Raw genomic sequence first — 54,118 nt, forward strand, 5'->3', positions numbered from 1 at the left:
GTGTGGCTCAATGCACTTGACAGAGAGAGTACGCTTAAAATCTATCATGGCATCTTTCATGCGTTATCTACAAAGACACCTATCAGTGTCTATACAAATGACAAAGAGTATAGAGATGTATTTCGGCATTCGAAGAAAATTTCTTTATCATCTGAACCAGGAGATACAGATATAATATTTATCACTCATGAGAGTGCATTAAATGAAATTTTGTATACTATAGGTGAAAATACGGATATGCTTAAAAAGCCGATTATCTTTGTTGCAAACTATCAATTTTTAAAGATTTCTGATGAGATAGTAGGGGCATTTTATTGGCGGAAAGGTCGTTCACAGTTATTGTTTATAAAGAAGAGATTGCAACATCATAATATTACCTTGCCTAAAGAGTATCAAAAATTTATGATCGATGAATTATGAAAAGACAATATTTCGATAAATTTATTTTTTTCTTGATGGTACTACTAATTATATTTGCTGTATTTTTACAAATTACAACAGTCAAAAGTACAGAAAAACTTAAACAAGAAGAGATAGAAAAAGCAGAACAATACGCATCCAAAATAGTGAAACTTATACAGCTTCGTACAGATAATAATATAGAATTTGAGCTCACTAACGATCCTCAACTTAGAGAACATATTAATGAATCCCTTCAAGCCTTTTTAACCAAGCAATATCAATATATTTTTGTACTTCAAAAAGATCCAAAAGGGAATTATCGTTTTTTACTTGATGGATCAGTAGAAGAACCTGAGGAGTATAAGACAATCTTTTTTCCGCAAAGTAAACTCTTTGAGAGGGTGTATGAGACACAGAAAATGCAAATTATTGAGCAGCATGAAGGTGTTGAACAGGTTTGGTTATCGTTGGTTTATCCGATCATAAATGACAATAAAACTGAAGCACTTTTAGTGTTGGATCTTTCTGAGTCTTATGGCGAATATCTGAATGATTTTAACTCTCCACTCATGAATGTTGTATGGATGATGCAGATTTTTTTAATTGTAAGTTTACACTTATTGATCTTCTTAGCATATAGATATTATAAAATGCGTAAAGAGCTTATTATTGATAAGTTGACCTCGGTATATAAAAAGCAATATTTACACGAGTTTTTTGATAAAAATAGAATAGAAGACTATAATATCATGCTACTTGATATAGATGAATTTAAAGTGGTCAATCAAAAATTTGGTTATGAGTCTGGTGATACTATACTTAAAGAATTTACACGAACACTTTCATCCACTTTATCTTCTGATACTATAATTGTACGTACAGGAGGTGCAGAATTCTTGATTGTGTCACCTCAAGTTGGGGATAATATAGCAGAAGAAGCACAAAAAATATTTGATGTGTTAAAAGAAAAAAAATATCTTATAGGTAATGAAATACAGTATTTAACTATTTCAATGAGTGCTATGAGCGTTCCTGAAAAAACTACGTCTATACAAAACATAGAGAGATTGTTGGATGAAAAACTTTTGGAAATAAAAAGTAAAGGAAAAAATAATCTAGCTGTCTTGAATACAGTGGAGCTTAGTAAAGTATATTATAACAATATCGATTATATTAAAGAATCATTGGAAGAAGAGCGATTAATATGTCTTTATCAGCCTATATATGAGACGCAAACTAAACAAATTGTCAAATATGAAGCGTTGGTAAGACTTGTTGACAAGGAAGATCCAGAAAAACTTATTGAACCTTTTCATTTTATGAAATTAGTCAAAGGGACAAGCCAATATATTAAAATGAGCAAGTTGGTCTTTCGTGAAGTATTTGGAACATTACAGAGATTTAAGGATGTAGAAATCAGTGTGAATGTAGACCTTGATGATCTAGATAATGCTGACATGATGAAACTTATTACACAAACTTTATATGAAAACAGAGATATTGCAAATAGATTGACTTTTGAAATCCTTGAAGAGCATGAGGTGAAGGATTATGGTAAGGTTATGTTCTATTTACAACAGCTAAAAGCATATGGTTCAAAAGTAGCGCTTGATGATTTTGGAAGTGGCTATGCGAGTTATAGTTATTTAATAAAGTTGAATATAGATATTTTAAAAATTGATGGAAGCATTATCAAAGAATTGAAGAATTCACCTGATCATGCTAAAACGGTTATAAGATCAATTAGGGAATTGGCTGCTTCTTTTCAATACGAATTGGTCGCTGAATTTGTTTCTGACGAAGCTATCTATAATATTATCAAAGATCTGGGTGTTCAATATGCACAAGGATATTATCTGGGAGAACCGAAACCCATTGAATGGTATATAGATAAAAACAAATAAGAGCATACACTATTAAAACTATTTTGCTATAATTATTGACTTTTACGAAAATAAATAATTTGGATAAACATGAGTAGATTATATGCAGATATTGACGATACAACATCATTACTCAATGTGAATAAGGACTAACAGGTGTTAAGTGCTGTTGAGAGAAAAATAGAACAATTTATAGCTGATCTGAATGATAAAGAGATAAGTGGACTTTATGCTCAACTTCCTCACGGTAAAAGATTACGTGCAAAACTTATTTTGAAAATTGCAGGGAATAGTCTTTTGGTAGTAAAAACTGCTGCTATTGTAGAGATGATACATGCTGCAAGTCTTTTACACGATGATGTCATAGATGATGCGTATACCAGACGTGCAAAACCTTCTCTCAATGCACTTTATGGCAATAAAACAGCCATTATGCTTGGAGATATCCTTTATTCAAAAGGTTTTTTAGAGTTAAATAATATTAGTCCGGATGTGGCTAAAATGATCTCAAATGCTGTTGTAGAACTCAGCCTTGGAGAACTTAAAGATGTTTCACTTTCCCAAACATTTAACCTCGATAAAGAAGTATATCTTGAGATGATATACCAAAAAACAGCGTCACTTATGGAAGCGAGTGCGGGAGCAGCAGCATTGTTGGCAGGTAAGTCAAAAGAGGCTTATATGACATACGGTAGAAATTTGGGTATCGCATTTCAAATGATAGACGACCTGCTTGATATCACAGCAGATGCAGCAACATTGGGTAAACCTGCATTGCATGATTTTGAAGAAGGAAAAACGACACTGCCATACATCTATCTTTATGAAGTGTTGGATAGAGAAGAAAAAGAGAAATTAAGATCCATGCATGCAAAAAATCTCTCTGAAAAAGAACAACTTTGGATCAAAATGAAGATGCGAGAACATCAAGTGATCCAAAAAAGTTATGAAGAAGCCAAAGTATTGATAGTAGAAGCAATAGCATTGATGAATGACAGAGGTGAGGATGCACTCTCAAGTATTGCTATGCAGATGATTGAAAGGGACTTTTAATGTATTACCAAGTAATGAGTTTTTCACATAAAAATTGTGATCAAGGCATGAGAGAGAAGTTGGCTTTTGCCAATGATGAAGAAAAAATCGAAATGCTGAATCAGCTGGTTGAGTTTGATTTTATTCATGAAGCATTTATCGTATCTACTTGTAACCGTGTTGAAATCGTTTTGGCAACACGCGACAACTTTTCAAGTTATCATACGATCCTGGGGCTTATGAGTCAAAAAAGTGTATTGAATTTTTATGAGGTCAAAAGTACAGGGGTACGATATGATGATGAAGAGGCTGTACAACATATTTTTGCTGTGGTCTCTTCATTGGATTCTCTGGTTGTAGGTGAGTCGCAGATCACAGGACAGGTAAAGGAGGCGTTCATGCTTTCTCATAGAAATGGAACTGCCGGACGTAAACTTAACCGTATTATCTCTTATGCAGTAAAATGTGCAGCCGAAGTACGTAATGCTACTAATATCTCCCAAAATCCTATCTCCATAGCTTCTGTTGCTGTAGCACAAGCACATAACCTTTTAGGTGATAATATGGCCGGTATGACTGCAGTGGTGATCGGCGCAGGTGAAATGGGTGTACTCGCAACGAAACACTTGTTAAGAGCAGGGTGTGATGTAGTCATGCTCGGAAGAGATCAGGAGAAGGTGGAACTGATAGCCAATGCTTTAGGTGAGAATGTAAAAGCAGCTCCAATGGAAAAACTTCAAAAGTATGTGAATCGGTATCGATTGCTTTTTTCAGCAACTTCAGCAAGAGAACCTATCGTAACAAGAGATCTTATAGAAAATGAAACGCTTCCAAGACTTTGGTTTGATATGGCAATACCTAGAGATATCGAAGAGATGGATGTAGATAAATTACAGATCTTTCGTATTGATGATCTTCGTACCATTTCCCAGGATAATCATGCTTTACGTGAAGAGCAAGCTGTAAGAGCTACAGAAATTGTAGAGAGGTATACAGACGAATTTTATGCTTGGCTCAGGGCACTCTCTATAGAACCGGTGATCAAAGAGATGAGAGAACAGGTCAATGAAGCCATAGATGCGGAGATGCAACGGGCGATCAGAAAAGGCTTTGTCCCTGCTGATGCTGAAGAGAATATGCGTAAAATGGCAGAGCAGATGTTTAAACGTTTTTTACATGAACCAACACAAAACCTCAGACAATCTTCTGCAGAGAAGAAAAATGCAAACTGCATCGAATCAATAAAAAAAATATTCAATGTCGATACAGAGAATATTGATCTAAAACAGTATAAAAATGACCACCATACAAAAGGATACAGCGCGTGAGATTTTCAAGATTATTAATCCCTACAACCAAAGAGACACCTAATGATGCAACATTGGCAAGTCATATTTACCTTATACGAGGCGGATTTATACAGTCAGTAGGCGGAAGTGGACTCTACAATTTTTTACCATTAGGTAAAAAGATACTTGATAAAGTACATGCAGTAGTGAAAGAGGAATTAGACAAAGCAGGATGTCAAGAGGTGAGTCTTGCTTTTGTTACCCCAGCAGCACTTTGGGAAGAGAGTGGCCGTTTAGAGAAGTATGGTAAAGAGTTATTGCGCTTTAAAGACCGTAAGAACAATGATTTCATTTTGGGACCAACACATGAAGAGATGATGGTAAACCTTGTGAGGCAAACGGTTAAAAGTTATAAACAACTCCCTTTAAACGTCTATCAGATCAATCTCAAATTCCGTGACGAGATCAGACCGAGGTTTGGTTTGATGCGTGGGCGAGAGTTTTTAATGAAAGATGCCTATAGTTTCCATGCTTCTACAGAAGATATGCAAAGAGAATTTGCATTGATGGAAGAGACGTATAAAAAAATATTTACACGTCTTGGGTTGGAATTTAGAGTCGTAGATGCAGACTCTGGTGCGATCGGTGGATCTGGAAGTAAAGAATTTATGGTACTGGCTGACAGTGGTGAAGATACGATAGTGGTGTGTGATGATTGTGAATACGGTGCAAACATAGAAGCTGCTGTAGCAAAAGCGAAAACCTATGATGCCTCTACGGAGATCAAAGTGATCACGATGAAAGCACTTTATGATGAAGGTGAAACGAAGATAGTACATTTTGCCTTACCTGCATCTATAGAACTTCAGGATGTAAAAGCTTGTAATGCGGTCAATGCCAATGATCTTGTGGAACATGAAGAGACGGACACGATAGAAACAATGGTTGTCGACAGTGCTTTGGAAGGTGTAGACAGTCTTGCAGCAGAAGAAAAATCATATGCTGATATATCAGCTGTTCAAGAGGGAGACTCTTGTGCTACTTGTGGTGGTGCATTGCGTTATACCAAAGGTATAGAAGCAGGGCATATATTCCAGCTGGGAACACAATACTCTGAACCATTAGCGGCAAATTTCTTAGATGAAAATGGAAAATCACAACCGATGGTCATGGGAACCTATGGTATAGGGGTGAGCCGTTTACTTGCCGCCATTATTGAGCAAAATCATGATGATAAAGGGTGCATCTGGACGAAAGAATCTGCACCGTTCGATCTACAGATCATTGTTTCAAATATCAAAGATGAGGCGCAGATAGCTTTAGGTGAAAAGCTTTATGAAGCCATGTTGGCTAAAGGAGTGGATGTGCTGCTTGATGAACGAAAAGACAGGTTTGGTGCCAAGATGAAAGATTATGAACTCATTGGTGTACCTTATGCTGTGGTCATCGGTAAAAAACTTACAGATGGAATTGTAGAGTTTATGACAAGAGATGGTATGGTAAAAGAAGAAGTCTCTGTTGAAACCATAGCAGATCTATTGTCAGAAAGATTTTAAATGATTTTTTTAATTATACCTTTTGCCCTTCTCGAACTTTATCTCTCATTAAAAACAGGGGAGAGTATTGGTTTTTTATGGTCAGTAATATGGATCATACTTAGTTTTGCCCTGGGTATGATGTTGTTGCAAAAGTCTTCGCAAACCATGGTAGGGAATATGCAGTCAATGAGACAAGGTAAACTTGATCTGAGAAGATTCCAAAATGTAAGCATGGCTTATTTTATCGGTGCGATACTTCTTATTATTCCAGGGGTATTTAGCGACTTTTTAGGAATAATTGCACTTTTCTATACGCTTTATTTACAATTTATTGTTAAAATAACGCCTGAACAAACAACTCATTTTACAAAACAAGGAGATGATAATGTCATTGATGTCGAAATTATTGATGAGCACAGTCGCAGCGACCGTAGCTCTTAGTGCAAATGCACAGCCTGATACTAAAAAATTACTTAGATATGTTAAAAAATCTGTGGTTAAGAACCCAGAGGTAAAAGTAAAAGGTGTGACGATCATTGAGTCTAAAACACATGAGAAATTACCTGGATGGACGATCTTGTTAACGACTATGGACCTAGAGTATCAGAAAAAAGAGATACATGCACCTGAAACGATGTTCGTGAAAGATGGACTTATTACAGGACATTTAGTGGATCTAAAAACAGGTAATGATTACCGTGATAATATTAAGCCTAGTGTACCTGAGAGTTATTATAATGATGCTCATTTGCTTTTTGGTAACAAAGATGCAGAGCATAAGATACTTATCTTCTCTGACCCTCAATGTCCATTCTGTCAAGATGTAGTACCGGAGATCTTTAAAGCAGGAAAAGAGAACCCTACAAAAATTGCAGTCTATTATTATCATTTGCCATTGCTTCGAATACACCCTGTTTCAGATGTTTTGACACGTGTAATGCATGTTGCACAACATGAAGGGAAGATGGATGTAGTTGAAAAGATCTATTCATTAAAGATCAATCCCAGAGAGACTGATATGACTAAAATACTTGCTGCCGTAAAATCACATGCAGGCTATAGTGTTACCGCTGCACAAGTGAATGCAAAAGAGGTAAGAGAAGCGATGAAAGCAGATGAAATTGCTGCAGGTAAAATGATGGTTTCTGGTACACCTACTATATATATAGATGGTGAGTGGGATAAGATGCGTAATGGGTATGAAAAGCTCATAAAATAACATCTTCATACAAGGTAAACAGTGGAAAAATTAATTATCGCAACCAGAGCAAGTAATCTTGCTCTTTGGCAGGCATATCACATTAAAGATAGAATCGAAACATCGTTTCCAGAGATCACAGTAGAACTCAATGAAATTACTTCTAAAGGTGACAAGATACTTGACAAACCACTTGCACTTATAGGGGGGAAAGGGCACTTTACAAAAGAGCTTGAAGATGAGATGCTTGAAGGGAATGCAGACTTGGCAGTGCATTCACTTAAAGATGTCCCTACTTATATTCCAGAGGGGTTAGAACTGTGTGCCATAACGACACGACAGGATCAGAGTGATGTACTGCTTTCACACACCTATAAAAGTTTAGATGAACTTCCCCAGGGGGCAGTGATAGGAACAACAAGTCTTAGAAGACGTATGCAGCTTCTTGAAAAGCGTCCAGACCTGAAAGTAAAAGAACTTAGAGGAAATGTAAATACTAGACTTAGAAAGCTCAAAGAAGGGCAATATGATGCGATCATACTTGCTTATATCGGACTTCATAGACTTGACCTGTTGAAAGATATTCCATTTGTTGAAAAGCTGGATTTTTTCATCCCACCTATGGGGCAGGCTGCTTTGGGTATTGAAATTGTAAGTGCCAATGAAAGAATTCGTGAAATAGCGATGACCTTAAATGATGAAAACTCTTTTATCTGTACAAAGTTAGAACGTGATTTTGTTTCTAAGATAGGAGCAGGTTGTTCAGCGCCTGTGGCGGTAAATGCTGTGATAGATGAAGAGAACATCACTGTAAAAGCGATGCTTGGTTACCCTGATGGGACGAACATTATGCACAAAGAACTTACATCAAAGGTAGGTGAATGTGATACATTAGGTCAAGAATTGGCTGAAGTAATGATAGCTGAGGGTGCCCTGGACATACTTGAAAAAGCAGAAGCTATAGCATTTAAAGATGAAATGCCAGAGAGACTATAGTTCAATCTTTAAGTAGTGTATTAGGATGAGTAAATCACAATGATAGTGTAGTAAAGATAGGCTTTGCCTATTTTACGTTCTGTTAAAAAAAGACTTTTATAAAAGATGCAGTGGCTCCGGCCGCCATCCCTTCGGCCATACCTTCCATTGGAATCTCTCTAATGACTTTAGTAGCTTTTTCCCCCATGATACGATCCATCTGTTTTGACATCTCATACTTTATAAGTTTTTGCAGTCTCAGATTTACTTTTGGATCACCTAATGATCCATATACTTTTCCTGAAAATTCTCTGCTCTGCATTTTAACGTCAAAATAGGTATCAATGGTGTTCTCTTCTGAATTCATGTTTATGCTTGTCAAATAGAGGTGGTTTCTTTTGTTTTTAAGTATTATATCTCCTACGAGAATCCCGTCATGGTAACTTGCATCCAAACGGCTATTGTTAAAGATCTCTCTTTTCAAATTCACAGCAGATTTTTTACGAATAAGTCTGACTAACTTGGTATGTACTATTTTTGCTTTGTCAAGTTCTGCATTGACCACCAAAGTTTCTCGTATAAAGTTGTAATACATATTGCCTGTGACCTCTGCCGTTAAAATAGGAGGGTAAGGGAATATCCTCATGAACTTCTGAAAAGAAATACCTTCTAAGTCTATAAATAAGCCATCTTTTTCAAAAAAATAATTGAGTATTCCTCCATAGGATAGGGAATGACCAGTGATCATCATATGCTTGTTAAAGATCATTTCTCCGGTGGTATAAAATGGACCTAAGTATTTATACCCTAAGAGCGTTTCTAATCGTGATAGGTCTTTTACATCAAGGATATAGCTTGCCCTAGCAAGTTTTTTCGCTTGGTCATACTGTCCTTCTGAAATAGTGAGATTTAAGTAAGGTGAAGTGATATTTGACTGAAAAGTATGTAACATACCATCAATTTCAACTTTTGCGTGTAGATTCAAAGGCAATCCTGAAAGGTTGCTGTCTTTGACTGCATAGACAAATGAACCTTCTCTGTTGTCTTTTTCCATAAATTTAAAGTTGACATCAATATTTGCTTTACCTTTAATCAGTTCATCATAGCCCATGAGTGTAAAAAGTTTTGTGGAATTTACATCTCTCATAAGTATGCTCAGGTTTTCAACTTTATCTGTATATTTGAGAACATGATAGGTAACATTACCATCTAATGCTTCTCCTTCACCTCTTATATACATACGGGAATATGGCCCATTGATATGTCCATTGACATTGATTTTATCATCAATTTTACAAACATCAGTTGCAATACAATCACTAATAAGGTTGTAATCCATATCGAGTGAACTGCTTGTCAGAGTACCTGTAAGTGTGAGTTTTGCTTTTCTTTCAATATTCATCTCAAGAATGATTTGAGGATATTGCTCTAGATTGATAGATGTAAATATGACTTCTAAACCAGATTTTTGACTAAGTTTTTGACTCGCGAGGTCACGTAGGTATTGTTTTCCAGAAGAGGTACCCAAAAAGGTATAAAGTCCTACACTAAGTAACACTAGTGTAAAAAGAAAAAATTTTAAAAAATTAGACATTCCTAGATGAGACCTTATATAGTTTCTTGTGTATGATACCATAGAGTCAATGAATCGGAGACAAATAGTTAAAAGTTAGAAAAATACTCCCATAAATCCTCCGGCAACACCAGATGCAGCATCTTTTGCAGCTTCACCCATTGGCATTTTTTCCATCATCTTACGGTTTCCTTCTCCCACCATAGAATCCATCTGTTTATCCATTTTGTGTCGAATAAGTTTTTGCATATTTAAGTTTACTTTAGGATCATCCACTGATCCATAGACTTTTCCTGTAAATTCTTGATCTTGCATTTTAAAGTCAAAGTATGCATCTATGGTGTTTTTTTCAGTATTGAGTGTTGTGTTTGTGAGATAAAAAGAGCTGTTGTCACTTTCAAGTTTTAAGTCTCCACGTAAAATATCGTTCTGATAAATTGCTTCTAAAGTACTGTAATCAAATTCTTCTACAAGCATATTGACTTGAGATTTCTTATAGATAGTACTTACCATGTCTGAAGGTAAAAATTTTGCATTTTTCAGATTGGTCTTTACGATCATACGTTTTTGTATAAAGTCGTAATTTATCTTACCCGTAGTATCACCATCTAGTAAAATAGGATGAGGGAATAAGGTCATAAAACGTTTAAATGATACTTCCGTTAGGTCTATGTTCAACTTGTCTTTTTCATAGACAAAATCAAGTATTCCTCCAAAGGTTTTTGAAACGCCTTGTAGTTTTAAATGTTTGGTGTGGGTTGCTTCACCCATAGCGTATAAGGGACCATGGTATCTGAAACCCAACAGTTCTTCAAATTCGGTCAAGTCTTTCACGTCAATGACATAAAAAGCAGTTGTCAGATTTGCATCTGCATCACGTGAGCCTTCTGAAATATTTATCTTAGCATTCGCCAGAGTCATATCAGCAGCAAAAGTTTGTTTTGCATTATCTACATTTATCTGTGCTTTCATAGTGAAAGGAAGCTTGGAAAGTGTACCTTTTTTAAAGGTATAAACGAGATTTCCTTTCTTGCTTTTTTCACCTAAATATTCAAAATCCGCTTCTATATCTGATCTTCCGTGTGGAAAGGTTGTCTGACCAAGAAGTGTGGAGAGTTTTAATGCGTGAATATTTTTCATAGAAAGTGTCAAGTTCTCTACTTTATCATCTACCTTAGTTCCATCATAAGTAACAGTGCCATTCAGTGCTTTTCCTTTCCCGCTAATGTGTAACTGAGAAAAAGGCCCATTAAGGTGACCTGATATGTTGACATCATCTTCTATCGTACAGATATGACTAGGAAATCTAGCAGTGTTGAGTGCATAGTCCATATTGACCCAATTGTCATTGAACAAACCATTAAGTCGAACGTTATAATGGGTGTTAAATGTCCCATTAAATCGAAGGTAGGTATCTTGTACCGCATTTTGCATCTGTGCAGCATCATCTAGACTCGCAAGATATGTTTTTCCTGCCAATTTATATTTTTTTGTTTTTAAATCAATGGTTGTATCAATGGATTTTTTTGTAAGATTTATCTTGGCATCACGTAATCGTAAATGATTTTCTGAGTTTGCAAAACGTATAGCACCAGTTAAAGTATCATCTTTATATACGATATCCACATGACTGTTATCAAACACTTCCTGAGTCAGATCAATACCAGACTTTGCAGAGAGTGTATGGAGAAGTTCTGAAGGTAAAAATTTTGCATTTTTAAGCTCGGTTTTCACTTTTGTCGTTTTTGTCAGGAAGTCATATTGCATTCTTCCTGTTAGATTGGTATCAAGAATTGGCGTATAAGAGAGACGTTCCATGATATTTTGGGAAGGGACATTCTCTAAATCAATTTTTAATGCATTTTCCTCATATAAAAAGTCAAGCAGACCACCTAAACTTTTAGAAAGTCCTTTCACGATGAAGTGTTTATTATATTCTATCTCACCCATAGCATAAAAAGGACCTGCATACTTCTCTTTAGATAATTTTTCTAGAGCGCCTAAGTCTTTAATGTCCAGTGTGTAAAAAGCATGTGCATATTTTCTCTCTTGATCATAGTGTCCTTCAGTAATGTTGAGTTTTAACCCTGCTGCAGTAACATCCATAGCAATGGTGTGGTTCGTATCTATGACATCTATTCTTGAATGAAGATTGACGAGTAGACCAGAGATGTTCTCGTTCTTGACCTCATATACTATCTTGCCTTTTTTACTCTTTTCTCCTATGTGATCAAAAAGGATGTTGGCATCAGCTTTACCTTTAAAAACAGCAGTTTCTCCAAGAAGTGTAAAAAGTTTACTTGAATTGATATCGTGCATTACAAGTTTCAAATCTTTAAATACATCACTATGTTTTGTCAAGACATAACTGACATTTCCATCAAGTGCTTTTCCTTCTCCTGTGACATGAACATTATGTAGTGGCCCATTCATATGACCCAGGATGTCAATTTCGTCATCTATTGTACAGATATTACTTTGTAGACAATTGCTTGTAATCCTATAGTCGATATCAAGATGATCGTCCGCTATATAACCTTTAAGTTTGAGGTTATATTTTTCTTCAACGATCATATCAGCTTCAAGATAAGGATATTCTTGTAGGCTAATAGACTCAACTTTAACGCTTAATCCAAGCTCTTTGCTAATGGAAGAACCGACGGTATTATATATCTGCTGGTTTCCTAGTGATGTAAAGAAAAAAAATACAAACACAAGTGCAATAAAAATAATAATAAAAATAATATATTTTATAATGGCTGACATAAGTAAAATGACCTTAGTTACTTTTTATTATAATACCATAAAAAGTATATTTACCATAGTCCAGCAGGTAATTTTTATGCTTCTATCGGATATGCTTTTAGATTATAATCGCACTGTATCTATTGTATAAGTTCTTCATCGATCTATTATCTTGTGTAACAGATTTTTGGTTATAATCTTTTCAATAAAAATGCAAAGGTTTGTGAATGCAAGATGTTGTGCAGTGGCTAAAAGATAACGGTAATTTAAAGATAATAGATGAACCACTTGATGTGGAACTTGAGATTCCTCATGTTGCGTATGTAGAAGTAAAGACAGATGACTCTCGTCCAATTCTGTTTACAAATCCGATCAACAGAGCTAAAGGTATAGAGTATGATATGCCCGTACTAATGAACATCTTTGCGAATAAAGAGCTCACTGAAAAGATCTTTGGTAAACATCCTGATGATCTTGCAGAGGGTATTGATGATCTTCTTAAGCTTAAACCGCCTAAAGGGCTTAAAGCAAAATTGGCAATGATCCCTAAACTTTTCTCTCTTAAAAATGTTTTTCCTAAACGTTTGAATTTTAAAGGTGAATGCCAGGAAGTGATCATTTCTAAGGATGAAGTGGATCTAGATAGATTGCCGATACTCAAGACTTGGGAAAAGGATGGTGGGGCTTTCATTACGATGGGACAAGTCTACACAAGAAGTCTTGATGGAGAAATGCAAAACCTAGGTATGTATAGATTGCAACAGTATGATAAAAATAGACTGGGAATGCACTGGCAGATACACAAAGATGCTTCTCACTTTTTTGATCAGTACCAAAAAGCAGGGGAGAAGATGCCTGTTACCGTTGCTATAGGAGGTGATCCACTCTATATCTGGTGTGGACAGGCACCTATGCCTCATGGGATGTTCGAGATGTTGCTTTATGGTTATGTTCGTAACAAAAATGCACAACTTGTGAAGTCCATTACCAATGATATCTATATTCCGCGTGATGTAGATGTGGTGATAGAAGGTTTTGTAGATACGGAACGAATGGAAATAGAAGGGCCTTTTGGTGATCATACAGGTTATTATACACTTAAAGAGCCGTTTCCGGTCATGGATGTAGAGACGATAACGATGAAAAAGCATCCCGTTTTTCAGGCTACAGTGGTTGGGAAACCACCATTGGAAGACAAGTATATGGGCTGGGCAACGGAACGTATCTTCTTACCCATGCTCAAACCAATGGCACCAGATCTCATAGATTATAATATGCCTGAAAATGGTGTATTCCATAACCTTATATTGGCAAAGATGAAAACACTCTATAAAGGGCATGCTCAGCAGTTTATGCATGCATTTTGGGGTGTAGGTCAGATGAGTTTTGTAAAACATGCTCTTTTTGTAGGGGAAGATGCACCTGAACTTGAAGAGAGCAAAGCGTTAACAGCGCATATACTTAATAGACTTGATAAGAGTAAAGTCCTCATTACTCAGGGTATAGTAGATCATCTTGACCACTCTTCATCAGAACAATTTGTTGGCGGAAAACTAGGTGTGGATGCAACAGGGGATGAGGTTGAAGAGGGGGTTGAAAAATTACTTTCAGATAAGGTGCTTCTTAAGAAGATACAAGAGATAAGTGAAAGGGTAGTTGGACTCAAACAATATATGACAGAGACTAAAACACCTGTTTGTGTTATTAGTGTAGATAAGAAAAAGTCTCAACTCAAACTTATCAAAAAGCTTAAAGGCTTAAATAAACATATTAAACTGCTTATCATCGTAGATCAAGAGAATAATGACTTGAAAGATCCGTACATGCTCATTTGGCGTGTGGTCAACAATATTGATGCGAGTAGAGATATTAAACTCGAGCCATTTATAGCAATAGATGCAACCAATAAAAGTGAAGTAGATGGATATGAAAGAGAGTGGCCTGGCGATACATTCTGTACAAAAGAAGTGCTGGATATGCTTCAGGAAAAAGGACTTATAGATATAGATGAAGCATTTATTAAAAAGTTTGGCTTACTTCCTTTCTAATTTAATTTTCTTTTAAAGTTACTATGATAAAATTTCCTTGTTAATAAAAATTATCTTTAAGGAAATAACATGTTAGTAACTAAAAAAGCTCCAGATTTCACAGCAACAGCTGTACTTGCAAATGGTCAGATCGTAGACGACTTTAATCTTATGGAAAACCTAGGTGAAAAAGGTGCAGTACTTTTCTTCTATCCACTAGACTTTACATTTGTATGTCCATCAGAAATCATTGCATTCTCACACAGAGCTGCAGAGTTTAGAGAAAGAGGCGTAAATATTATCGGTGTATCTGTAGATAGTCAATTCTCACACTTTGCATGGAGAGAAACTCCAGTAGCTGAAGGTGGTATCGGTAGAGTTGATATGCCACTTGTTGCAGACCTTTCTAAGCAAATCGCTAGAGACTATGATGTTCTTCTTGATGAAGCAGTAGCACTTAGAGGTTCATTCCTTATCGATGCTGATGGTACAGTAAGACACGCAGTGATCAATGACCTTCCACTAGGTAGAAACATTGATGAGATGATCAGAATGGTAGATACTATGTTATTTACAAACGAGCATGGTGAAGTATGTCCTGCTGGTTGGGTAAAAGGTGATGAAGGTATGAAAGCTGACACTGCAGGTGTTGCTGAGTATCTTGCTAAGCACGAAGGCGATCTTTAAGATTACCATATTCTCAAGCCAAGGCTTGAGAATATATAGATGAGTTTATGATCGTAAGCTTATCTATATATTCAAAGGAGAATTCATGACAGATTATGCAACACTGCTCAAAGAGAGTGAACTTAAAGCTACATTTCAACGTATGAATATATTAGAACGTATTGAAGTGCATGGTCATATGTCTATTGATGCCATCTATGAAGAAGTCGTTAAAACACATCCATCTCTTTCTCTTGCAACAGTCTATAAAAATATTATTTTAATGGTAGAGAAGGGCGTACTTGTTGAAGTACCTATTACTGGGAAAAAACCAAAATATGAACTTTCTAAAGAGGATCATATTCATTTGATTTGTACAGAGTGTGGAGAGGTAGAAGATAAAGCAAAAGATACTGTAACGGAAGATCTATTTGTTTCTATAACGCACAAAGAGAACTTTACGTTAAATAAGCAACAGATCAATCTTTATGGTGTATGTGCGTATTGCCAAGAAGCAGAGGCATCGTAAGGTTAGAATTTAAATAGCACTTTATATTTGATCTCATCATGTTTAAGTGCACCAAAATCACGACTATCTACACTATAGGGATTCGTCCCTTCTACAAAATAATCAAAGTTTTCTATTGATTTGACCATTTTTATCATTAATCCATAGTTCGCTTTTTCAAAGACAACAGTATCATTGATCTTAATAGGAGTATCACTCCATACTTTACGGCAAACAACTCTCTGTCCATTTTTATAAAATGGATAAAGAGAGTCACCGGATATTTTATATAGTTGAAGCATTAGAGTACAGGGTAGACTACATCTTCATTTGGTGCGTAAGGTGATTGAGCAACTTTTGTCTCGACCCCTTTGATCTTCCAGAAAATTTCTGCAAATTTGTTTACTTCTGCCAGAAGTTCCATCGCTTTCTCACGTGAAGCATGCTGTTTTGCAGCTCCACCTAACATCATGATATTGTGTGCGACAGTATGGATGTCTGGATTAACAGCAAGATGTGGAGGTTTAATGAAATCACCCCAGATGATGGCTATCTCATTTTTACATTTAATAGCCTCAGTTTCTTTAACAGCAACATATCTTGCCATATCATTGTGGTAAGCTAGTTCATCAGACTTATCTGCTGCATTCATAAGATCTATCATTCTGATGACTGAAAGTGCTGCGATCTGTGCTGCACTTGGATCGTATATTCCACAAGGCACATCACAATGTGCTTTTACTTCTTTTAAGTTAAACATTTTATATCCTTTTATGTTATTTGATTTTATGGCGCATACTGCCAACTTAGACTACGATGGATAATCTAAATTGGCACTACTTGCTCCTCGTTGTTTTAATAATCTTATCATCTCCTCTCTTTCGTATAGATAAGCATAACTTAATGCACTATTTTGGTATTTGTCCTTACACTCTATATCAATTTTGCGTTCCAAAAGTGTGGTAACAATAGCAGTATTGTTTTTGTACACAGCATAATGAAGTGCTGGTAACTCGTCGGTGACATACTGCTTGGTGTCATATCCTAAAGTAAGGAGTGTCTCAACAATGTTTGGTTTTTCATGGAAGATGGCCCAAAAGAGGGCACTACGACTTTTGGCATCTTTTATGTGTATATCAAATGACTCTTCTTTAAGTGCGACAATATGTTGATCTAAACCTAAAGTAATCAGTTCAAAAAGAAGACACCACCCTTCATTGGATTGGTAATTAATATCAGCACCATTGAGTAGTAGCTGTTTTAGTGTTGAGAGATCGTTAGCATGAAGAATAAGTTCAGATGAAAGTGCATCTTGCAGTGTATTACATGACATTAGAGACTCCTGAAAGATTATATGTAGCTATGGCTATAGATAAAAAACCAACAGACATAATGCCATAACGCAAGGCATTTGCTGAACGAATCAAGTTTTCATTGATGAGATAGATGACATATCCAAAGAGTAAAAAAACGATACTCACACCCACAATAAATGCCAAAACCATTTCAAGACTGACATTTTGATGTGAGACAATGCTAAGCGTAACAAGCATACCGCGTATTCCACCTGCACCCATAAGCAGTCCAAGAGAGACTAACATACCTTTATCATGTAAGTGTGCATCTTGATAATAGATGTGTGTATGACTATGTGCATGGTGTTCATGGGTGTCAATACGTATTTTATTTGTAAATGCCAGGTAGACAAGATAACATCCCATCAAAAGAATGACTGAAGAGGAGATGACATCCCCATAGGATAAAATGGTTTCATTTGCAAACTCTCCTACTAAGAGTGCCAGTAAATAGAGCATCGTACCATGACCTAAAGCAAATAAAAAGGAGAGCATTAAAGTTTCCTTTTTCTTCTTACCTATAGAGAAAAGTGCAATAGCCGAAAGATGGTCTGGACCTAAGGCATGGAGTATTCCGTAATAGAGAATAATCAGTAATCCATATTCCATTTTCTGATTCCTTAAAATAATATTTATTTATAGATACAAATCTAGTATAGTTATAAAATATAAAACTTTACTTAAGTGAGAAGAAAATAAAAAGGAAGAGAGTAAGAAAGTGTCATCTTACTCTGTGAAGTTATTTAAATAGCGCAGAACCAACGCGTATGAGATTTGAGCCACATTTGATAGCCAATTCATAATCACTGCTCATTCCCATAGAGCAAACAGTGGCACCATCCTTTTGTAGTTTTTCGTAGATACTGTGTGTGGTTTCAAAACTTTGTTGTATCAGTTTTGTATCTTCCGTGTGTGCACCTATGGTCATAACACCTTTAAGATTGATCTGAGAACAAGTATTTTTAATCTGATGGTAGATGTCAATAGCTTCTTCACTGCTTACCCCTGACTTGCTCTCTTCATTGGCTGCATTGATCTGAAGTAGACAGTTCATTGTTGATTCTTTGACCAAGAGTTTTTTGTTGAGTTCTGTTGCCAATTCGATACTGTCAAGTGATTGCATAAGAGAAGGACGAAGATCTATAAGGTTATTGATCTTGTTTTTTTGAAGCGAACCTATCATATGCCACTCAAGCGGAAGTGCATCCAGTGCTTCCATACGCTCTCTAAGCTGTTGCACCTGGTTCTCTCCAAAGGCTCTTTGTCCCAATTCATAGAGTGTAGCAATATTTTCAACTTCCGTATACTTTGCCACTGTGACCAGCTTAACAATGTGATGTTCACTGACTGTTATACGTGCCTGTTCTATGTTCCAGATCACTTCATCGAGGTTCGATCTTAAGTGTTCTTTATCTAATATTGCCATATTAATTACCTCCTAAAAGTCTATTGATGTCATTATACAGTCCAAGCATCATAAGAGAGATTAACATGGCCCAACCTATAATGGTCATATACATCATGGCCTGCTCACTGGCACTCTTACCTGTGACTATCTCATAGAGGTTAAACATGATATGTCCTCCATCCAGTGCAGGAATAGGCAAGAGGTTGAGTACGCCTAAGTTCACGGAAATGAGAGCCGTAAAAAAGAAAAGGGCAAGTATACCTGCAGAACTTGCTTCAGCAGTGACATCTACAATGGTGATGATACCACCAAGTTTATCCGCACCTACAACACCAGTGATCAACTTTTGTACACTCTGCACGATGAGTAGAGACGCTTTTTTGGTCTCTTCCCATGCATAATCAAGTCCATCTAAAAAACCGAAGTAGACAGTTGTTTGCTCTCCTAAGGGACTGATCCCAATGATACGTCTGGTGATCTTTTCTCCAAAGATATTTTGGTCTTCTATGACCTTTGGCGTAAGTTGCAGTGTTACAAGTCGTTGCGCACGCTCTACGATAATGGTAAGGTCACCATTGGTGCCGTTAATATTCTCACCAATATTTTCCCAGTAGAGAATGTTGTTGCCATTAACCTGGATGATCTTGTCTTCTTTGGTTAATCCCGCACTAAATGCAGGTGTGTCTTTTCCTACTTCACCTACATAGGGTAACAGTTTAGGGACACCGATGTTCGCAATAGCAAAATAGAGAAGAAAGGCCAGTAGAAAATTGGCAAAAGGACCAGCCAATAAGATGATGATACGCTGCCATGGCTTTTTTACATTGTAGGAGTCTTCATCATAAGAGATGGCTGTTGGGTCAGAATCATCCTGTCCTTTCATTTTGACATATCCGCCAAGAGGAATGGCTGAAAGGCTCCACTCCGTTTTTCCTATCATTTTAGAGTATAGTTTTTTCCCAAAGCCTATACTAAAGACATCAACCTGCACACCAAAAAATCGTGCTGCAGTAAAGTGTCCAAGTTCATGAAAAAAGATAAGTACCGATAAGACTAAAAGTGCAACTATAATGCCCATAAGATTCCTCTAATATAATATTATGAATTATAGCTAAGTGTTGTAAAAAATCGATAAATCGATCTATATTAAATATATAATCAAAAATTTTGCTAAAATAAGAATATAAGGATAAAAAAAATGAAAGAAAATAGTACTGTAGAAAAAGTGATTCGAAATGTTGAAGATGAAACGTCTGAGTTAATAGATGAAATGATTGAAGAGATAGAAAATGAAGCTTTTGAGATCGTAGAAGATACGATTGAAGAGGTTCAAAAAGAGAGTATAGAAGTAGAGGATTCAGAAGAGATATTGGGTCAAACAGAAAAGAATGTTACAGAAGAGAATATTACAGAAGATGTTGAAGCCTCTGAGGAGGAGGCACCTCTACCTGCGAAAATAAAAAAACATGCAAAAGCACTTCATCTTGTAGAAAAAGCAAAAAAGATCGTTCGAGAGTCCAACGAACGGACACAATCATGCAGGCTTTTACTTGAATCAGACTTGAAAGAGTATGAGGATGCAAATGTACAACTTAAAGAAGGTGGGTTTGATGCCTGTGTTTCTTTAGTAAAAAAGTTAGGTTATCAGTCAGAACATGATCAAGCAGAAGAAGATACAAAGAGAGTTGTTTTTGAAACCAAAGAAGAGTTGAAACCCATTGTCCTAAAAGACATTTCAAGCGGTAAGTTTACAGGCTTTCTATATGCGTTATTTGGAGGGGTTGCTACAGCCATTGGAATGGTTTATCTGGCAACAGAAAAATTAGAGATGACCCTGAATGTTACAAAAATTCCTTCAGAAGATGTAACGCAAAGTATTTTGGCATGGTTCAGTACGATCATTGGTATTCAGGAGAATGTTACTATAGGTGCAGGTGTATTAGGTTCGATCACACTTTTGATCATGATCCTTATATATAAGCTACGCGTAAGTCTGAAATCAAGAAGCAATCTTCACTTTGCCGTGAAACAGTTCGTTGAAGCAGAACTTTACACGGAACAAAAAGCCAACTGCAAACAAGAGATGGATAAAGTAGATGCACACATTAAAGATGCAATAGAGACAATCAAGACATACGAAGTTCTTTTGAATGAACAAAAAGGAAAACTTCAGCGTATTTTATACATAGAAGGTGAAAAAGAAAAGAGTACGGAGTATCATGATAAATCCTATGCAGAGATACGTGACACAAAACTACTTATACGTACGATAAGAGATTTTATGGATACACCTATGTCAGAAGAAGGAAAACTTTCTTCTAAAAGTATACTGCTTTTACAGAACACAAAAGATCAGATTGATAAAGTACTTGAAAGATTTTATTAATAGGTAGTTTTAAGTTATAGGAAAAAAGGACCCGTACACTCTCCGAAGAGAGTGGCGTATTCAAAACGGGTTTTTAGGAGATTACAATTTTGGATTAAAATTTGTAAGTTGCGATAAGCTCCATAACTTGCTCATCACCATCACCTGAACCATAATCAGTCATAGTATAGACAGCATCTAGAGAGATACAGTCAGTAACTCCGTATCCTAAGATAAGGTCAAACTCAGATCCCTCTTCAGTCTCATTCTCATATTCATAGTATGCATAAGCAGCTGATACTGAAAGTCCACTGAATTCAGTTCCTGCAGAAACCATCCAAGAATCACCAACAGAGATAGAAGCAGGAGTCATCCACATACTTGTGTAAAGACCATCCCAATCAACAAATCCTACTACTTCATCTTCAACACCTACATATGCTGCTGCTAGGTTAAATCCAGCTAATGTTGTTTCTGCTTTAACACCATATGCTGTAGAACTATCCATCATATCCCAGTCTGTATCTACATATTGTGCAGCAAGACTTACAGGACCGAATTTATAACCTGCATCACCATAGAATTGAGTATAACCATAGTTATCATTGTTGTAGTACCAAACACTTGCATCAAATGCATTACTGTATGAAGCACCTACTGTCCATGTGTCACCATCAAGATCAGCAAAGTCTGTACCTGAACCGTTCTGTCTATATGCTTCAATGTATGAACCAACTAAAGTAAGGTTAGAGATAGAGTTATTTACTACTGTATACGCTTCAAATGCACCTGGAGCTAATAACCAATCAAAACTTTTAACCATTGGCGTGTCAAGAAGCTGACGACCAAGAATAAAATTTGTATCAAAATATGTTGCAGTGATGTTAGCAACGTTTAGGAAAGCAGCTGTCTCTTCACCTTCGAACATGTTCCAAACATCTGGATTGCTATAGGAATTTGTAAGGTTAGTGAAACCAACAGCTGTAACATTAGCAGTTACGTTATCTGTAATTTTGTGTGATACATCTAAAGTAACAGCTGCACCTAATGCACTGCTATCTCCATTATACCAATCTAAATCACCATAACCATCTGTTGTAAAAGAGTAAAGTACCGCTTTACCATTGATCGTTGTGTTACTGTTACACGCTGCTGCTTCAACAACTGGTGCTTCAACAACTGGTTCTACTGGAGCAATATCTCCACCTGCGAATGCCGAATTAATAGCTAAAGTTGCTATTAAACTTAATTTTGTAAACTTCATTTGTTTTCCTTATGTTTTAATTACGATTGTATTATAACATATAAATTAATGAATAGTAAACGAATGGTTGCTTAATTTTTAATCAATTGATTGTTTTAGGTATTTTTAAAGAAGTCTCTAACGTATTCATAGCCAGAGTAGAGTGTAAGTGCAACGGCTATCCATAGGAGTAATGTCCCACCAGGCCATTCCATGAGTAGGAAACCTATAGCTATCATTTGTGCGACAGTTTTCACTTTACCCATCCATGAAGCTGCAATGTCAAGGCCTTGACTTACTGCTGAAACCCTTAACCCTGTGATAAAGAGTTCTCTAGTAAGTATAAGAAAGATAGCCCATGGTGAAGCGGTACCAAGCATCATTAGTCCTAGGAAACCTGCGAGTGTAAGCATTTTATCTGCTAAAGGGTCAAGAATTTTCCCCAATGTAGTGATCTGGTTAAAGGTACGTGCTATATAGCCATCAAAGAAATCTGTAGCTGAAGCTACTACAAAGATAAAGGCTGCGAAGTAGTTGAGCCATGATTTGTGTATACCTTCAAAAATGGATGCATCCTGATTGACTAGGAAGAGGAACATTACTGGAGCTAGGAGAAGACGGATGAATGCTAAGATATTTGGGATGTTAAATATTTGTGCTTTATTCATTGCTTTTCCTGGTTTTATTAAGAAGTTAAATTTCTTTGTCACTTTTTTCTTTATTGTACAGCGACAAAAGAGAAAAAAGTAACCAAAAAAGAAAAAAACGCAAGCGACATAAACTTTTTATAGTGATTAACTGCTTACTATATTGATTACAGTTAAGTTACAGATAAAACATTGAATATGCTATCTTAACGGAATGTAGTACCACCATCAACAACTAAAGTTTGTCCTGTGATCCATGATGCTTCATCTGTACATAGGAAATATACAGAGCCAGCAAGGTCATCTGGGCTTCCCATTCTGTTTACAGCTGAACGTTTGATCGTTTCAGCCTTGACCTCTTCATAGTTTGTAAATGCTTTTAATGCATCTGTGTCGATAGGTCCACCAGATACAGCATTTACTCTAATACCCATCTCTCCAAGTTCAACAGCAGCATAACGGCTCATAGCTTCAACTGCTGCTTTGTTCGTACCATGACCTGCATAGTTTTCAATGTAGATCAGGTTACCTGTTGAAGAGAGTGTTACGATCGCGCCACCACCAACTTTTTCCATACGTACAGCTGCTTCTTGTGAACCACGTACAAAAGCACCTACTGTTGCAGTATAGATATTTGTTAGCCCTTTTGCAGGTCTGAGTTTCATAAATTTACCATATCCGCCTACTACAGGACGACCGTAGATCATAGCGTTAGAGACAAAGAAGTCTACTCTGTCAAAGTCCTGGTCGATCGCTTCAAATAAAGGCTTGAACTCATCAAGTTCTAATATGTTCAGCGGGTAGGCTCTTGCTTTTACACCATACTTACTTTCCAGGTCTGCTGCAATTAGATCTGAAGACTCTTTGTTGGAGTTGTAAGTAAATGCGATATTCACGCCATTCTGTGCGAATTTCTCTGCTACAGCTTTACCGATACCTTTAGTTGCACCTGTGATCACAAGTGTCTTACCTTTCATATCTGACATATTACGCTCCTACTATTTTATATTTTTTCATTACTTCTTCGATCTTTTTCATATTTTCTGCACTTGGGGGTACAAGTGGTAATCTATATTCCAGTGTATCGATAAGACCGGCGATGTACATCGCCGCTTTGATAGGAATAGGATTGCTTTCACAGAAAAGCGCTTTATTGATCTCAAAAAGGTCATCATTAATCGCTTTACCGATGAAAAAGTCACCTTTAAGTGCTGCATGAGTGAGCTCTGCTTTCATATCTGGTAAAAGATTGGCAGTGACTGAAGTAATCCCTTTTCCTCCACTGGCTAAAATGGGAAAGTCGATCGCATCATCACCAGAGAATACATAGAGCTCAGGTACTTTGGCTAAGAGTTCAACGGTTCTTTCTATAGATCCTGTTGCTTCTTTGATACCCATAATATTCTCTACGTCATCATAGAGTCTTTTTACTGTATCAGGTAAGATATCTACACCTGTACGTCCTGGTACGTTGTAAAGCATAAAAGGCACTTTGACTGCAGAAGCGATAGCTTTGTAGTGTTGGTAAAGTCCTTCCTGACTTGGTTTGTTGTAGTAAGGACTGACAGAGAATATGGCATCAACACCACACTCTTCTGCATGTTTTGCGATGTCAATAGCTTCATGCGTAGCATTGCTTCCTGCACCCGCAAGGACTTTAGTCTCCGTACCTTTACATACTTCAACAGCTATCTCAATACATCTTTTATGCTCATCATGACTCAGTGTAGCACTTTCACCTGTAGTACCTACAGGGCATACAGCATCGATACCATGTGCAATTTGTCTTTTGATAAGATTCGCATAGGTTGCCTCATCCAATGTACCATTTTTAAATGGCGTGATCAATGCAGTGGTCGCGCCAGTAATATAGTTACTCATGTTTATTATCCTAGTTTTTTTTCAAGATTACAGTTGTTGAAAAATTGTGATCAAAATATTTTTTAGCAGTATCGCTAATATCTTTGAGTGTAATTTTATCTAATTTCTCTTCATATTCAAGTAAAGGCTGTATATTTCCTTTGACAATATAATCACCATAGAGTCCTGCAACTGAACTTGAACTCTCTAAAGAGTAGATAAATTCGGCTTTAGTGTTGATCTTGACTTTATCCAGTTCCGCTTGTGTGACATCACCATGTTTGATTTTTTCAAGTTCAGAAAGTATCTCTTTTTCTAAGGTATCTAAAGATGCTTGAGGTGAGCACATAGCCATAATGAGGAAAACACCAGGGTCTGCAAGCTCCATATTGTACCCATAGACCTGATTTGCCAATTGTTTTTCATTGACAATTTTTTTCTCAAAACGTGAACTTTTTCCAGAACTGAGTATATGGCTGATAGCAGAAAGTACTACCTGATCATCATGCTCATAGTTAGGAATGGCATAGGTGATAGCTAGTGTGTCTACTTGATTGCTCTCTTTATAAAGCACAGCTCTTTTAGCACCATCTACTTTAGGTTCAACAGCAGTAACCTTTGGAATTTCACGTTTATTTTTAATATGTCCAAAATATTTTTCTGATTCTGCAAAAACCTCTTTAGGTGTGATGTCCCCCGCAACCACTAAAATCGCATTGCTTGGTTGATAATAACGTTGATAAAAGTCTCTGATATCTTCTATTTTCCATGAAAGAATATCTTCCATGAAACCTATAGGAAGCCAGTGGTAAGGATGGTAGGTAAAGTGTGTATTGAAAACCCTGAAGTAGAGGTAGCCCATTGGGTTGTTATCTGTTCTCAGGCGTCTCTCTTCTGCAACAACATCACGCTCTTTTTGAAACTCCTCATCTGTCAATTTCAGGTTGTGCATAAGTTCAGAAAAGAGATCAAGACTAAGTCCCAAGTTCTTGCTAGCTGTTTTTATGTAGTAGTGTGTTTTGTCAAAGCCCGTAGCAGCATTGTTCACACCACCACGGCTTTTTACTATAGTGTCGAATTCACCCTCTTTGAGTTTATCCGTTGACTTAAAGGCAAGATGCTCAAGCATGTGTGCCATACCACTCTTACCTAGTACTTCGTTTCTGCTTCCTACTTTGTAGTAGATATCTGTAGTGATGACACCTGAATCGTTATCCATGGGGATGACAACGACCTGCATGCCGTTGTCTAATGTTTTTGTAAAATGTTGTGGCAATGAATTGGCCATTGATACTCCTGTTGTGATCATAAGTCCGATAAATAGTGATATAAGTAATGTGAGGCGTTTTAGTCTCATTTGTAATCTGCTCCAATAGCTTCGCTAATATGTTTATATCCATCTTTTTGTAAGAGTTTAATTAAACCTTCATTGATCTCTTTGATCAGAGCAGGACCTCTGTAGACAAGCATACTGTAAACCTGTACCAAAGATGCACCAGCTTTGATACGTCGATAGGCTTCTTCTGGAGAGTCAATACCCCCAACGGAGATGAGCAAGGTTTTACCATAGAGTTCTTTACCTATGGCTTTAAAGAGTTGGTACGATTTCTCTGTAAGTAATGCCCCTGATATGCCACCGAAGTCTTTTGCATGGTCTGTCAAAGAGTAGTCTATAGTGGTATTAGTGGCAATAATCCCTGCAGCACCGGCTTCTACAGCTGTCTTACAAAGTACAATAGCATCTTTAGGTTCCATATCCGGAGCGATCTTAAGCAATACAGGCTGAGAGGTGATCTCTTTAGCCATTTTAAAGATGGCATTAATGAATGCTTCATTTTGTAGATCTCTCAGTCCTGGTGTGTTAGGCGAAGAGATGTTAATGACTATATAATCACCATAATCCTTAAATGCTTTAAAAAGTGTTTCATAGTCACCCAGTGCATCATCTTCAGATGTAAGTTTGTTTTTACCAATATTGATCCCCATAGGGTAGTCAAAAAAGTAGAGTTTTTTAAGGCGTTGCAGCATGTAGTGGCTGCCCTTATTGTTAAATCCCATCGCATTTTGTATGGAGTTGTCCTCTATGAGTCTAAAAAGTCTTGGTTTAGCATTTCCATCTTGTGGTTTTGGTGTCACAGTACCTATCTCTGTAAATCCAAAACCCATGGTTGGCATCGCTGTAATGTACTGACCATTTTTGTCAAAACCTGCACCTAAGCCTACTGGATTTTGAAACGCACGTCCGAAAATCTTCTGTTGAAGCATAGGATGAGTCACAAAGTTCTGGTTTTTAACGAAACGCAAAAGCGTAGGACAGTGAGCAATGGTTCTTAGTCCAAGGCCGGCAACACTGTGTGCCGTTTCAGGATCAAGTTTAAAAAGTATTTTTTTGAGATTTTGGTAAGAAAAAAGTGACAAAAGAGACTCCATATTTATAGTGAGCTTATTATATCAAAATAATCAATAAAAATAGTGTATAGAGAGGTTTGCGCCTTGTATGGTATCCATTGGTTCAAGTTTATCTACTTTATAGTAGTGGTACGCAAGGTCTACATCTATCGTATCTGTTGCATAGAGTAGGAATCCGAAATTTCCTCCATAGTAATACCCATCATCCTCTTCATAATGAAGATATCCAACCGAAGCACCCAGATAAGGTCTGATCTCCGGCATGCCAAATAACGCATCAACCAGTATTTTATCCACTTCCAAAGCAAACGTCTGAAGATCGCCATTGCCTGAGAGTGTAAAGACGGTACGCCAGTCAAGGGTTTGTCTACCATAGCGTATACCAAAAGCAGTTTCATCCTGACTTGATGGGTTTGATATAGATTCAAAATCCATGGAATCAGTAGAGACGGTTAATCCAACAAAATGAAACTGTTCAGCATCCTGTTGTGCAAAGAGTGTTGTAAAAAGCAAAGAAAGTAGAACAATGAATTTTCGCATGCTATAAATTTCTCGATAACTTTTGATAGGTTGGACACTCTTGAAGAAGGTTTTCATGTGTACCTCTACAAATGATCTCTCCATCTTGAAATACCAAGATGGTATCAGCATCTTCTATGGTACTTAATCTGTGGGCTACAGTAAAGGTGATCATTTCTGACTTGAGCTCTTGTAATGCTTTTTGTATGAGAGCTTCACTTTTATTGTCCAGAGCAGAAGTAGCTTCATCAAGGATGAGAATATCAGGATTTTTATAGAGAGCACGTGCTAAAGCAATACGTTGTCTTTGCCCTCCGGAGAGGTTGTCTCCACTCTCAGATAAAAGTGTATGGATACCATCATCTAGTTTACTGATAAACTCCATAGCATAGGATTTTTCCAGAGCCTCGACAACACGTTCTTCATCTATCTCTTCTCCATAGGCAACATTACTTGCAATAGTGTCGTTGAAGATGTAGATACGTTGTGTAACATAAGATATTTTTTTATGTAAAGAGGTAAGGGTAAAATCTTTGTTGTCACTGTTATTAATAAGGATCTTCCCTGAAGAAGGGTCATAAAAACGTACCAGTAGATTGACCAATGAACTTTTCCCCGCACCACTGTCACCTACCAGTGCAATAGAGTCCCCCTTTTTTGCTTCTAGGCGGATGTTCCTTAATGCAGGTGTATCATTGTAAGTAAGAGAAACATTTTCTAAAGAGATCGTTTCGATACTATCTGTGAGTTCTTTGTTCCCTGAGGTAATGTCAGGTTCAGTGTCAAGTAGTTCATACATCCGTGTATTGGCAGTGATGGCATCTTGTGCTTGATTGTAGAGGGCTGAGATCTTTTTGATAGGGTTGTAGAGCATAAAAAGTGCAGTAGCGAAGGCAAAGAATGCACCCACTGTCATATGTCCGTCAATGACCTCTTTCCCTCCAATATAAATAACCATACCTATGGCAACAGAACCTAGAATTTCCATAACAGGTGAGGTGAGAGCATTGGTTCTTATCTGTTTCATAATAAATCTAAACACATTTTGGTTCTCAGCAGAAAAACGCTTTTGTTCATAAGGTTGGGATGAGTGAGATTTAATGACCTCAATGTTAGATAATATCTCTCCAAGACGAGAGGTCATATCTGCGGTACTCTCTTGAGAAAGTTTGGAGTATTTACGCATTTTTTTAGCAAGTTTGGAGAGAGGAAAGAGAGCTATAGGCATGATGATAAGAAAATAGAAAGCAAGTTTCGGACTTTGATAAATAACATATCCGGTAAGTGCAAAAATGATTAAACCTTCTCTTATGAGATCAGGAATGATTTGAGCAACCACCATTTGTATACGGGCTATATCGTTCGTCACACGTGAGAGTATTTCTCCTGTATGCATATTTTTAAAGAAGGCCATATCCAAGTAGGTGATATGAGATACCAGTTTGTCACGTAGCTTTCTGACAACATCTTGACCAATATAAGAGGTGTAGTAGACTTGTACATATTTTCCTATACCCTGAAGCATAAACACCGCAACCAATAGAAAAGGCATGAGGGTGAGCATTTCTACATCTTTATTGATGAAGACATCATCAAGTACAGGTTTTATAAGATGTGCCGTACCTGCGGTACCTACAGCAACTGCGATCATTCCAAGTACGGCAAAGAAAAACTGTTTTTTATAGCCTACAAGATAGGGGAGGTATTGTTTTAGAAGATCTTTCATTACGCTTTTTCCCAAAGTGTACCATCAGCAGTATCCATGATAGATATGCCCAAGGCTATCAGTTCATTACGGATGGCATCTGAACGTTCAAAGTTTTTTTCTTTTTTTGCTTCAGTACGTTCAAAGATAAGATTTTCTATTTGTGTTTTAAGTGTTTCATTCACACCAATTTGGAAATAAGAAAAGGGTTCTTTACCACCAAATCCAAGCAGTGTATCGATAAACTCTAAGTTTGCCAAAGTCTCTTTTTTGAGGGCTTTGTCTTTTGGGTTTGTATCAAGAGTATCATTGGTGGTGGCTACCATTTCATCTATGACAGCAAGTGCTATGGAGATATTAAGATCATCACTCATCGCATCAAGCAGTCCTTTTTTGAATGTCTTGTTGACTGCAGAAGCTTTACCCGGACTGACACGTTTTTTAAGTCTGTATATCTTGTCGAGTCTTTTTTTGGATATGAGCAGATCTTCTTCATTGAAATTAAAATCATTTCTGTAATGTACAGAGTTGAGGTAGTAGCGCAATACTTCTCCGTCATAGACTTTGAGTGCATCTTTAAGAAAAAAGCTGTTGCCTAAGGATTTACTCATCTTTTCACCGTTTATTTGTACAAAACCGTTATGCATCCAGTATTTAGACAGTTCATGTCCTGTAGCACAGCGACTTTGCGCTGCTTCATTTTCATGGTGAGGGAAAAGCAGGTCGGCACCACCACCATGAATGTCTATACTGTACTCATCGGTACCATGTGTATGGGCAAAATGTTTTTCTATCATTGCAGAGCACTCTATGTGCCAGCCTGGACGACCAGAAGAGAAGGGTGCATCAAAACAGATATCTTCATTGCCTTTACACGCTTTCCAAAGTGCAAAATCTTTAGGATTTCTTTTTTCTGAAGTGTGTGCTACACGACTTTGGTTGTCATCATCTTCACCCACTTGATGTGATATTTCACCATAGTGTGTATCTTTACTGGTATCAAAGTAGACATCGCCTGAGGAGATAACATATGCCATGTCTTTGTCAATGAGTGTTTGTATCATGTTTTCTATTGCTTCTAGGGACTCTGTGGCTTTTGGCTCTATATCCGCACGTTGTATGCCAAGGTCTGACATCTCTTCAAGGTAACGGTCGATGTAAAAAGAGGTGATCTCTTCCATACTTTTGCCTGTCTCTTCGACTTTTTTGATGATCTTGTCATCGATATCAGTAAAGTTTTTTCCCATCGTCACTTTATAGTTCAGAGCTTTGAGTGTACGGGAAAGTAAATCAAAAGAGAGGCTGCTTCGAGCATGACCTAAATGTGCATCATCATAAACAGTAGGCCCGCAAACATAGATGCTTGCCTCTCCCTTACGGATAGGTTCAAAAAGTAGTTTTGTTTTTTGTACGCTGTCATAAATGTGCATAATAATCGATGGACCTTTAATATATGTAGTGTTGTGATTATAGCTAAAAGTTAATTAGAAGAGTTTACGCATGGCTTTTTGTGTGAAACCTAATGAAACATTTGGACGAAGAAAACAATGAATTTTTACAATATTCTAATTTGAATCAAAAGGTTAACACAAAATTAACACAACTTGGACAGAATCTTCTAAATTAAAAAATAGGAAGAGTTACAATGAGACAAATGAAACAGATAAAACACTCGATAATAGCAGTTCTTGCAATTGCTTCAACTATGCATGCAGCGGAAGATCTAGGAACAATTACCGTTGAATCATCAACTATTGATGACAAATTCGATGCGAAGAAACTCGAAGTATCAAATACTGTAACACTTACAGGTGAAGAGGTAGATGTATTTAGGGCAGAAAACATTGTGGATGTATTAAATACAGTTCCTGGTGTGACAGCAACAGAAAATGAGGGAGATTCAAATAAGATCCATATCAGAGGTGTTGGAAATGAAATGTATATGGGTGAAAAACCTGGTGTTGCAATCGTAATCGATGGTGTTCCTGTACAAGAAAGAGCAGGATCTGTGAACATTGATATGGATAATATCGAATCTCTTAAAATTATCAAAGGTGGTGCTTCTTATTTATATGGAAATGATGCATTATCAGGTGCGATAGTCATTACAACCAAAAGACCAAAAGCGACAAATGAAGGATCGGTAAGTGCAGAATTTGGTAGTTACGGATTTGAGAAATATATAGCAAACTATACGGGTAGTACAGAAAATTTTGCGTATCAAGTTCAGGCAAGCTATAAAGCAAGTGACGGATATTGGGAAGATTCAGACTATTGGGCAAAATCATTTAATGGTAAATTTCAATACTATATAGATGATACGAGCGATATTACATTTGGTGCAGATATTTCTTCGAGATATGAAAATGATACAGGGTCAATCACGCATACTGTGGGTGGTGTGAATCAAGTCGAAACCAATCCAAAAAGTTATGGAGAAGTAGGGTATTCAACGGATTACAATATTGATCTTGATAAATATTTTTTAACCTACTCAAAAGATTTTGCAAATGATTCAAACTTAATGGCTCAAATCTATAGATATGAAGATACAACAACCAATAAAAATGGTGCATATGACGGAATACCTAATAATGGTCTTTTAAGAGATGATCACCTGTTTAATGCATATGCAAATACACTCCAGCAAGGGTTTAAGTCTGAATATAGACAAGATGGAGAGAGACTAGCGTATATGGTCGGACTTGATATTGCAAGAAATGAAGAAGATAAAAATAGTGTTTATAGAGTAGACTATACAGATAGAAGAGGTAATCAATTTGCTATTGGAGATGTCAACAGTGACACAAACTTCAATGAAGATATAAACGCTTTTTATGGGGAACTTAAATATCAGATCAATGATAAATTGATCACGACTTTCAATGCAAGATATGATCATATGGAGTATGACTATACAAATTATTTAGCAAGAGGCGGAGCTGCTTCCTGGGATAAAGATTTTGATGAAATGTCATATAGAGCAGGTGCGACTTATAAACTTCAAGAAGATTCTATTTTCTTTGCGAGTTTCTCAACTGGGTTTAGAGTACCAACAATTGATCAACTGTATGCTGGCGATATTTTATCAGGAAGATATGACTATGCAAATAATCCAGATATAGATACAGAAACAACATATAACTATGAAGTAGGGTATAGAGGTAAACAGGACATGTTTACGTATGACATAGCGATCTTTCAGCTGGATAGAGATGATATGATCACAAGAAATGGGGGTAATTATGTTGGTGACATCGCAAGTCCAATTATGTATGGAAACTTTGCAGATGCTCGTAATAGAGGAGTTGAGTTTAGTTTAAACAGTGACAAGTCGAAAGAATTTTATTTTGCCTTTAACTATACGTATTTAGATGCAGAGTATACAAGATATGATGAATATAACTTAGTTCTTACTAATCCTGCTACAGGAAGAGATTATGTCGAAGGTACTTATGATCTGTCTGGAAACACAGTACCTAGAACATCCAAACATACAATTTACCTTGAGGGTAACTATAACCTTTTGGCTAACTGGCTGCTTACAGCAGGGATGAACTATCGATCAAGTCAATATGCAGATGAAATGAATCAAGTAAAATTAGGTGGATATTCACTGTTTGACTTGAGAACTACTTATAATGCAAAAGTAGCAGGTCTTGATGTAGAAGTATACGGGAAAGTAGAAAATCTATTTGACAAACAATACTTTATGATGCCACGTGTAACAGGTGATAGAAATGAAGATGGCGTTTATAATATAGGAGATATGGGTCTGACTGTAAATCCAGGACGTATGTATTATATGGGTCTTAGTGTTAAATTTTAAAGGATAGTTAATGGTAGAGTTCAAGGAAAATAGAGCTAGAAATGATATATATGGCATGCCCGTATTAGGATTTTTATTTAAAAATCAAACATTTATGATGGTATTGAAGATAGTTGTTCTTGCTCTATTCATCTATGGTGTATATATGGGTTTTGCTGATCCGGGTAGTGAAAATATCTTTACCCAACACCTCTTCTGGGGACTGTTTTGGTCACTTTTTATCGTAGTAACTTTAACCACCTTTGGTAGAATTTTCTGTGGTATATGTCCTCATGGATTTTTAGGAAAATATATCACAAAGTTCGGTCTTAAAAAAGAGATGCCTAACTTCTTGAAAAATAGATTCATCGGTATATTCATCCTCTTTTTTGGATGGTGGGCTATCTACTATACCGTACCTGGTTTCTGGAAAGTTCCACTTGCCACTGCTTGGCTTTTTACTGGAATTACATTGGTTGCTTTTGTGATGTATTACCTCTATAAAGATATGAGTTATTGTAAATATATCTGTCCTATCGGAACTTTGACAAAAGCATATGGTAAAGTATCATTTGCCACATTGGGAACCTATAAAGAGGATTGCGCCAGTTGTGAAACATTGGATTGTGCAGTAGCCTGTCCCTATAATCTAAAGCCATATGCTTTTGATAATAAAAACTCGATGGATGACTGTACACTGTGTATGGATTGTAGTGATGCCTGTGACTCGGTAGCATTTAGAATTACCAAACCTTCAGCACCATTGTTTGAAAAGTTCAAATACAATAAAGCTGAAGTCTGGGCATTTATACTCATAACAGCAGCTATTTCGCTTACGATGAGTTTTCACCATGGGCTAAACCGTTCTGCTATTGCAGATACATTTATCTGGTCAACAACAGCGGAATATGCAAAACAGTATATCGATTTTGGATCACTAGATGCAGTAGGTATGTTTGCTTTCATTTATGCTACATTATTTGCGATCGGTATCGTTTATATAGGTATGTTTGTCGCGTCAAAGGTATTAAAGGCACCTTTTGAAAAGACCTTTTATACGTTAGGTTATGCATTTGCACCACTATTTCTCATCGGTGGTTTGGCACACTTGATACATAGTTTCTTTACCCATAACTATGCAGATATAGCCAATGGTTTCATCTATGGATTTGGTTTGGAAGCAGGTCCGGTTGAAAACCTTGCCTCAAGAAAAGATGCATGGTTGGGTATTTTTAAAGTGATTCCTTATATTGCTGCGTTATGGGGTTATGTCATCCTGGCAAAAAAAATGAATTCTTTTAAAGCAACAAAGATGAAGAAAGTGATAGCATTTGTCTTTGCTTCTTCGCTTATTACGCTTTATCTTTCAACGAACGTATATAGAGCTTATGTATTTAACACCTACGGTATGGCTAAGAGAAGTCATCATGGCAGTCATGGAAATCATAGTACTGCGAAACCTGCAAAATCAGAAACACCTGTAATGAAATGTGAGGCTGGTAAATGTGGCGCATCTATGAATAAACAGTAGAAATATGATACTCCATCCTATCCTATGGGAGGGAGTATCAAAAAACAAACGTTAAAATCTCTTTATCGTATATACCCCAATAGCACATCATTGATCTGATAAAATAAAATAGAAAGCAATAGCAATCCTATGATCCAATAAAGGGATCTGCTTGATCTAATGATCTCCATAAACTTATCTGTTCCTACTTCTTTTACTGTGAGTATAAAAAGTACCCATCCTCCTATACTTCCTGCCAGAGCAAGTCCTGAAGCACCAAGAGGATGCATGAGTATCAGTGATGCTGAGACAGAAGTGATGAGGGAGTAAACAGCGATTTTGGCTGCTTTGCGATGTCTATGCGATGCATAGAGGAAAAGAGAAAAGAGTTTTGCCAATCCAAAAGGAAGTAAACCCACCATATACATTTGAAGTACATTGACCGTTTCAAGTGTTTGAAGTGCGGTGAATTTCCCCCGCTCAAAGAGTAGCCAGACAATGGGTTCTGCCAGTAAGATACCACCAACCATAGCTCCACCTAACAAAAATGCAAGTAACCAAAAGGCTTGATTTAGATTCTTGTATGCTTCTGTTTCATTTTTGTTCTTAAGTGCTTTTGAAACCGCAGGGAAAAGCACGGTTGCAGTAGCAATCGCGATGATGGCAAGCGGAAGCTGGAAGATACGATTGGCGTAAAAGAGATAAGAAACAGACCCTGTCATGAGGAAAGTTGCTAAGAGCGTATCTATAAAGGCAGAGATCTGAGGTGTGGAATTTCCTAGTATTCCCGGTAAAAAGAGAGATTGGAAATGTTTTTTCTCTTCATCAACATTTTTGATTTTTCTGTACTTCCATCCACCTAAAAGAATTTTGTGTAGATTAAACTTATTTAGTGCGATAAGATGTGTAAGCACCTGTAATGCACCACCTATGAGTACAGCAAAACTTAGTGCATAGGCTACTGTTTTGGGATCTTCTTTCATGTAGATATACAGTGCTGCGATCATAGAGATATTGAGCAGGGCTGTTGACATGGCTGTAGTGGCAAAATGGTTTTTATATTGGAGCAGTGTGGCTAAAAAGGTTACGATAAAGATGAGATCCAAATACCAAAAGTTTATGGCAGTCATCGGTGATGTTTTTTCTATCAGATCACTGTCCCATCCCCAAGCTAGAAGTTTTGTGATAGGTTCAGGGAAAAAAGTGATAAGCAGTGAGAATGCCATAAGAAAAAGTAAAAACCGTAAAAATATAGCTGTAGCAAAGACACCTTTATGTTTTGAAGCTACAAAAGAAGGCATAAATGCCTGCGTAAATGCTCCCTCGGCAAATATACGTCTAAAAAGATTAGGCAGTTTGAAGGCGATAAAGAACATATCACTCCACATGGATGCACCTAATGCAGAAGCCATAAGGACATCACGTCCCAGACCGGTAACACGTGAAAATAAAATACCGAAGCTGTTAGTGAAAATCGATTTTAATCGCATAGTATTCTTTATTGTTAAGTTAGCTGTATTTTAGCATAGATAAACCAAACTTCTCTGCCTGTTCAGGATTGGTTCGATCCCAGCTTTTAAACTCTCTTTTAAGAACATTTGTATAAAAATTGTCCAGAAGTTTTCTATCTTTTTCACTTAACTGTTCAATGGTCATTCTGCCACCAAAATGTTTTTTTAGTGTAGGTTTAACGTTTAGCGGTTTGTGGAAGCGTTCAAAATAACCTTCTATCCTCGCTTTACCGGCTACATCTTCACCCGTTGTTCCACAAACGATAAATGAAGCGATGATCTTGGATTCTATCTGAACTGTATAGGTAGAGAGCAGTTCCATCAGACGCTTATGTGCGCCATCGATCCAAATACCTGAACCGATAATGAACTTGTCATACTTTTTTAGCGTTTCAGCAAAGTCTATGGTCTCGATGTTCAATATATCTACGTCACTTCCGATTCCTTTAGCAACCCATTTTGCATTATCTTCTGTAGCACCATATCTGCTTCCATAGATCAATGCAATTTTTTCCGAACGGCTTTCTATTAACGGTTTGATACTATTCCCAAAACTGTATGCAGATGCTGAAGCAAAAGCCACCCCTATATTCAGTAAAAAACTTCTTCGATTCATTTTTATTCCTATGCTCTTTATCTATCTTTATTTTATCACATTTGGTTGATAAGATACTATACCCTTATAAAAAAAGAGATAAAACATGTCAATTTGACATGTTTTTGAATCTACTCTAAAACTCTTGATATACTTTGAGAACTAAAATGAAGAAGGGCAGATATGATAGTAGGCATAGAAGGTACATTGGAAAGAAAAGACCCCACGTTTATACATGTGAATGTAAATGGATTGATCTATGAAGTGATGGTATCTATCAATACATCAAATGCTATAACAGAGAAGAAAGTCAAACTTTTTGTGACTCAGGTCATACGTGAAGATGCCAATCTACTTTTTGGATTTATGGACAGTAATGAACAAAAGATGTTTGACACTGTTTTAAAGATCAATGGAGTAGGGCCAAAAGTAGGGTTGGCTATTTGTTCTACCTTTACACCTGGAACTTTTGCAAAAGTGGTAGCTTCCAAGGATGTCAGTATGCTCAAACGTGTACCGGGTATAGGACCTAAAGCAGCCAGTCGTATCTTGGTAGAGTTGGCTGATTTCATTGTAGATGGGAATGAAGAGAGTGCCAATAGCGGTGCCTTAGGTGAAGCGATAATGGCACTAGAGAGTTTAGGATTTAAAAAAGAGGCCATTCAAAAAGCGCTTTCAGGATGTACTGGAGATACAAGTACACTTGTCAAAGAAGGGTTAAAAAAGTTACAACGCTTGTAATAAGCTTTTGGCTTTCGTATCTATACGTTATATAACTCTTCAAGCATATTGAGTAGAGGAAGATAAAGCATTTCCACTTCTGCCATTTCAACGCTCCCTTGATTAGGAAAGAAAAAATGACTGTTTCTGTTTCGACGTGTACGTATGATAATATAGATCATCTCTGAGATCAGTATTTCCTTTTGAGGATCGAATGCAGTTTTTCCAAATAGTTCTTCTTGCACACTTTTTAAGGCTGTACTGATGGTACCTGTATTGATCTGTGCGATATAGTCTATTTGTAAGTCTTTGAGTGTCTCTTTGAGCCATGGATTATCTATGGCTGTGATCTTGTTACCATATTCACAATGGGCTCTTTTTTTAAAGAAAGGAATATGGTGTTTGAGTAGACATGATTTAAGTAAGATCTCTACTGAAAGCGAAAGGTCTCGCCAAAAGTCTACGGCTTCAAAAGGATCTTGTTCTGATACTCGATCTAGTACAAATATGCCATTTTTATAGATGAGTATATTTTGATGTGTCGCAAGATGTACGGCATACCGATGATTTTCTGTGTGAAGTTGGCTTATGTCTATAGTCTTCATCTCTTTATGCTCTTGTGAATATCAGTTCTTTGACATTTTGTCCTATCGCTTCGGCGACCACTGTACATTTTATAACAAAAAGGAAATAGATAGGACGTTTGGCTACTTTATACAGACTTTCAAAGTTTCCCATACCTTTTGCAAGTACTATGTCAGCACGATCAAATATTTCTCGAGACTCATTGTTGGCCTCTTCAAGATCGTAACCTGGTGTTTCAACACTTGTATCGACAATATCTGCACAGGTATGAAGAAGCTCAGCTTCTTGGAGGGTTACATCATTGATAATAGGTTTCCCTCTCACAAAGTAATGTACATGGATATCATAACTCTTTTTAATGGTCTCTATGAGCAGTTTATCAAAGATGTGTTCTCCCACATTATCAGCGATAAGTACCAACTCTTTGGCGTGTTGTAACTCTTTGATAAACTCAACGGTATCATCTAGAACGAATGAGCGGTGAAAATGACTTTGGATCATTTCATTGAGTGAAAATTGTTCTTGTGATCCAAAATCGATCACATTGCCAATAACCGCCATTTTAAGTGCATCTGGAATGGTATGAATAAAAGAGGTATCTATCTTCATTGCTTCGTGTGTAGCACGTTCTTTCGCAAGTGCTACGGGATCTTCATCACCAGTGATATCAGATATAGCTTGATAGATATCTTTTGCGATCTGCGGAGGGGTACTTAACATGTCATGGTCCATCAAAACCTGTGCAGTCCTATCGAATATTTTTTTACTTGTTTCATCATCAAGATCTAAAAGTTTGGTCACTTTGAGGGCTTGATCAAATAAACAGGATAAACAGTCAGGTTTAATGTTCATGTCACATATCCTTTAAACAACGCTTACAAGGTGTATAGAAGGACTCCTATGTAGCGGTATTACTCTCAAGTTTAGTTAGAAAGTAAGTAAATGAATGTAAGGTAGCTGAAGAATCCACCTAGCATCCAAGCAACTATATGAATAATCCTAATTTTACATTTTGCTTCATCTTTTTCAGATAATTCATTTATGAGTTTATTTGCAGTTGCTAGTTCTTTTTCGAGTTCTTCAATTGTTTTCATATTTTGCCTTTATTGTATAACTAATTATAAAGTTTAAAGCTTTAAATATCCTACTTTTATTACACACATTAGAGCGTTAATCATACTGCAGTATAATAACTGAACAAGTCAAAGGAGTATCTCTTGTATTTTAAACAGTTAACTATCGTATTTTGTATCGTATTAGGAAGTATGACTCTGAGTGCAGAGCCTACAAAAAAAGACAATATTCATATGTTTCCTCAAGCACAGGAAGGTTATGAACGTCATGTTGTTGAAGTACCTAAAAGTGAGAATGATTATGATCGTCGCGTAGAGCTACTTATAGGTAAAAATATGATGGTGGATTGTAATCATCATTCGTTTTATGGAGAGATCACAAGTGTAACGCTTGAAGGATGGGGATATATATATCTGGAAGTAGAGAAGATAGAAAGTGGTGCAACAACCATGATGGCATGTCCTGAACCCAAAACAGAAAAATTTATATCAATACGTGATGAACTACGTAGATACAACAGCCGACTCCCTATGGTTATCTATGTACCAAAAGGGTATGAAGTACGCTATCGTATTTGGAGTGCTGATCCTACGGTTCTGCGGGCAAAGCAGCGATAGTTTTACCAAATACTATATCCAAATTTGATGCTCGCTGAGTTGCTAAGTTCATCTTTTATAACATGACTGTATGAGAGTGTAGTAAACCATTTGTCATTGATCCTATAAAAAAGTGTTGAGATAATTGAATGTGCAGGATCGTTGGTGGTAAATTTACTTTCGGCATAAGAGTAGGCGATATTGGCATAAAGGTCTTTAGTAAAAAAGTAACCACTGCCGGCATAAACTGTATTGATGTCCTCTAATGGGGTTACTATTTGATCATCTTGGATAAATGTATGGCTTACTCCGGCAAAAATTGAGAGTGCAGATTTAGGATAATAGATAATAGAACCATACAGTGTATAGTCTGTGTTGTTCCCTATAAAATCATAGGTGGGTAATCTAACACCCACTCCCAGACCAATTTTGAGAGATTTTGTGAGCTTGAATTTACGTTTTATCTTTAGGGTCGTATCTTGCATACCACTGTCATCATTCGTGCTAAAATACCCTGTTCGTAACGAATAACTCCAATTATTGAGATAATAACTGATCTGAAATTTGGTTGTATGCTGACTGTCTCTGTCAAGTTGTTCTTCGTCGATACTGTATCCATAGCCAAAACTGACATCTAAACTGCCACTATCTCTTTCTTCTGGGAATATCAATGTAGTAGTTGAACATCCCTTATCATTAACTACATTGAGAAAAGGAGTATCAAGACATTGGTCTCTATCATCAGGTACACCGTCCATATCTTGATCTGTAGCTGATTGCGCATGACTTAGTGTAAAGAGCATTAAGCAGGGTAAAAGTATTTTAGTCATCATCATGTTCATCCTCAATATGGTCTTCAGTTTCATCCTCAATATGGTCTTCAGTTTCATCTTCAATATGGTCTTCAGTTTCATCCTCAATATGATCTTCGGTTTCATTTTCAATATGATCTTCAACTTCATTCTCTTTAGTGAAGTGTTTTTCGGTTCTTTCTTTGGTCTTTGATAATATCTCTCTACTACGATAATGTCTTGGTTTAGTATGTCTTTGTAACTCTTTGATCGCTCGATCACTATGACGACTTTGGGTAATGGATCTGAGTTTTGTAATGGCATCTATGCGTTCTGTTTCTTGCATATGAACCACCTCTTTTTTAAAGGCATTCATAAGTATATAACGTTCTTCAACAGGTGCATTTTGAATCGCTTCAATACGTGCATCAATATTGGCACAAAGAGGTATAATAGATATCAGTAACAATAGTAAATAGGGGGTAATATGTTGTTTGATATCTATTCCTTTCTAAGATGTTGAAAATTCAAAGTAATTTTTGTACCATGGTTGATCTGACTTTGAATGTTCATACCTATATTAAGTTCATTACATAATTTGTTAACGATATGCAGACCCAGACCAATACCTCTATCTTGTTCTTTATAGTAGCGTTGCAAGACCTTATCTATATTTTTGATACCTTTACCTGTATCTTCTATAGTCACTATCTCATTGGAAATAGTTACCCTTACTTCCCCATTGGTTTTATTGTATTTTGCAGCATTACTTAGTATGTTGTCTAAAATACGTGTAAGAAGTTCATGGTTGGTCATTTTAATTAGATCATTTTCTTTTTGAAATATATAGGCTAGATCAGGATAGATATTTTGGATATTTTTCAAACGTTCCTCTGCCAAAACAGCAATGTCTATATTTTGACTTTGTGAAGGAGAGTTGTGTAGAAAACTTTTTAAATTGTTTTGTAAACGCAAGAGGTTGTCTATACTTTTTGTAAGTCTTGTGATATACGGGTCTTCTCCTTTTTCATCTTTAAGCATTTTAATATTGAGGATCATAGAGGTAATAGGCGTGTTGAAGTCATGGAGTATATCTTTGATGAACTCATCATTCAAACGCAGTGCTTTTCTGATAGGGTTTAAGCTATAAAAGGTAAAAAAGAGTGCAACAATAAAAAGCAGTAAGGAAGCCAGAAAGAATTTGATCCAAAGTGACTGAAAGATGCTTTGGATATCTGCATGAAGCTTATCTGCAGCATACGAGATCTTCATATAATATTTTTTAGATTTTGGTATCGTAAAATAAGCATGTGTTCCATTATTGTCATAGAGTTTATTGAGTATATTTTCACTTTGAGGAGCAAAATCAAAAGAGAACTGTTCGCACTCAAGAGAATAACTACACAGTTGCATCTCTTGTAAAAGGTTGTTCCTGAATTCTGTTTTTTTTGTACGATACAATTCAATAAAAAGCATCACAAGAAGTATCTCTAAAAGGGAGAAAAAAACAAGAAAGTTTTTAAAGAGGGATTCCTTTTCATAATTTTTCAAGTATATACCCTTTACCTCTGATGTTTTTGATATCAATATCTAATTTTTGTTTTATTTTTGTGATGGCCACACGTAAAGCAGTATCTGAAATGTGCTCTAGACACTCATAGAGTTCTTCTTTTTTGATCACAGAACCACATTGTGATAAAAGTTTTTCAAAAATCTTTAATTGTACATTGCCTAGATCAATAATTGCACCTTCAGATCTGATAATCTGTGACTTTGGATCAAATTCTAAATGTTTATAGGTAAGGGTACATGTTGAAAACTTTGCAGCGATACGGATAAGGAGTTCTTGAGGATCAAAAGGTTTTTTTATATAATCAATAGCGCCTAATTTAAAGCCCTCGGACATGGAATTCATATCTGTTAGTGCTGTGATAAAGATAGTGGGTGTTGTATCTTCCGCATATCGAAGAGACTTAAGAAGATCGATACCATTACCCTGTGGAAGATTGATATCAAGCAAGTAAAGGTCATAGGAATTGTTAAAGGTCAATGTTTCTGCCTCTTCTATACTCAGAGCAGTGTCTACTTTGTATCCTTCTTTCGAGAGAAAGAGATGTAGGGTTTCATTGAGTATATGATCATCTTCAAGTAACAGTAGTCTCATAGTAGTTTCTTCCTTTGATGGTAGTGATATTTTAGCACAAGAGTAGTAGAATTATCGAGATGGGAATATTCCCCATCTTGAATAGTCTATATCAAAGTACAATATGAATCTCTATTTGTTCATTATGTCAGTCATAATATCTAAACTTATCACCTCTTTCAGGGGGAACTTTTTATTATATCCCCTGATAGAATTATCGAACAATTCTATCAGAAGTTGTGTTACCCATGTGTTAATAGTGTTTCAAATAAGAGGTATTATGTTTTTTGAACAACGCGTCTGGCAGAAACAAATGTTTTGGCATAGCTGCCATGTGTGAGGGGAGAGATAATGATACCTTTCTTTTTTGATGCGGCATGGATGAAGTTTCCATTGCCTATATAGATACCTACATGTGTGATAGGTATACCTCTTTTTTTGTCTGTCAGAAAGAAGAGTAGGTCTCCTTTTTGCAGATCATTCTTCTCTACTATTTGTCCTTTTTTTGATTGTGCCCATGCAGTTCTTGGTAGATTGATGTTGTGTTTTTTGTAAAGGTATTGTACATAGCCTGAACAGTCAAATCCTTCCGGAGTAGTACCACCCCATACATATTTTCCACCTTTAAAGTATTTAGCATCTTCTAAAAGTTTTTGTTTATCTATTTCTGAGATCTGGTAGGTTTTCCCTACTTTTTTTGCCTCTTCCTGTGCCTTTGCGATACGTTCTGCTCTTAAACGAGCTGCTTCAGCCTTACGGGCAAGATATTCTGCACGGTGTAGTTCATCATAGATAGCTTGAAGGGAATATTCTGTGGCTTTTTGGTTCAAAAAAGCATTTTCTGTAGGTGCGATCTTAGTACTGTGAACAACATTGCCTTGTCGATCTGTAATGGTAAAGAGACTTGCTTGAGAAAATGAAACAATACATAAAACTGTAAAAAAAGGTCTTAACATTATCCCATCCATATTTTTTTATACTATAGCACAAAAAATATGAATGAAAGTTTTCTAATGTACTGTTCCGCAGAAGTTCGCATCACATCCATTGACTGCACCGGAAAACTTGGAATTGTCTATGAAGAATTTCAAAATACGTTCTTTACGTTTTTTGAAAGATGAACTTTTCAGGCTTGCAAGGGCTTCTGGCTTTTCTTTGTGTATCTTTTCAAGTTTCCCCGGAGTTTCAAAAAAGAATTCCCAGTCATCTTCGTCTATTTGTTTGGCCATATAAAATGGGGTACCATGACATGAGGTACAGAGTTTTTGTACAGTTCTCAATGCTTTTGTGTCATATTTTTCTGCAGCGTAAGAGAAGGAGGTTATCGCAGTGATGAGGCATAAAATAGCAATTTTTTGCATAAGTAAAACCTTTTTTTTGCTTATTCTAATGATTACATGTGTACTTTATGTGTAGTTGTAGTTAAATACATTCTATAATAAGATATAATACTGCCCATGAATAATCAGATCATTATTATAGGAGGAGGAGCAAGTGCATTGATGCTTGCTTCGTTACTTCCTAAAAACAGTGCTACTATCATAGAGAGTAATGCCAAAGCAGGTGCAAAGATACTTGTCTCAGGTGGTGGTAAATGTAACATTACCAATACACTGATGGGAACAGAGTATTTCCTTGGTGATAAAAACTTTGTAGAACAACCCTTAAGAAAATTCAATGAAAAAGCACTTTTGAGATGGTTGGAGAGACAAAACCTACATCCTGTACTCAGAAAAGAGACACAGTATTTTTGTAAAGATTCGGCCAAGGAGTTGTTGGAGATCTTTTTAAAAGAAAGCAGGAAACAAAAAGTCTGTTTAAATGAACACGTTTTAGAAGTGACAAAGCGTGATGATATCTTTTATGTGAAGACGAACAAAAAAACATATACAGCCAAAGCCGTGGTAGTAGCCTCTGGAGGACTCAGTTATCCTAAACTCGGTGCAAGCAGTATAGGGTATGAGATAGCAGAATCATTTGGACATACTATTGTGAAAACTGCACCGGCATTGGTAGGATTCACAGTACAAAAAGAGCAGTTCTTCTTTAAAGAACTCTCAGGTGTTTCTACAGAGGTAAAGATACGCGTGGGAGATAATGTCTGTGTAGGTGCTTTGCTTTTTGCACATAAGGGGATGAGCGGACCAGCAGTACTGGATGCATCACTTTACTGGGAAAAAGGGAAGATAGAGATAGATTTTCTTCCAGGTTTTTCCTGGAAAAATGTAGAGGGAAGCAAAAAGCAGATATCTTCACTCCTGACTATGCCAAAGCGTGTTACTAAGGCATTTTTGTTACAATTGTCTCTGGAAGACAAACCTTACCATCAGCTCACAGTGAAAGAACGTGAAACACTTCAAACGTTAAGTCACTATAGTTTTGCACCTGCAGGGACTTTTGGGTATTCAAAAGCGGAGGTTACCAAGGGTGGTGTGGCTACATCTGAAATAGATGGTAGTACGATGATGAGTCAAGAGGAAGAGGGGCTTTATTTCATAGGCGAAGTCCTGGATGTAACAGGGAGACTAGGAGGCTACAACTTTCAATGGGCATTTTCAAGTGCGTACAGTTGTGCTAAAAGCTTGTCAAGCAGACATGCTTAAAGTGAAATATGAGAAAAAAATAAACTCTTAGGAAAAAGTAGTGAAAATAAAAATTGTGTTGGCAGTATTGTTTGCTGCAGTATTGAGTGGATGTGTGGGAACACCGGATGCTGAGGGCTGGAGATCAGCACAAAAAAATGAATTTTTAAAGATACTGAAAACAGATAAATATGCTTCTATCTGTGATCAGCAGTCACTTTATGCTAATGTGAAAGAGAGTGAAAACTCCAAACTGATGACTAAGTTACTTGTAGCGTATACAAAAAACCTTGCCAATGGATGTATTGTTGATCCATCTCTTACTGTAAAAGAAGGGGAAAAGACGATAGTAGGGTATGGAACGTATTCTCAAAAAGTAAGTGAATCAGATATCAAGATGAAGCTTAAAGCAGGTCAGAGTATAGAGAATATACTTAAACCTTATGTCCCTACATTCAACCAGTTTTCATGCCTTATAAAAGCACATGAACGTTTAAAGAATGATTCTAACACTTCTGCATCGACACTTCGTAAAATTCGTTTGAATATTGAAAGAGTGAAATTAATGAAGCCGGGTCTTGGAGAAAATTATGCATTGATCAATATTCCTGAGTTCGTAGTACGAATTATTGAGAAGAAAAAAACAGCTGTTATGATGAATGTGGTAGTCGGTAAACGAAAAATGAAAACACCTATGTTTTCTGCAGACCTCTCATATATAACACTAAATCCTCAATGGAATGTTCCAGACAGTATTGCTAGGAATGAAGTGATCCCTGATCTGCTGAAGGATCCGGGGTATTTGACAAAAAATCGTATGGTAATGCGTTCAACCTATGATCTTAATTCGAAAAAGCTAAGCCCAAGTTCAGTCAATTTGAATGCATATGTAGGCGGGAAAGGATACGTACCGTTTAAATTTATAGAGGTACCTTCTGAGAAAAATGGTTTAGGACGTGTGAAGTTCATCTTTCCTAACCATCATTCGGTCTATATGCACGATACGCAGTCAAAACATCTCTTTAAACGTAAAGTACGTACTTACAGTCATGGATGTGTAAGACTTGCGAAGCCATCATTGATGTTGGATTATATTTCAAAAAATTATACTTCTACCACGCCTGAAGAGATCAAAGAGAAATATGACTCTTTGAAAACGCATTATGTGAAGGTAACCAAAAGATTACCGGTGCATACCGCATATTTCACAACCTATATGGATGAGTGTAACAATCTCTTACAGTTCGATGATATTTATGGTTTTGACAAGTCACACAAACTTAATTTCTAACAAAGAAAGAAGATGACAAGAGCATGGCTGATCTTAGCTGATATACTTGTTCATCTTTTTCTTCTTTTTTCAATTATACTTTTTTATACACTGCCTTATAAAGAGGAAAACATTGTAAAGGATGAGAAAATGGCAATTGAAGAGATCATAGGCAAAGAGAATCTTTTCAATGTAAGCCTTGAAGAGAGGCTTGCATTTTTCTCAGCCAAAGTAGGCGATCCTATTTTTATACGCATCTTTAAAGAGGAATCTCTTTTAGAAGTATGGATACGCTCTGGATCAGAATATCAGCACCTAAAAGATTATTTTATTTGTGCATATTCTGGTTATTTAGGACCTAAATTACAAGAAGGTGATAGACAGGCTCCTGAAGGTTTTTATAAGGTCAAAAAATATCACCTCAATCCAAACAGTAAATTTTATCTCTCTTTTAATTTAGGTTTTCCTAACGAATATGATCGTGTTAATGAACGAACAGGATCATTTCTAATGGTGCATGGTAACTGTGTTTCTAACGGATGTTATGCTATGACGGATGAGAAAATAGAAGAGATCTATACTTTGGTAGAAGCTGCGTTGCAAAAAGGTCAAAAATATGTACAGGTACACGCTTTTCCATTTCGGATGACAGATGAAAATATGGCGCTGTATGGAGATAGTGGGTGGTATGATTTTTGGGACAACCTCAAAGAGGGATACGACTATTTTGAAGCAGAAAAATTGCCACCCCATGTAAAAGTAGAAAATAAACAATACACGATACATGAAGCAAATGAATAGCAGTTTGATCATCTAAAACCTCTTATTTCTTTTTCACACACTTTTTGTTTGCTAATATTCTAAATATTCATATAAAGATTTAAGTTTTTCTGATACAATGAAACATGAACTAGAGGTGTGATTGAGATGCGTATCTAGCGTGGTATCTCTATCATAATAATACTTTATACTGATCATTGAAAATGATAATATATAATTTAGGAGAAATAGTAATGGAAAAAGCACTTAAAGAAAAATTGGAAAGAGTTGTAGAACTTGTTAATAATGTAATGGTAAACCCAGACATTGAGATTGAATATTGTATACCTGAAGTTGAAACAACAGCAGAGACTTGTGATGTTTCTGGAGATCCTTATATACACTTGAAATATAATGCCAATGGAACACATATAATGGAACAAAATATACCTCTTAAACATCACTATATAAACAAGACAGCAGAAGATTTAGCAAATCTTGTTACCTTCTATATTGAACAGTTTGTTGAGCAGATCGATTCTGTTGAGAATGGTGCTCAGTAAGGTATTGACTATGGAGTAAAGACTCTAGAGATCTACAGTCTTTACTACTTTTTTGAAATCCTCTTAAACAAGCTCTCCAATATTTATTCTTCATTCTTAAAACAAATCTATACTATAAACAAAATCCATACACAACTAACACTTAGGTAACACTTCCATAACACTTAAGTAACACTGTTCACGATACACTTCCTCATATACAAATTAAAAGGACAGGTATGAAAACAACTTCATTGAAACTCTCGGCTTTAGCCTCTGCACTTCTTTTAGCTGGATGTGGCGGCGGATCATCTACCACTGCAGACAACACAGCTATTACAACATCCAATTCCCTATCAAAAATCAGTGGTACGGTTCCAGGAACGCTTATTGAAGCTTTCTGTGAGGATGGCAGTTACTATAAAGTCAAATCTATTGAGAATAATACGGATGAGCATCCATTTGAGATTGAAATCCCTAGCACTCTGAGCTGCTCTTTGGTCATGACAACCAATGAGGATGATACTGTAAACAAAGTAGTTACCCAGATCGGTATGATCACACCTGATGCAAACGGGACACTCTTTACAGCAGTATCAGATGTAGATCTTGGTCACATTCCTCTGGCAATGGACCCTTCTAATATCAATGATAGCAATGGCGATCATGTCTCAGATGATATATTGAACATTCGGGTTGATGGCATATCAATCGTAATTGAACTTGAGAATCCACTGGATGATGATAATGATGGATTAGTCAATGTCTATGAAGATGATGATAATGATGGTATCAGTAACTATGAAGATGACGATGATGATGGTGATGGCATGGTGGATGTTGATAATGATCTGGATGATGATGGTATCGATAATGATAACGATGTTGATGATGACAATGATGGTATTCGTGATAGTGAAGATTCAGATGACGATAATGACGGTATTGATGATTATTTAGATTCAGATGATGATAATGACGGTATTGATGACGAAGATGAAGGTTCAACCGATACTACTACAGATATAGTGTTACCTACAGCTTACACGGCTAATGCAGGACGACTTTTAGGTTCGCAATGTGCGCAGTGTCATGGTACGAATGGTATCTCTACAAACGAATGGGACAGTATTGCAGGCGAAGATGACCTTGGAAGTGAGATCTTTGATGATGAACCAATTATGAGTGCCCAGGCTCATGGATATACCAGTGAAGAGATCATATTGATCGGTAACTGGCTGAAAACACTTAAAACAAATGATTAAAGGATAGTAGATGAAAACAACCCATTCAAATTCAAGACGAAATTTTATGAAGTTCCTAGGAGCAAGCTCACTCTTTGCTGTGACTCCTGGTATGGCAGAAGATACTACTACTCCACATATTGTAGTAGTTGGCGGTGGATTTTCAGGAGCAACCTGTGCAAAGTACCTAAAGATGTGGGGTGGAAGCAGTGTGAATGTAACCATCATAGAAGCAAATCCAACCTATGTATCACCTATACTAAGTAACTTGGTGCTTAATGGACAGAAAACGATCTCTGATCTCTCCTTTACCTATGGCGATCTGAGCAGTAAATATGGTATCAATATGATCCACACTACGGTAAATAGTGTCGATAAGATCAATCAAAGCCTTACTTTGGGAAATGGAAGCAGCGTTAAATATGACAAATTGGTCTTGGCAGCAGGTATGGACTTTATAAAAGTAAATGATTACGATATCACTAAAGTACCGCACGCTTGGAAAGCAGGAGAGCAGACGGATCTGTTAAAAGCACAAATTGATGCAATGGCTGATGGTGATACATTTACGATGACGATTCCAGCTGCACCTTACCGTTGCCCTCCTGGTCCTTATGAAAGAGCTTGTGTAGTGGCTGACTATCTTAAAAATGTGAAAGGGTTTAGCAACTGTCAGGTAAATGTGCTAGATGCCAATGCAAATATTACAGTAGAAGCAGATACCTTCGGTGCAAAATTTGCTGAGTATGGTGTAGAGTACAAACCAAGTACAACCGTTACGGCGGTTAATGACGAGACTAAAACTTTAACATACATAGAGAATGACGTATCAAAAACGTTAAGTTCAACGGTTTTAAATGTTATACCAAAGCAAAAAGCAGCTCCTATTGTTTTCAAAGCAGGAGTTAACTCTGGAAACTGGGCACCTATTAATCCATTGAGCTACGAATCTGTTATGGCAAATGGCATATATATTATTGGTGATTCGCAAGGTACAGGGCAACCAAAAGCAGGGCATATAGGAAACTCTGAGGCAAAAGTGTGTGCAGATGCTATTTTAAGAACACTGAATGGTGTTGCATTATACCCTTCACCAAAAACAAACTCAGCTTGTTATAGTCCAACATCTACCACAGAAGCTTCATGGCTATCAGCTGTCTTTAAATATGATGAGAATGAGCAAAAAATGGTTATCTCCAATCTAGCAGCGGGTGAACCAAGCACTAGCAATTACAGTCAAATGTTTTCATGGTCAGGGAATCTTTTTTCTGATACTTTCTCTTAATTCGCTTGGCTCAAATATGTAGGATGTACTCCCATCCTACAAAAATCCAAAATAAATACTAAATTCATGTATCATCGCTACTTTCATAATGCTATTGTATAATTCAGACTAAAATAATTTAATTTTTAAGAACGGTGAAATATGGCATCTAAAGAGATACGCTACAAAGAACATACTTTTAAACTCGCTTATGAATTAGTCAACCCTACGCAAGATGATGTACTGCTTGTACTTCATGGTTGGGGGAGTAATAAAGAGATCATGAAACAAGCTTTTGGAAACACTCTTCCGGATTTTAAACATATTTATCTGGATATGCCAGGTTTTGGTAAGAGTACCAATGAGATGATCCTAACCACAAAAGACTATGCCAAAATAGTACAACTCTTTTTAGATGCATTAGGTGTTAGTGCAACCATCGCCATGGGACACTCATTCGGGGGTAAGGTTTCTACACTTATGAACACACCTTGTTTGGTACTCTTGTCATCTGCAGGTGTTGTCACCGTCAAACCATGGTCTGTAAAAGTAAAGATCGCTACATTTAAACTTCTTAAACCTTTGGGCATGAAAAAGATACGCGAACTTTTTGTGGCACCTGATGCACAGGGTGTGAGCCATGAAATGTATGAGACATTCAAAAATGTGGTAGATGAAGATTTTGAAGCCGAGTTTGCCAAAAGTAAAAGCAAGGCACTCTGTTTTTGGGGTAAAGAAGACACTGCAACACCACTTTACACAGGTGAGAAGATATCTGGACTCATAAAGAACAGTGTATTTTATCCACTGGATGGAGACCACTTTTTCTTTTTGACACATAAAGATTTTATCGCTGAAGCGATCACTGAACACTGTAAGGAAGCAAGACAATGATTTTACTAAACACAATTTTTTACGCACTTTTTATTTTAGCTATGGGCTACTATTTCATTACCAATCTACAGTGGTACAGTTACAAGTTGAACCGTGTACTTTTCCATCATACTAAAACATGGTGGCACTTTGTCTACTTCCTGGTACCGTTCGCACTTTATGTATTTGTAGATGGTATGGGTGAGTATGGTTTTGTGGTTGTCATTGCGTATTTGGGCTTACTCTTCCAATGGTACAGAGGATTGGATAAACCTTTAGTGTTTACCGGAAGGGTTAAACGTTTTTATGCTGCCTTAATCTTTTTTGCCCTTTTCATTACAGTAGTGTTTAACCATTTTGCTGTCGTCTTGCCACTCTTTTTAGCCTATTTTGTCTCTATGCTCATAGAGAAGATGCTCTTTAACGGGTTTAAAGTAAAAGCACAAAAGAAGATCGAAGCGATGGAAGACCTTATCGTAGTGGGTATCACTGCAAGCTACGGAAAGACCAGTATTAAAAACTATATTGAGCATCTACTCAAAGCCAAATATAAAACCTATGCTACACCACGTTCTGTCAACACACTTGGCGGCGTGATGAAAGATGTGAATGATGACTTGCCTGCTGATACAGAAGTCTATGTGGTTGAGATGGGTGCAAGAGGTGAGGGTGATATTGGGGAGATCAGTACCTTTGTCAATCCTCATTATGTGATCGTAGGTAAGATAGGTCCTGCACACATAGAGTACTTCAAGACGATGGAAAATATCCGTAACACTAAGATGGAGATACTTAAAACAGAGAGACTTAAAGAGGCATGGGTACACGAAAGTGCCAGAGTTAAGCCAGAGTCAAACGTACATACGTTTGGCAGCAAAGAAAATTTGGATATACGTACCATAGAAGCTGCTCCAGAGTATGTCATAGAAGATGTAGAAGCAACACTGGACAGCACAAGCTTTACACTTGATGGTGTAAGATACTCTGCAAGTATTTTGGGTGCATTTAATGCGATGAACTTGGCAGCGGCAGTGCTTGTGGCAAAAAAGCTTGGATTGAGTGATGAGCAGATACAAGAAGGGCTTTCTACACTTAAAGCGGTGGATCATAGACTTCAGCGTATCGATGCGGGTGGTAAAGTGATACTCGATGACAGTTTCAATGGAAATATTGATGGCATGATGACTTCATTTGACCTAGTCAGTACGTATGAAGGTCGTAAAGTGCTTATCACTCCAGGACTTGTTGAAGTGGATGATGAACTGAATGTTCAAGTTGCACAAAAAGCTAATGAAGTTTTCGATCTGGTAGTTGTGACAGGAGATCTAAATTATGCGATCTTTAGAGATAATGTAGAGTCAGATAAGTTGGTGAAACTTGCTACTAAAGGTGAGATGGAGGCAATGCTTGTAGAGCAAACACGCCCAGGAGATCTAGTACTTTTTGCCAACGATGCGCCAAGCTTTGTGTAGAAAAGTCCTGCCTTAAGAACTCATCCATTTAAAAAAGAGTTTATGCTTTGAACCTTTAACCAGTATGCCTTCTACGCCATTTTGTTTAGCTTTTGTGACGGTAAACCCTTCTTTTACAGTTTTATGTAATCTTGTTCTCACATAGCTGTGTATAAACTCTCTACAACCCATTCTTGTAGTTGCCAGTTTTGTAGATTTCAAAGTTTTACTGTTTGTTTTTAATTCACTTGATATACGGTTGCAGCCATCAAATCCGTCGAGTCTCATATTTTTGGCATCAAAGTCCAAAATGGCTCTTGCTTTTCGCACATCTTTACCATCCATACTACGTAAATGCCAGTTTCCGTGAAGATCATCAAGGTCCACACTTTCTGTTTGTGCCGAGAGATAACTGGTACATAATGATACTAATAGTGTTACAATAAGTGATTTTTTGTTAAGCATATAAACTTCCTCATATTATATAGTATAATGAGAATTGTATATTTAAATAGTTAACGGAGTATGTATGAGATTTATTTTATTTTTTATTTTATCAATATCGATACTTTTTGCTACACAGATCAAGCTTACAGAGAAACAAGCGAATTTCATAGCACAAAAAGTATGGCAGAATGAAGGTGCAGGTCTTGACAAGTATCTAGTGCATTGGAACGAAGGCGAGGACTTTGCATCAGTAGGTATAGGACACTTTATCTGGTTCTCTAAAGGGCATATGGAACGCTTTAGAGAAGTTTTTCCTATGGTAGTGGCCTCTATGGAAGAAAAGGGTGTAAAGATGCCAAGCTGGCTCAACTCTAAAACACCACTGCCATGGAATTCTAAAGAAGAATTTTATGCTGCGAAGAAAGCAAAAAGTAAAAAGTATGTGCAACTATTCAAATTTCTCAAGGCAACCATGCCTGAACAGGCAGACTTTATGGCACAGCGTTTAAGTGCTGCTTTGTCCCAAATGCTGGAGACCATAGAAGAGCCTGAAAAACAGCAATTGATCAAAAAACGTTTTTATGAAGTGATGCATAACAAAGATGGTTCAGTCAATGAAAGAGGGCTTTACGTGCTGTTAGACTACACCAATTTCAAAGGTGAGGGTACGTTGAAGAGTGAACGCTATAAGGGAGAAGGTTGGGGACTTCTCCAGGTACTCGAACATATGAACCCAAAAGAAGCAAACAAACTCAAAGCATTCGCTGAGTCTGCAAAAGCAATGCTTAGCAGACGTATCAAGAATTCTCCTCCTGCACGTGGAGAGGAGCGTTGGAGAAAAGGATGGAATGTCCGACTGGATACATACTGGAAGTAGTTAGAGTTTAAGAGCCTTCTCTTTGAATTTATGTAGTTTCTTCTTGGTTTGAAGCAGTAGTTTTTTTTGTCTCTTCGACGTTTTATCTAAGAGCCTATGTTCAAGTTCCTTACTGTCTAATATGCTTTT

General features: G+C 36.8%; 53 protein-coding genes and 1 pseudogene. 25 read left to right on the forward strand and 29 right to left on the reverse strand.

What is annotated here, in order from left to right:
• From WBM70_RS03910 to hemC, 8 genes and pseudogenes are all read left to right on the forward strand, one after another.
• Positions 1-420 (forward strand): annotated as a pseudogene (locus WBM70_RS03910) (hypothetical protein); the annotation flags it as partial.
• Positions 417-2,306: an EAL domain-containing protein gene (locus WBM70_RS03915; protein WP_424557199.1), complete on the forward strand. Its 1,890-nt coding sequence runs from the start codon at positions 417-419 to the stop codon at positions 2,304-2,306. The pseudogene WBM70_RS03910 and the gene WBM70_RS03915, both read left to right, overlap by 4 nt.
• A 135-nt stretch (positions 2,307-2,441) precedes the next feature.
• On the forward strand, positions 2,442-3,338 hold the full coding sequence (locus tag WBM70_RS03920; protein WP_424557200.1) for a polyprenyl synthetase family protein: 897 nt from the start codon (positions 2,442-2,444) through the stop codon (positions 3,336-3,338).
• The gene (hemA, locus tag WBM70_RS03925) at positions 3,338-4,645 is read left to right on the forward strand and encodes a glutamyl-tRNA reductase (protein ID WP_424557201.1); all 1,308 of its coding nucleotides are present in this window, start codon (positions 3,338-3,340) and stop codon (positions 4,643-4,645) included. The genes WBM70_RS03920 and hemA overlap by 1 nt, the downstream gene beginning before the upstream one ends.
• A complete protein-coding gene (proS, locus tag WBM70_RS03930; RefSeq protein ID WP_424557202.1) occupies positions 4,642-6,162 on the forward strand; it encodes a proline--tRNA ligase in 1,521 nt (506 codons plus the stop codon). The genes hemA and proS overlap by 4 nt, the downstream gene beginning before the upstream one ends.
• Positions 6,163-6,585, forward strand: coding sequence for an FxsA family protein (locus tag WBM70_RS03935; RefSeq protein ID WP_424557203.1), 423 nt, complete (start codon positions 6,163-6,165; stop codon positions 6,583-6,585).
• Positions 6,530-7,363, forward strand: coding sequence for a thioredoxin domain-containing protein (locus WBM70_RS03940; protein WP_424557204.1), 834 nt, complete (start codon positions 6,530-6,532; stop codon positions 7,361-7,363). The genes WBM70_RS03935 and WBM70_RS03940 overlap by 56 nt, the downstream gene beginning before the upstream one ends.
• A 21-nt stretch (positions 7,364-7,384) precedes the next feature.
• Positions 7,385-8,338, forward strand: coding sequence for a hydroxymethylbilane synthase (gene hemC, locus WBM70_RS03945; RefSeq protein ID WP_424557205.1), 954 nt, complete (start codon positions 7,385-7,387; stop codon positions 8,336-8,338).
• Between the two features lie 82 nt (positions 8,339-8,420).
• Here the strand turns inward: hemC and WBM70_RS03950 are convergent, their stop codons facing one another.
• Positions 8,421-9,911, reverse strand: a complete 1,491-nt coding sequence (locus WBM70_RS03950; RefSeq protein ID WP_424557206.1) for a hypothetical protein — start codon at positions 9,909-9,911, stop codon at positions 8,421-8,423.
• Positions 9,912-9,986: 75 nt separating this feature from the next.
• Entirely contained in the window at positions 9,987-12,656 is a 2,670-nt protein-coding gene (locus tag WBM70_RS03955; RefSeq protein ID WP_424557207.1) for a hypothetical protein, read from the reverse strand.
• 206 nt (positions 12,657-12,862) lie between these two features.
• On the opposite strand from WBM70_RS03955, the gene WBM70_RS03960 reads away from it, so the two are divergent.
• From WBM70_RS03960 to WBM70_RS03970, 3 genes are all read left to right on the forward strand, one after another.
• On the forward strand, positions 12,863-14,683 hold the full coding sequence (locus WBM70_RS03960; protein WP_424557208.1) for a menaquinone biosynthesis decarboxylase: 1,821 nt from the start codon (positions 12,863-12,865) through the stop codon (positions 14,681-14,683).
• Between the two features lie 69 nt (positions 14,684-14,752).
• Positions 14,753-15,349 carry a peroxiredoxin gene (locus WBM70_RS03965; RefSeq protein WP_424557209.1) on the forward strand — a complete coding sequence of 199 codons (597 nt, stop codon included), beginning with the start codon at positions 14,753-14,755 and terminating at the stop codon, positions 15,347-15,349.
• Positions 15,350-15,434: 85 nt separating this feature from the next.
• Positions 15,435-15,857, forward strand: a complete 423-nt coding sequence (locus tag WBM70_RS03970; RefSeq protein ID WP_424557210.1) for a Fur family transcriptional regulator — start codon at positions 15,435-15,437, stop codon at positions 15,855-15,857.
• 2 nt (positions 15,858-15,859) lie between these two features.
• On the opposite strand, the gene WBM70_RS03975 is transcribed toward WBM70_RS03970, so the two are convergent.
• The 6 genes from WBM70_RS03975 to rseP form a co-directional block, all read right to left on the reverse strand.
• The gene (locus WBM70_RS03975; RefSeq protein ID WP_424557211.1) at positions 15,860-16,138 is read right to left on the reverse strand and encodes a S24/S26 family peptidase; all 279 of its coding nucleotides are present in this window, start codon (positions 16,136-16,138) and stop codon (positions 15,860-15,862) included.
• Positions 16,138-16,596: a superoxide dismutase, Ni gene (sodN, locus tag WBM70_RS03980; RefSeq protein ID WP_424557212.1), complete on the reverse strand. Its 459-nt coding sequence runs from the start codon at positions 16,594-16,596 to the stop codon at positions 16,138-16,140. Before sodN ends, WBM70_RS03975 begins: the two co-directional genes overlap by 1 nt.
• A gap of 51 nt (positions 16,597-16,647) precedes the next feature.
• Complete coding sequence (locus WBM70_RS03985; protein WP_424557213.1) at positions 16,648-17,169, reverse strand: ankyrin repeat domain-containing protein; 522 nt, start codon at positions 17,167-17,169, stop codon at positions 16,648-16,650.
• Positions 17,159-17,800, reverse strand: coding sequence for a hypothetical protein (locus WBM70_RS03990; protein WP_424557214.1), 642 nt, complete (start codon positions 17,798-17,800; stop codon positions 17,159-17,161). The genes WBM70_RS03985 and WBM70_RS03990 overlap by 11 nt, the downstream gene beginning before the upstream one ends.
• A 130-nt stretch (positions 17,801-17,930) precedes the next feature.
• Complete coding sequence (locus WBM70_RS03995) at positions 17,931-18,617, reverse strand: YggS family pyridoxal phosphate-dependent enzyme (RefSeq protein ID WP_424557215.1); 687 nt, start codon at positions 18,615-18,617, stop codon at positions 17,931-17,933.
• Position 18,618: 1 nt separating this feature from the next.
• Positions 18,619-19,677: an RIP metalloprotease RseP gene (gene rseP / locus WBM70_RS04000; RefSeq protein WP_424557216.1), complete on the reverse strand. Its 1,059-nt coding sequence runs from the start codon at positions 19,675-19,677 to the stop codon at positions 18,619-18,621.
• Between the two features lie 120 nt (positions 19,678-19,797).
• Between rseP and WBM70_RS04005 the strand changes: the two genes are divergently transcribed.
• On the forward strand, positions 19,798-20,985 hold the full coding sequence (locus tag WBM70_RS04005) for a hypothetical protein (protein ID WP_424557217.1): 1,188 nt from the start codon (positions 19,798-19,800) through the stop codon (positions 20,983-20,985).
• Positions 20,986-21,079: 94 nt separating this feature from the next.
• On the opposite strand, the gene WBM70_RS04010 is transcribed toward WBM70_RS04005, so the two are convergent.
• From WBM70_RS04010 to cysS, 9 genes are all read right to left on the reverse strand, one after another.
• A complete protein-coding gene (locus WBM70_RS04010; protein ID WP_424557218.1) occupies positions 21,080-22,228 on the reverse strand; it encodes a hypothetical protein in 1,149 nt (382 codons plus the stop codon).
• 95 nt (positions 22,229-22,323) lie between these two features.
• Entirely contained in the window at positions 22,324-22,875 is a 552-nt protein-coding gene (gene pgsA, locus WBM70_RS04015; RefSeq protein ID WP_424557219.1) for a CDP-diacylglycerol--glycerol-3-phosphate 3-phosphatidyltransferase, read from the reverse strand.
• A 185-nt stretch (positions 22,876-23,060) separates the two neighbouring features.
• The gene (locus tag WBM70_RS04020; RefSeq protein ID WP_424557220.1) at positions 23,061-23,840 is read right to left on the reverse strand and encodes an enoyl-ACP reductase; all 780 of its coding nucleotides are present in this window, start codon (positions 23,838-23,840) and stop codon (positions 23,061-23,063) included.
• A gap of 1 nt (position 23,841) precedes the next feature.
• On the reverse strand, positions 23,842-24,735 hold the full coding sequence (dapA, locus tag WBM70_RS04025) for a 4-hydroxy-tetrahydrodipicolinate synthase (protein ID WP_424557221.1): 894 nt from the start codon (positions 24,733-24,735) through the stop codon (positions 23,842-23,844).
• Positions 24,736-24,745: 10 nt separating this feature from the next.
• On the reverse strand, positions 24,746-26,071 hold the full coding sequence (locus WBM70_RS04030) for a M16 family metallopeptidase (protein WP_424557222.1): 1,326 nt from the start codon (positions 26,069-26,071) through the stop codon (positions 24,746-24,748).
• Complete coding sequence (locus tag WBM70_RS04035; RefSeq protein WP_424557223.1) at positions 26,068-27,132, reverse strand: quinone-dependent dihydroorotate dehydrogenase; 1,065 nt, start codon at positions 27,130-27,132, stop codon at positions 26,068-26,070. Before WBM70_RS04035 ends, WBM70_RS04030 begins: the two co-directional genes overlap by 4 nt.
• 42 nt (positions 27,133-27,174) lie before the next feature.
• On the reverse strand, positions 27,175-27,663 hold the full coding sequence (locus WBM70_RS04040) for a hypothetical protein (protein WP_424557224.1): 489 nt from the start codon (positions 27,661-27,663) through the stop codon (positions 27,175-27,177).
• 1 nt (position 27,664) lies between these two features.
• Positions 27,665-29,368, reverse strand: a complete 1,704-nt coding sequence (locus WBM70_RS04045) for an ABC transporter ATP-binding protein (protein WP_424557225.1) — start codon at positions 29,366-29,368, stop codon at positions 27,665-27,667.
• Complete coding sequence (cysS, locus tag WBM70_RS04050) at positions 29,368-30,777, reverse strand: cysteine--tRNA ligase (protein WP_424557226.1); 1,410 nt, start codon at positions 30,775-30,777, stop codon at positions 29,368-29,370. Before cysS ends, WBM70_RS04045 begins: the two co-directional genes overlap by 1 nt.
• A 215-nt stretch (positions 30,778-30,992) precedes the next feature.
• On the opposite strand from cysS, the gene WBM70_RS04055 reads away from it, so the two are divergent.
• Both WBM70_RS04055 and WBM70_RS04060 read left to right on the forward strand, forming a co-directional pair.
• Positions 30,993-33,176, forward strand: a complete 2,184-nt coding sequence (locus tag WBM70_RS04055) for a TonB-dependent receptor (RefSeq protein ID WP_424557227.1) — start codon at positions 30,993-30,995, stop codon at positions 33,174-33,176.
• 10 nt (positions 33,177-33,186) lie between these two features.
• The gene (locus tag WBM70_RS04060; protein ID WP_424557228.1) at positions 33,187-34,686 is read left to right on the forward strand and encodes a 4Fe-4S binding protein; all 1,500 of its coding nucleotides are present in this window, start codon (positions 33,187-33,189) and stop codon (positions 34,684-34,686) included.
• Between the two features lie 62 nt (positions 34,687-34,748).
• Here the strand turns inward: WBM70_RS04060 and murJ are convergent, their stop codons facing one another.
• Complete coding sequence (murJ, locus tag WBM70_RS04065) at positions 34,749-36,155, reverse strand: murein biosynthesis integral membrane protein MurJ (protein ID WP_424557229.1); 1,407 nt, start codon at positions 36,153-36,155, stop codon at positions 34,749-34,751.
• A 19-nt stretch (positions 36,156-36,174) separates the two neighbouring features.
• Positions 36,175-36,792, reverse strand: a complete 618-nt coding sequence (locus tag WBM70_RS04070) for a flavodoxin domain-containing protein (RefSeq protein ID WP_424557230.1) — start codon at positions 36,790-36,792, stop codon at positions 36,175-36,177.
• Between the two features lie 162 nt (positions 36,793-36,954).
• On the opposite strand from WBM70_RS04070, the gene ruvA reads away from it, so the two are divergent.
• Positions 36,955-37,512 (forward strand): Holliday junction branch migration protein RuvA, encoded by a 558-nt coding sequence (gene ruvA, locus WBM70_RS04075; protein WP_424557231.1) that lies wholly within the window; start codon positions 36,955-36,957, stop codon positions 37,510-37,512.
• A gap of 20 nt (positions 37,513-37,532) precedes the next feature.
• On the opposite strand, the gene WBM70_RS04080 is transcribed toward ruvA, so the two are convergent.
• From WBM70_RS04080 to WBM70_RS04090, 3 genes are all read right to left on the reverse strand, one after another.
• Complete coding sequence (locus WBM70_RS04080) at positions 37,533-38,096, reverse strand: hypothetical protein (protein WP_424557232.1); 564 nt, start codon at positions 38,094-38,096, stop codon at positions 37,533-37,535.
• 4 nt (positions 38,097-38,100) lie between these two features.
• Positions 38,101-38,928, reverse strand: coding sequence for a damage-control phosphatase ARMT1 family protein (locus WBM70_RS04085; RefSeq protein ID WP_424557233.1), 828 nt, complete (start codon positions 38,926-38,928; stop codon positions 38,101-38,103).
• A gap of 71 nt (positions 38,929-38,999) precedes the next feature.
• Entirely contained in the window at positions 39,000-39,170 is a 171-nt protein-coding gene (locus WBM70_RS04090) for a hypothetical protein (protein ID WP_424557234.1), read from the reverse strand.
• 123 nt (positions 39,171-39,293) lie between these two features.
• On the opposite strand from WBM70_RS04090, the gene eco reads away from it, so the two are divergent.
• Positions 39,294-39,767 carry a serine protease inhibitor ecotin gene (eco, locus tag WBM70_RS04095; RefSeq protein ID WP_424557235.1) on the forward strand — a complete coding sequence of 158 codons (474 nt, stop codon included), beginning with the start codon at positions 39,294-39,296 and terminating at the stop codon, positions 39,765-39,767.
• Positions 39,768-39,769: 2 nt separating this feature from the next.
• Here the strand turns inward: eco and WBM70_RS04100 are convergent, their stop codons facing one another.
• The 6 genes from WBM70_RS04100 to WBM70_RS04125 all read right to left on the reverse strand — a co-directional run bounded on the left by WBM70_RS04100 (position 39,770) and on the right by WBM70_RS04125 (position 44,041).
• On the reverse strand, positions 39,770-40,582 hold the full coding sequence (locus WBM70_RS04100; protein WP_424557236.1) for a hypothetical protein: 813 nt from the start codon (positions 40,580-40,582) through the stop codon (positions 39,770-39,772).
• Entirely contained in the window at positions 40,569-41,006 is a 438-nt protein-coding gene (locus tag WBM70_RS04105; RefSeq protein WP_424557237.1) for a hypothetical protein, read from the reverse strand. The genes WBM70_RS04100 and WBM70_RS04105 overlap by 14 nt, the downstream gene beginning before the upstream one ends.
• Before the next feature lie 32 nt (positions 41,007-41,038).
• Positions 41,039-42,088, reverse strand: a complete 1,050-nt coding sequence (locus WBM70_RS04110) for a sensor histidine kinase (RefSeq protein WP_424557238.1) — start codon at positions 42,086-42,088, stop codon at positions 41,039-41,041.
• On the reverse strand, positions 42,075-42,701 hold the full coding sequence (locus WBM70_RS04115; RefSeq protein WP_424557239.1) for a response regulator transcription factor: 627 nt from the start codon (positions 42,699-42,701) through the stop codon (positions 42,075-42,077). Before WBM70_RS04115 ends, WBM70_RS04110 begins: the two co-directional genes overlap by 14 nt.
• A 257-nt stretch (positions 42,702-42,958) precedes the next feature.
• Complete coding sequence (locus WBM70_RS04120; protein ID WP_424557240.1) at positions 42,959-43,636, reverse strand: C40 family peptidase; 678 nt, start codon at positions 43,634-43,636, stop codon at positions 42,959-42,961.
• 54 nt (positions 43,637-43,690) lie between these two features.
• Positions 43,691-44,041: a hypothetical protein gene (locus tag WBM70_RS04125; RefSeq protein ID WP_424557241.1), complete on the reverse strand. Its 351-nt coding sequence runs from the start codon at positions 44,039-44,041 to the stop codon at positions 43,691-43,693.
• A gap of 96 nt (positions 44,042-44,137) precedes the next feature.
• On the opposite strand from WBM70_RS04125, the gene WBM70_RS04130 reads away from it, so the two are divergent.
• From WBM70_RS04130 to WBM70_RS04165, 8 genes are all read left to right on the forward strand, one after another.
• Positions 44,138-45,283 (forward strand): NAD(P)/FAD-dependent oxidoreductase, encoded by a 1,146-nt coding sequence (locus tag WBM70_RS04130; protein WP_424557242.1) that lies wholly within the window; start codon positions 44,138-44,140, stop codon positions 45,281-45,283.
• 40 nt (positions 45,284-45,323) lie between these two features.
• On the forward strand, positions 45,324-46,553 hold the full coding sequence (locus WBM70_RS04135; RefSeq protein ID WP_424557243.1) for a L,D-transpeptidase family protein: 1,230 nt from the start codon (positions 45,324-45,326) through the stop codon (positions 46,551-46,553).
• A gap of 12 nt (positions 46,554-46,565) precedes the next feature.
• Positions 46,566-47,333, forward strand: a complete 768-nt coding sequence (locus tag WBM70_RS04140; protein WP_424557244.1) for a L,D-transpeptidase family protein — start codon at positions 46,566-46,568, stop codon at positions 47,331-47,333.
• 212 nt (positions 47,334-47,545) lie between these two features.
• Entirely contained in the window at positions 47,546-47,854 is a 309-nt protein-coding gene (locus WBM70_RS04145) for a hypothetical protein (protein ID WP_424557245.1), read from the forward strand.
• Positions 47,855-48,072: 218 nt separating this feature from the next.
• Positions 48,073-49,098, forward strand: coding sequence for a c-type cytochrome (locus WBM70_RS04150; protein WP_424557246.1), 1,026 nt, complete (start codon positions 48,073-48,075; stop codon positions 49,096-49,098).
• Positions 49,099-49,108: 10 nt separating this feature from the next.
• Positions 49,109-50,362, forward strand: coding sequence for an FAD-dependent oxidoreductase (locus WBM70_RS04155; protein ID WP_424557247.1), 1,254 nt, complete (start codon positions 49,109-49,111; stop codon positions 50,360-50,362).
• Between the two features lie 141 nt (positions 50,363-50,503).
• Positions 50,504-51,235, forward strand: coding sequence for an alpha/beta fold hydrolase (locus tag WBM70_RS04160; protein WP_424557248.1), 732 nt, complete (start codon positions 50,504-50,506; stop codon positions 51,233-51,235).
• Positions 51,232-52,686 carry a Mur ligase family protein gene (locus tag WBM70_RS04165; protein ID WP_424557249.1) on the forward strand — a complete coding sequence of 485 codons (1,455 nt, stop codon included), beginning with the start codon at positions 51,232-51,234 and terminating at the stop codon, positions 52,684-52,686. The genes WBM70_RS04160 and WBM70_RS04165 overlap by 4 nt, the downstream gene beginning before the upstream one ends.
• A 12-nt stretch (positions 52,687-52,698) precedes the next feature.
• Here the strand turns inward: WBM70_RS04165 and WBM70_RS04170 are convergent, their stop codons facing one another.
• Complete coding sequence (locus tag WBM70_RS04170) at positions 52,699-53,130, reverse strand: META domain-containing protein (RefSeq protein ID WP_424557250.1); 432 nt, start codon at positions 53,128-53,130, stop codon at positions 52,699-52,701.
• Positions 53,131-53,194: 64 nt separating this feature from the next.
• Between WBM70_RS04170 and WBM70_RS04175 the strand changes: the two genes are divergently transcribed.
• Positions 53,195-53,989: a hypothetical protein gene (locus tag WBM70_RS04175; RefSeq protein WP_424557251.1), complete on the forward strand. Its 795-nt coding sequence runs from the start codon at positions 53,195-53,197 to the stop codon at positions 53,987-53,989.
• Positions 53,990-54,118: the final 129 nt, after the last annotated feature.

Source organism: Sulfurovum sp., assembly GCF_049668085.1.
In the GTDB taxonomy this organism is placed as follows: Bacteria; Campylobacterota; Campylobacteria; order Campylobacterales; family Sulfurovaceae; genus Sulfurovum.

Bases quoted from the DNA above. Each gene is read 5' to 3' on its own strand.
- WBM70_RS03965 (WP_424557209.1), top strand. From the start codon at position 14,753: ATGTTAGTAACTAAAAAAGCTCCAGATTTCACAGCAACAGCTGTACTT.
- pgsA (WP_424557219.1), bottom strand. From the start codon at position 22,875: ATGAATAAAGCACAAATATTTAACATCCCAAATATCTTAGCATTCATC.
- WBM70_RS03940 (WP_424557204.1), top strand. From the start codon at position 6,530: ATGTCATTGATGTCGAAATTATTGATGAGCACAGTCGCAGCGACCGTA.
- WBM70_RS04070 (WP_424557230.1), bottom strand. From the start codon at position 36,792: ATGAATCGAAGAAGTTTTTTACTGAATATAGGGGTGGCTTTTGCTTCA.
- WBM70_RS04100 (WP_424557236.1), bottom strand. From the start codon at position 40,582: ATGATGATGACTAAAATACTTTTACCCTGCTTAATGCTCTTTACACTA.
- WBM70_RS04145 (WP_424557245.1), top strand. From the start codon at position 47,546: ATGGAAAAAGCACTTAAAGAAAAATTGGAAAGAGTTGTAGAACTTGTT.
- WBM70_RS04010 (WP_424557218.1), bottom strand. From the start codon at position 22,228: ATGAAGTTTACAAAATTAAGTTTAATAGCAACTTTAGCTATTAATTCG.
- dapA (WP_424557221.1), bottom strand. From the start codon at position 24,735: ATGAGTAACTATATTACTGGCGCGACCACTGCATTGATCACGCCATTT.
- WBM70_RS04085 (WP_424557233.1), bottom strand. From the start codon at position 38,928: ATGAACATTAAACCTGACTGTTTATCCTGTTTATTTGATCAAGCCCTC.
- WBM70_RS04165 (WP_424557249.1), top strand. From the start codon at position 51,232: ATGATTTTACTAAACACAATTTTTTACGCACTTTTTATTTTAGCTATG.
- WBM70_RS03915 (WP_424557199.1), top strand. From the start codon at position 417: ATGAAAAGACAATATTTCGATAAATTTATTTTTTTCTTGATGGTACTA.
- WBM70_RS04055 (WP_424557227.1), top strand. From the start codon at position 30,993: ATGAGACAAATGAAACAGATAAAACACTCGATAATAGCAGTTCTTGCA.
- WBM70_RS03955 (WP_424557207.1), bottom strand. From the start codon at position 12,656: ATGTCAGCCATTATAAAATATATTATTTTTATTATTATTTTTATTGCA.
- WBM70_RS03935 (WP_424557203.1), top strand. From the start codon at position 6,163: ATGATTTTTTTAATTATACCTTTTGCCCTTCTCGAACTTTATCTCTCA.
- WBM70_RS03985 (WP_424557213.1), bottom strand. From the start codon at position 17,169: ATGTCATGTAATACACTGCAAGATGCACTTTCATCTGAACTTATTCTT.
- WBM70_RS04160 (WP_424557248.1), top strand. From the start codon at position 50,504: ATGGCATCTAAAGAGATACGCTACAAAGAACATACTTTTAAACTCGCT.
- WBM70_RS04140 (WP_424557244.1), top strand. From the start codon at position 46,566: ATGACAAGAGCATGGCTGATCTTAGCTGATATACTTGTTCATCTTTTT.
- WBM70_RS04155 (WP_424557247.1), top strand. From the start codon at position 49,109: ATGAAAACAACCCATTCAAATTCAAGACGAAATTTTATGAAGTTCCTA.
- WBM70_RS04150 (WP_424557246.1), top strand. From the start codon at position 48,073: ATGAAAACAACTTCATTGAAACTCTCGGCTTTAGCCTCTGCACTTCTT.
- sodN (WP_424557212.1), bottom strand. From the start codon at position 16,596: ATGTTTAACTTAAAAGAAGTAAAAGCACATTGTGATGTGCCTTGTGGA.
- WBM70_RS04170 (WP_424557250.1), bottom strand. From the start codon at position 53,130: ATGCTTAACAAAAAATCACTTATTGTAACACTATTAGTATCATTATGT.
- WBM70_RS04115 (WP_424557239.1), bottom strand. From the start codon at position 42,701: ATGAGACTACTGTTACTTGAAGATGATCATATACTCAATGAAACCCTA.
- WBM70_RS04040 (WP_424557224.1), bottom strand. From the start codon at position 27,663: ATGCGAAAATTCATTGTTCTACTTTCTTTGCTTTTTACAACACTCTTT.
- WBM70_RS04030 (WP_424557222.1), bottom strand. From the start codon at position 26,071: ATGAGACTAAAACGCCTCACATTACTTATATCACTATTTATCGGACTT.
- WBM70_RS04045 (WP_424557225.1), bottom strand. From the start codon at position 29,368: ATGAAAGATCTTCTAAAACAATACCTCCCCTATCTTGTAGGCTATAAA.
- hemA (WP_424557201.1), top strand. From the start codon at position 3,338: ATGTATTACCAAGTAATGAGTTTTTCACATAAAAATTGTGATCAAGGC.
- WBM70_RS04005 (WP_424557217.1), top strand. From the start codon at position 19,798: ATGAAAGAAAATAGTACTGTAGAAAAAGTGATTCGAAATGTTGAAGAT.
- WBM70_RS03995 (WP_424557215.1), bottom strand. From the start codon at position 18,617: ATGGCAATATTAGATAAAGAACACTTAAGATCGAACCTCGATGAAGTG.
- WBM70_RS04080 (WP_424557232.1), bottom strand. From the start codon at position 38,096: ATGAAGACTATAGACATAAGCCAACTTCACACAGAAAATCATCGGTAT.
- WBM70_RS03960 (WP_424557208.1), top strand. From the start codon at position 12,863: ATGCAAGATGTTGTGCAGTGGCTAAAAGATAACGGTAATTTAAAGATA.
- WBM70_RS04020 (WP_424557220.1), bottom strand. From the start codon at position 23,840: ATGTCAGATATGAAAGGTAAGACACTTGTGATCACAGGTGCAACTAAA.
- WBM70_RS04090 (WP_424557234.1), bottom strand. From the start codon at position 39,170: ATGAAAACAATTGAAGAACTCGAAAAAGAACTAGCAACTGCAAATAAA.
- WBM70_RS03975 (WP_424557211.1), bottom strand. From the start codon at position 16,138: ATGCTTCAACTATATAAAATATCCGGTGACTCTCTTTATCCATTTTAT.
- WBM70_RS04175 (WP_424557251.1), top strand. From the start codon at position 53,195: ATGAGATTTATTTTATTTTTTATTTTATCAATATCGATACTTTTTGCT.
- WBM70_RS04125 (WP_424557241.1), bottom strand. From the start codon at position 44,041: ATGCAAAAAATTGCTATTTTATGCCTCATCACTGCGATAACCTCCTTC.
- WBM70_RS03970 (WP_424557210.1), top strand. From the start codon at position 15,435: ATGACAGATTATGCAACACTGCTCAAAGAGAGTGAACTTAAAGCTACA.
- ruvA (WP_424557231.1), top strand. From the start codon at position 36,955: ATGATAGTAGGCATAGAAGGTACATTGGAAAGAAAAGACCCCACGTTT.
- WBM70_RS04120 (WP_424557240.1), bottom strand. From the start codon at position 43,636: ATGTTAAGACCTTTTTTTACAGTTTTATGTATTGTTTCATTTTCTCAA.
- WBM70_RS03950 (WP_424557206.1), bottom strand. From the start codon at position 9,911: ATGTCTAATTTTTTAAAATTTTTTCTTTTTACACTAGTGTTACTTAGT.
- WBM70_RS04130 (WP_424557242.1), top strand. From the start codon at position 44,138: ATGAATAATCAGATCATTATTATAGGAGGAGGAGCAAGTGCATTGATG.
- cysS (WP_424557226.1), bottom strand. From the start codon at position 30,777: ATGCACATTTATGACAGCGTACAAAAAACAAAACTACTTTTTGAACCT.
- rseP (WP_424557216.1), bottom strand. From the start codon at position 19,677: ATGGGCATTATAGTTGCACTTTTAGTCTTATCGGTACTTATCTTTTTT.
- WBM70_RS03990 (WP_424557214.1), bottom strand. From the start codon at position 17,800: ATGGAATATGGATTACTGATTATTCTCTATTACGGAATACTCCATGCC.
- murJ (WP_424557229.1), bottom strand. From the start codon at position 36,155: ATGCGATTAAAATCGATTTTCACTAACAGCTTCGGTATTTTATTTTCA.
- WBM70_RS04060 (WP_424557228.1), top strand. From the start codon at position 33,187: ATGGTAGAGTTCAAGGAAAATAGAGCTAGAAATGATATATATGGCATG.